The following is a 46,171-nucleotide window of genomic DNA, read 5'->3' as shown; positions in this document are numbered from 1 at the left end:
GTTGCTTACAACGATACTTCAAGGAGATTGTTTAGAAATCTGTTTCAACTTCCTAGCAAATAACTGTTGCTTACAACCTATTTTCTCTATATCCAATACAGTCTGGAAGTTCCACACGTTTTCATCAAGAAAAATGCTCACAAAATGTTATTTGTTTGGAATTGATGAGTAGAATTTCTTCTCTCACACTTCGGATGACACAACTGTTTACAAACGCTTGTGTGAATGTCATATCGGCGACAATCTGAAACCACCCGTGCCGCTATCCTGATTTTTAAGGATAGAAAATTTATTATTTAAAAAATTTTGCGCGGTTAATATAGCAAATCAAGAACGAGTTTCTTTATGAAGTTTGAAATATTCACATTCTTCTTTTTTTGCTACAAATTTTTTGCTCCGTGCTATGTTCAGCGCAGCATTGTAATCTGCGTTTACTTTTTCGTCAAAGTTTTTGCATACGGGATTTTTACAAATAAAATTTGCTTGTGTTTCGCGTTGTCCGATTTCGTAATGTCCGCACAGAGCGCACGTTTGGCTTGTATGGTACGGGTCAATAAATACAACGTCCATTCCTTTTCTTCCCGCTTTGTCTTTGAGTAATGTTTGCAATTCAAAATACGACCAGTTGCGCAACACAAAATCTCCTTTACGCGATTTTCCGTTTTCGTCTTTGCCATATCCTTCGAGAAGTTCCATTGTAATTACTCCGGCATTATACTTTTCTGCAAACTCGACAATGCGTTTTGCTACGGTGTGATTATACGTTCGCACAAAATGCCGTTCTTTTTCTCCCAAAGCATCAAGTGCTTTCAACTTCCTTGTTCTTCCTTTTCCTCCCGAAGTAAGCACGAGCGATTTTTGTAACGCTTTTCTTCGTCGTTGCATTTGTTGCCGCACACGCACAAAATCATCTTTGTGTCCAATGGCGAGCCGCGCAAATCCTTCGGACAATGCGCAATACGCAGGAACGTTCAATCCTAAATCCACGCCGACGGAAAGTTCTTTGTTCAGGTTGTGTTCGCTTTTCGGAATATCAACAACGAGTAGCAAAAAAATTTTTCTGTCGTCAATCTGTATCGAAGAATCGCACAGTTTGTATTCTTTGGAAAAAATTTTTTCGAGAATTGCTCTATTGTTGCTTTTGTCGCGTCCAAAGCGAAGAACGAACGAAATGTTATTCAGCCAACGTAAGTAATATTCGTTTTCAAAAAATTCTAATCGTGGATGTTGTGCAAAACGAAACGGAATCGGCATTCCTTTTCTGTACGAACGAATAGAACGTTTCCCTTGCAAAACTTCTTTCTTCTCTTTTCCAATGACACTATAAATTTGATTGTTAAGACACGTTAAAATATCAGAGGGAATTTCAGGAAATTGTTTTGTAAGAATCTGGTATGTTGTGTTTTGTTTGCTTGTTTTGTAAAACTCGGAACGAACACGCGTTTGTGATTCTTTCTTTTGTTCTTTCAATATCTCAATTTCGTTTTGGAGAGATTGCTGTTCTTCATCGTTAGCTTTGCGAAGTTTAGAATATAGCAAGCGTATTTTTTTACTTACATCACCGATTTTTTCATCTTGCTGGATTATTCGCTCTTCATAAAAATCATTGAAGTATTGATTGTTCACAACAACGTTTGCCGCACGGAAGATTTCTTTATCAAGCATGCGAAGAAAATCCCAGGTTTCATTTCTCTTGGTTTTATCTTCTTCTGCAATCCACAATTCTATTTTTCGAGTAATTACCATATCACCTCACTACATTCCTCGAATCTCATATCTCGCATCGCAAATCCCAAATCTATTTTTTCGCAACCATCGCATTATACAACACCATCAATGCCGTTGAGCCAAAACCAATTCCCGATAAAATATACCACGCCATTGCAGGGTTGTGTGAACCTTGAATGTAATTTGCAACAAGCCAACCGGCAAGCGGTCCCGCAACAAACGAACCAATCGCAACAGGAAGAAATGCAAATCCCATATACGTTCCTACTTGTTCTTTCGGGGCGAGGTCGGCAACGTATTCGTAAAAGCGCGGCGCTTGTGTTGCTTCGCCGATTGCAAATAAAACCATCGCAGCAATTGCAAACGGAATAGTGGGCGCAAAGGCAAGCAGCAGCCACGAAAAACTTGCAATTGCAAAACCGAGCGTCATTCCGACAATCGGAGAAAGTCGTTTCGCAAATGCTGTAAGCGGAACGCTGAGCAAAATAATTGTCCATGCATCAACGGTTTCGAGAATTTCAAACTGCGGAAACTTTAAAATTTCCGTTACAAAAAACGGGAAGGAATAAAATATTTGCCAGAACATTATCCAGAAACCGGAAAAGATAACGAGGAACAAAATAAATTTTCCGTTCGTAAAAACCATTAACATATTTTTGAAAACTTCTCCGAGAGATGTTGTCGGTTTTTCATCAGTTGCTTTTGGCGGTTCTTTGAAAAACAAATACGTGCCGAGTAAATTAAGCGCAGAAACGAACGACGACATTACAAGAACAAATTCAATTCCTAAACTTTCCCGCACTTGAAGCGCAATAATTGGTCCTATTGCGCCGCCAATGTTCACAAGCATATAATAAATCGAATAACCGAGCGATTTGGAATCCGGCGTTGTAGTTTTCGCAACTGTACCGACAATACACGGTTTAATAAGCGAACCGCCAATCGCAGTGAGCAGTAAAACGAAAATAACGTATGGTGTTTTTCCCACCGCGTTTACAATACTTTGCCCATATTCCATTCCTGCTAACCCTATTGCAAAATATCCGACGCAAAATATTGCAAAACATGCCATTAAACTTTTGCGAAATCCATAGCGGTCAACAAACGTTCCTGCAACAATAGGAAGCGAATAAAGCACGCCGGAAAAAATTCCTGCAAGTGAAGCGGCAACTTGCGGACCTAAGCCGACTTTGTTAGCAAGATAAACGGTTAGAACAGCTTTCGAGCCGTAAAAAGCAAGACGTTCAAAAAGTTCCATTCCGTTGGCGACCCAAAACGTTGAATGAAATCCGTTGCGAAGTTGTTGTAAGTTCATATTGCTGTATATATTTTTTTGAAAAAAAGCGATGTGAAAATACAGAAAGGAATGTGAAGGAACAAGAGAAAATTCTTGTAGAACTTGAAATTTTTTTAAACTAAACGTTGTTATAGCATGAAAAAATAATATTTTTTCATTCCTTTCTGAAACTCCTATCATTCTTTATATTTAACGCACTTTTTCAAAATTTTATATCAGCAATCAGAAGTTTATCGTGCATCAATATCTCAATCGTAGTATCGCATTTTTCGTTTTTCTCATTTCCTTAGCGATGTATTCCATTACGCTTTCTCCCACCGTTATGTTTTGGGATGTCGGAGAATTTTGCGCCGCAGGATATTTGTTACAAGTTCCTCATCCTCCCGGCTCTCCGTTGTTTCTTCTTATATTACGCATTGCTTCAATGATTCCAACATCAGCAGACCTTGCTGTTCGTATGCACGCGGTTTCTGCATTTGCGAGCGCGATTTCGGTAATGCTTACGTATCTCTGTGCAGTAAAAATAATTTCGTTCTTTCGTGGAAAACCGGAAACGTGGCTCGATAAAGTTGTGGTATATTCTTCTTCCGCAATAGGGGCATTGGCGCTTGCGTTTTCGTTTTCATTCTGGTTTAATGCCGTAGAAGCGGAAGTGTACGGAACGGGAATGTTATTTGTTTCCGTAGTTTTCTGGTTAATGCTGCGTTGGTACGAACGAGCAGACGAGCCCCGCAACGAAAAATATTTGTTTCTCATCGCGTATGTTATCGGTTTATCCATCGGCGTTCATTTAGGCGCGTTGCTGATGTTATTTGGAGTAATTTTTATATACTTCTTTAGGAAAACCACCATTCCCGGAGATGATGAACGTGTCGGAAAAATTGCCGGATTTTTTGCTCTCGCAAGTCAAGGAGTAATGATTTTCCTTGGTGCAACGGAAGCCGCAGGATGGTTCTCGGTTGCACTTATGGTGTTGATGTTGTTTTTCCTTGCCTATCATATCACGCACACGAAATTGCTCCTTTTGCTTGGTTTTTCACTTGGAATTTTTATCGTCGTCTATTCAGTTATCATTCAGGGATTTCCAAAAATGTTGGGCGGCGATACTGCTGGCGCATTTGGAAAAGCGCTTCCGTTTCTCTTCATCATTCTTGCGATTTTCGGCGTTCTCTCTTCGCAGAAATCAAAAAATAAAATTCTCCATATTGCTTCCGTTTCCTTCTTACTCATCGTTATTGGATATTCCACGTATTCACTTGTCATCATTCGTGCTAATGTTCCCAATATGCCGATGAATGAAAATGACCCCAGCGATTTTTCTGGACTTGTTCGGTATATCAGCCGCGAACAATACGGCGACCAACCGAAACTTTCACCTCGCCGTTGGAGTCCCGAACCGCAGCATCAAGGAATTTACACAAACTATGAATCGGATAGAGATTTTATGTGGCGATATCAGATTGACCACATGTATAATCGTTATTTGCAATGGAATTTTATCGGGCGCGCGAATGATGTTCAAGATTCCGGCATTCGATGGGATATGACATTTGGCATTCCTATCTTTCTCGGTTTGTTCGGAATGTACTTTCATTTCCGAAAAGAGTGGAAAATGGCAACAACGTTATTTGCGCTGTTTTTAATAACAGGTGTTATTCTTGCTTTGTATCAAAACCAACAACAACCGCAACCGCGCGAACGTGATTATTTTTATACCAGCGCATTTATGGTGTTTGCATTATGGATTTCTGTTGCTCTTGTCGGAATTATTGATACGCTAACGACTATGCTGAAACGGGAATCGCTGAATCCATCAATCGCTATCGCCGCTATTGTTTTAGGATTTGTTACTGTTCCTGTCAATTTAGCGCGGATGAATTACCAGCAAAATAATCGTTCGGGAAATTTTGTGGCGTGGGACCATTCGTACAATATGTTGCAATCGTGCAAACCAAACGCAATCCTTTTCACCAACGGTGACAATGATACATTTCCGTTATGGTATTTGCAGGATGTCGAAGGCGTGCGAAGAGATGTGCGTATCGTCAATCTCAGTTTAGTCAATACCGATTGGTACATCAAACAATTGAAACATAACACTCCGCATGGCGCGCAAACCGTTCCGATTTCTTTCACCGACGAAGAAATAACGCAACTTCAGCCGATTCGTTGGGAAACGCGTGAAATGAGTATTCCGATTACAAAACAGGTGTTCGACAAATATCAAGAACTCGAAGGATTTCAATTACGTACAGAAGATTTAGCCCTTATCAATAGAGGAAAATTGACGTTCACGATGGAACCAACAATGGATGCGGGAGAAATAAAAGCCATTCGCATTCAAGATATTATGATTTACGAAATCATTCGCTCGAACAACTGGCAACGTCCTGTTCATTTTGCCGTTACCTGTTCTCCCGATAGCAAAATCGGACTTGATAATTATTTATGGTATCAAGGGTTAGGATGGGAATTGAAACCAATGAAAATTCCCAACGAAGACGAAGGAATAGATACGGAAATTTTATCAAAACAAATTATGAACGATATCCCAATGTCCAAGACACAACAATTCGGATATCTTTTCAGAAACTTAGATAATCCGAAAGTTATCTTCGACGAAAATGCGCGGAGAATGTTACAAAATTACCGCACAGCATTTCTTCGGCTTGCCATCGAATATTCGCAAACAAAAAACGATAACGTAAAAGCAAACGAAGTATTGGAACGAATGGAAAAAGTCATACCGCGCGCTGTTATACCGATGGATTGGCGAATTATGGGAGACGTGCGTTTATTCTTCCAACGCGTAGGAAATGCAAAACGCGCAGAAGAATACGCCAACGCGCTCGAGACCGAATGTCTTCGCTTGATTGACAACAACGAAGGCGAACTTACCGGATACTACAGTCCCTATAGATTTCTCCTCGATATTTACATCGAAAAAAGCGAATGGAAAAAAGCGCTCAACGTACTCAACGATTTGAAAACGAAACGACCAAACGACAAAGGAATAGATGCACAAATCCAATCTCTCGAAAAGCGTATCGCATCCGGCAATCAAAACGATTCGCTAAAATAATTCTCGCTTCTTCGTTGTTTGAACATTCTTATTTTAAACTGGCAAGATATCCGCAATCCGCTCGGCGGAGGAGCAGAAGTACATCTTCACGAAATATTTTCCCGTGTTGCAAAACGAAACCATCGCGTTACGCTATTTTGTTCTTCGTTTGAAAATGCGCCGCGCGAAGAAGTTATTGACGACATAACAATCATCCGACGCGGGAACAGAAATCTTTTCAACTTTGCTGTTCCCGTTTTTTACAAAAAAATATTCCAAAAAAAATTTGATGTTGTCGTTGACGACATTAACAAAATTCCGTTCTACACTCCACTCTTCGTGAAAGAACCGATTGTCGGAATCGTTCACCATCTTTTCGGGAACAGCATTTTTCTTGAAACTCATTTCCTCGCCGCATCCTACGTTTCCTTATCCGAAAAACTTCTTCTTCCAGTATATAACAATACTCCGATGATGGTTGTCTCTGAAAGCACGGCAAAGGAAATGGAACATCTCGGGTTTTCCCGCAGAAATTTTTCGTTTGCCTATAATTGCGTTGACCATTCAAAATTCAAACAAACCGGAATTGCAAAATTAAAAACCCCACGCATTGGATTCCTCGGACGATTAAAAAAATATAAAAGCATTGAACACGCCATTCGCGCATTTGCCATAGTAAAAAAAGAAATCCACGAAGCAGAATTTCTCATTGTCGGCGACGGCGATTACAAACCAGAACTGGAAAAAATTGTTCACGAACTGCAACTCGAAAACTCCGTGCATTTCAGTGGATTTGTTTCCGAAGAAAAAAAAGTAGAACTCCTGCAAACGATGCACCTCGTCGTTCAGCCATCGGCGAAAGAGGGATGGGGACTTACGGTTATCGAAGCGAATGCGTGCGGAACAGTATGCGTTGCAAGCAATGTGCAGGGACTTCGCGAATCCGTAATGGATAACGAAACAGGATTCCTATTCGATTATGGAAACATTAGGCAACTTGCTGAAAAAATTTTTCTCGTGTTAAAAAACGAGACCCTACGCTTGCGATTTGAAATGAACGCGCTTCAATGGGCAAAGAAATTTAACTGGGAACATTCCGCCGATGCCGTAATCGAAACGCTCGAATCTGCGATGAGTAGGAAAACATAAACCTTCAATGTTTTGAAAACCTTGAAGGTTTTTTTGTTTACTTTAGAATTGAAGCGAAAACTTCCTACTTTTTTTCCCTAAGATTTTTTTACAGAGGCAAAAAAATTATTCGTAAGCGGGGATTCCACAGAATTTTTTGGAAAAGGCGGCGGAACTGTAATGACAACAATTTCAGAAGAGGAACGATTGCGGGCATGGATTCGACATTTGAGAAATGTTATTGCAAACAATCCTGAAAAGGCTCTTGATGCATTTCGCGCATTGGAAGAACTTGTCGGAGTAGGAGGAGCGTATCAATAATATTTGGAAATTCCGTGGAAATTATTCAGTGAAATGGTGGACAAAACGGAATTTTGTCTTACGGTGAAACGAAGAAACTTTTGCTGATAAAGTAGGCGAAAGAGAAAAACCTACTTTACTAACAACAGGCAGGTTTCTTACAAAAAGCAAAAGAGTCAATCTAACGACTGACTCTATTGGTACAGAGGGAATTAAAATGTTATACTAATCCGCGTTTGGCGCAGATATTTCTTTTTTCTTTGCCGCTTTTTTAGGTGCAGCAAACTTTTGCTCTGTGCTGAAATCAACTAATTCAAGAATTGCAACTTCGGCAGCATCACCGTACCGCTGTCCAAGTTTGACGACACGTGTATATCCTCCCGCGCGATTGGCAACTTTCGGAGCAATGACATTAAACAGTTCGAGAACAACATCTCGATCTTTAATGAAACGGAAAACCTCGCGACGAGCGTGAACGTTTTTTGATTCTGCAGTTTCGGTTGCAACAGCATTTTTCGCGCGAGTAATCATCGGTTCAACAAACATTCGCGCTTCTTTCGCTTTTGCAACGGTTGTCCGAATACGTTTACTCCGGAATAATGCGGTTGCGAGCGCGCATAATAACGCTTTGCGATGGCTCGAGGTTCGTTTTAGTTTCCTTCCGGATTTTCTATGACGCATACAATTCTTCGATAGGTATAAAAAAGAGTTCTACAATTATTCTTTTGTTTCGTGAAGATATTTTTCCACATCCATTCCAAAACTCAGTCCAAACCCAGTAACAATATCGGAAAGTTCGCTTAACGATTTTCTTCCGAAATTTCGGACGTTGAGCAATTCTCCTTCATCGCGCGAAACCAACTCGCCAATGGTTCTGATATTTGCCGCTTGCAAACAATTGCGCGACCGTACGGAGAGTAGTATTTCGTCAATAGGAGTCATGAGTATTTTTTTGACGCGAGTATGCTCGGAAAGTTCTTCGACAGTAACGGTCTCAGGTTCTTTTTCGCCGCTGAGAGCAATAAACAACTGAATATGGTCACGTAAAATTTTCCCTGCGGTTATTACTGATTCTTCCGGTGTAATAGAACCATCCGTTTCAATTTTGAGCAATAATTTTTCAAAGTCGGTTTGTTGTCCTACGCGTGTGGCTTCTATTGTATAATGCACATTTTTTATCGGTGTATAGATGGAATCCATCGTAATAGTGCCAACCGGAGCGTCGGGAATTTTTTGTTCATCTGACGAAACGTAACCTCGCCCGCGACCAATCGTAAGTTCTGCGAACAAATGCGCAGCGTTTGTTGTCAACGAAGCAATATGCAGTTCTGGATTGAGTATTTCTAAATCGGGATATAATTCTGCAATGTCGGCGGCTTTTACTTCGCGTTTGCCTTTGAAATTGAGTTCGATGCGGCTGAGTTTTTTGTCATTCAGTTTCATCCGCACTTGTTTGAAATTCAGGATCAATTCACTGATATCTTCAGCAACTCCGGGAAGAGTAGAAAATTCGTGTTGTATGCCTTCAATGCGAATGGATGTGAACGCTTGCCCGGGAAGCGATGAAAGGATGACTCGGCGAAATGCATTTCCTACCGTTACGCCAAAACCTTTTTCTAACGGTTGAAGGATAAATCTGCCAAACGTCGGAGACTTGACGCTTTCGTCTTCTTCGATTTTTGTTGGCATTTGAACTGAAATTGTTGCCATAAGAAAATGTTAGTTGTAAAAGAAAAACCCTATGTAATATTTCTACTTCGAATACAATTCAACGACAAGTTGTTCGTTTGCATTCAAAGGAACGTCTGCGCGTTGAGGATGATTGAGAAATGTTCCCCGCATCGCGCCTTTATCCAAATTGAGCCACGGCATCAATATATTTTCTTTCATCCGTTTCATTGATTCGTGGATAAATTCCATTTTTTTACTTTTATCCCGAACTTGAACTTCATCTCCCGGACGCAAGAGAATAGAGGGAATATCGGCTTTTTTGTTATTCAATAAAAAATGTCCGTGAACTATTAATTGTCGAGCCGCTTTCCGTGATGGAGCAAAACCTAAACGATAGACAACGTTATCAAATCGGCTTTCAAGAAGTTGAATAAGAGTTTCTCCTGTGCGTCCAGTTTTACGTTGGGCTTTGTCAAAATAGTTTTGAAACTGTCGTTCCAATATACCATAGAACGTACGAATCTTCTGTTTCTCTCGAAGTTGAACTCCATATTCAGAAACTTTTGCCCGCTTTCGTTCCAATGCATGTTGTCCCGGAGGAACTCCTCGACGGTCAACGGGACATTTTTCTGTAAAGCATCGTGTACCTTTTAAGAATAACTTTTGGTTCTCTCTGCGGCACAATCTGCAACAAGGGTCAGTATATCTTGCCATAAATGAATGTTGTCAAAAAAAAACTTATTTCAAATCGTTAGAAAAAAATTATACTCGTCTCTTTTTCGGCGGACGACAACCGTTGTGAGGCATTGGCGTAATATCCCGAATTTGCGTTATCTCCAAACCCGCAGTGAACATAGAACGAATCGCCGCTTCCCTTCCAGAACCTGGTCCTTTAACATACACTTCTACTTTCCGAAGCCCTGCATCGAATGCTTCTTTTGCGGCGGCTTCTGCAGAAACTTGCGCTGCATACGGTGTATTTTTCCGTGAACCTTTAAAGCCGTTTCTTCCCGCAGTGGACCAACTTACAACATTACCGTAAATATCCGTAATGGTTACGTGAACATTATTGAATGTGGCTTTAACAAAAACTTTGCCATTCACATCCGCAAGAGTTTTCTTTTTCTTTTTTGTTACCGTGGACATGTGTAGATACTATAAAACTTCAGATTAAAAATTATTTCTTCGCTAATGCTTTCTTTTTGCCAGCAACTGTTTTTCGCTTTCCTTTGCGTGTGCGGGAGTTCGTGCGTGTTCGTTGTCCGCGCACGGGTAATCCTTTGCGATGTCGTAATCCGCGATAGGTATTAATATCCATCAAACGCTTGATGCGCATCTGCGCTTCGCTGCGTAATGCTCCTTCAACCTTGTATTCACCGGTGATGATTTGACGAATTTTGGTTATCTGTTTATCATCCAGTTCGCCGATTTTTGTTGATTCCGGAACACCGGCGGCGGCAAGAATTTTCTTTGCGCTTGATGTGCTTATTCCATAGATATAGGTTAAACCGACTATCGAACGTTTATTTTTAGGTAAATCTACTCCTGCAATACGAGCCATTGTTTACTGTTGCTTATTAAAATGAAAAAATTATCCTTGACGTTGTTTGTGTTTGGGATTTTTACAAATGACACGCACAACTCCATTACGTCGAATGATTTTGCAATTTTCGCAAATTTTTTTTACAGATGAACGAACTTTCATAACGTTTATGTTTATTTATATCGGTAGATAATTCTTCCGCGTGTTAAATCGTACGGCGATAATTCTACTGTTACTTTATCGCCGACAAGGATTTTAATGTAATTCATTCGCATTTTTCCGGAAATATGTACGTGTACGATATGTCCATTTTCCAGTTCAACGTTGAATGAAGCATTGGGTAGTGTGTCTTTGATAACTCCATCCATTCGGATAGGACCTTGCTTTCCCATAACGCAATATTTTTTATAAAGTTAAAATATCTGGTTGCCCGTTTGTTATTGCAACCGTATGTTCAAAGTGCGCTGATGGCAATCCGTCTTCCGTCCGAACCGACCAACCATCGCCGTCAGTATAAACTTTAGGACTTCCACTGTTGACCATAGGTTCAATTGCTATCGTCATCCCTACATGCATTTTCGGACCTTCACCTTGTTTTCCAAAATTAGGAACCGGCGGGTCTTCGTGGAGCGTGCGACCGACTCCGTGTCCAACTAAATCCCGAACGACTGAATAACCATTGTTTTCTACATACTGTTGCACAGCAGAAGATATATCGTGAAGTTGTTTATACGCAATTGCTTTTTCTATTCCAACAAAGAGCGCTTCTTGCGTAATACGCATCAAACGTTCTTTCTCCGGAGAAATTGAACCTACTGCAAAAGTCCACGCACCATCAGCAACATATCCGTTTTTTATTACTCCGACATCAAGCGATACAATTTCTCCTTCCTGAAGTCTGCGATGCGAAGAAGGGATTCCGTGAACTACGACATCATCAACCGATGTGCAAATGCTTGCCGGGAATCTTCCTTTTCCACCCTTTGTATATCCTTTGAAAATCGGAATTCCACCTTCGGAAGAAATAAAATCGTCAGCAATGACATCCAATTCTTTTGTTGTAACTCCCGGTTTAATAAATCCTTCTAACAATCGCAACGCCGCAGAAACAATCCTTCCGCTTTCGCGCATTAATTCAATTTCGCGCTGTGTCTTGAGGATGATTTTCCCCATACACCCTCCTCATTATCCACGTCTTCCGCGAATCTTTCCGCCTTTCATAAAACCATCATAATGACGCATCAATAAGTGCGACTCTATTTGCTGCAGCGTATCTAATGCAACGCCAACAATAATAAGCAAACTTGTTCCGCCGAAGAAACTTGCAAAATTGCTACTTACTCCAAAGCGTACCATAAATGCTGGAAGAATGGCGATGATGGCAAGAAAAATTGAACCGGGAAGTGTAATTTTGGTCAGTACGCCGTCAATAAAATCCGATGTATGTTTGCCCGGACGAATCCCAGGAATAAATCCGCCTTGTTTTTGCATATTATCTGCAACATCTTTCGGGTTGAAAATTACCGCCGTATAAAAATACGTAAAGAAGACAATCAATACTGCATAAATAAACGAATACGTAAATGATGTATAGGAAAAATGCGACTGCAGTGTTTGCATAAATGCACTATCGGAATCGGGGAAAAATGTGAACACCGTTGATGGGATAAACATAATCGCTTGTGCAAAAATAATCGGCATTACTCCTGCGGCTATTACTTTCATCGGAATATACTGTGTTACGCCTCCGTACATTCTTTTCCCAACAACACGTTTTGCATATTGCACGGGAATTCTTCGTGTTCCTTGCGTAACCATTACGACACCGGCAATAATAAAAAACATCAACACAAGAATTATCATTTCGACAATAAGTCCTCGATTTCCAGTGGCAACAAGTTGAAATTCTTCCCATAATGAAATCGGAAACTGCGCTATTATTCCGACAAAAATTATCAATGATATACCGTTACCAATACCCCGTTCCGTTACGCGTTCTCCTAACCACATAATAAAAATTGTTGAAGCAGTAAGCACGATAACCGTACTGACTACGAACACGAATTCACTTGTTCCGTCGGCAATGATCGTTTGCCCATCTGAGTGCAAACTTAACAAATATTGACTTACACCCCATCCCTGCATCAGAGAAATGAGCACCGTTCCATAGCGCGTATACTGATTGAGTTTATTTCTTCCTTCTTCTCCACCTTCTTTCGATAGTTTTTGGAAGTACGGAAACACTGCGCCAAGTAACTGAATAACAATGGAAGAACTGATATACGGCATTATTCCCAACGCAAAAATTGCGGCGTTGGAAAATGCGCCTCCGACAAATAAATCATATAAACCAAAAAGCGTATTTGAACTACGGCTTTGGGCAACCGCTTTTTCAAGTATTGTTGTATCAATTCCCGGAAGTGTTATATGCGCACCAACTCGAACGATAAATAGAATAAAAAGCGTATAAAGAATTCGAATCCGTAATTCTTCAATCTTAAAAATATTCCGAAAACTTTCTCGTAATTGCGTTGCCATTGGAAATTATATCTCTGTTATCGTTCCGCCTGCTGCGATAATTTTTTCTTTTGCTGACTTACTGAATGCGTTGGCAGAAACAGTAAGTTTTGTTTTCAAATCGCCATCGCCAAGAATTTTTATCGGCGTCGTTCTTTTCGCAACCGCACCTGTTGCAAAAAGAATTTCCGGCGTTACGTTTCCATCCGAAAATTTTCCAGCATCCGATAATTCTTCTAACCGCGAAACATTGACGATTTGGTATTCGACTCGAAACGGATTATTGAAACCAAACTTCGGAATACGACGTACCAACGGCATCTGACCGCCTTCAAACCACGCTTTCAGTTTTTTCCCGCCAGTTGTTGAATGCTGTCCTTTATGCCCGCGTGTTGATGTTCCACCGTGACCGCTTCCTTGTCCTCGCCCAATTCGCTTACGTTTTTTTATCGCACCTTTAGCCGGGCGTAGATTGCTTAAAATATTTGACATATAAAAATCTTTTAGAAATATTACCTATGCTACTTCTTCAACTCTCACTAAGTAACTTACTCTCTTTACCATTCCACGTATTTGGGGAGTATCGTTTTTAATCACTGAGTAGTTTGGGCGACCTAAACCAAGTGCAATAATAGTGCGTTTGTGGTTATCCAACGTATCTGCAATACTTTTAGTTTGTGTAATTTTAATTTTCTTTTCCGACATAATTGTACACTTAATTTACCGTTGTTTCTTCCGCTTCAAGCGCAGTTTCAATATTTGGTTTTCGTATTGTTCCAAACAATTCTTTCAACGAAATCCCACGGCGCTGAGAAACAGTCAACGGGTCAACACACGTCATTAATGCATTTAAAGTTGCTTTTACAATATTGTGAGGATTTTGAGAAACGCCTACGGATTTCGTAAGTATATCTTTAATGCCGGCAGATTCAACAACTGCGCGAACTCCGCCCCCTGCAATAATTCCCGTTCCCGGTGATGCCGGCTTCAACATCACTCGCGCCGCACCATATTTCCCAATGACTGTATGAGGAACAGTGCCTTTGAGAATATGTACTTTTACAATATTTTTTCTCGCATCTTCATTTCCTTTTGCGATTGCATTACTTACTTCGCGCGCCTTCCCAAGACCAACGCCAATGTGCCCATTGCCGTCGCCAACAACTACAATAGCACTAAATCCCATACGTTTGCCACCTTTGACTACTTTCGTCGTTCGTCCAACGTGAACTAAACGGTCTCTCAAATTCAGTTCATTTGCTTTTATTCGTAACAATGTTGTTTTTCTTTTTAAAGAGTTATTTGAAAATAATATTCTTATGCTGCCGAGGGAGGATTCGAACCTCCACAAACGGCTCCAAAGGCCGGTGTCCTGCCATTAGACGACTCGGCAACGACAACATACTTTCGCGGAGATTGTATTCTCAACTTGTTATGCGTATTTTAAAACTTCAATCCACCTTCGCGCGCGCCATCAGCAAGCGATTTTATATTCCCGTGGAATAAATATCCACTTCGGTCAAACACAACGCGTGTGATGTTTTTTTCCAATGCAACTCGTGCAATTTCTTTTCCAACTATCTTGGATATGTTCATCTTTCCTTTGACTTCTTTCAATTGTTCCGAAAGCGATGGAGAAAGAGTTGACGTTGAGCAAAGCGTATTTCCCATAGTATCATCTATTATTTGCGCATAGATATGTAGCAAACTTCGATAGACACATAATCTTGGTCGCTCTGACGTTCCGGAAATTTTCTTTCGAACACGCACTTGAATTTTTCGTCTCGCAATACTGCGGCTTTTGATAATCATACTACTAAAAAAATATTCTTCAAAAATTACTTTCCTGCGGTTGCCGCTGCTTTTCCTGCTTTCTTACGAACGTATTCACCCGCATAACGAACGCCTTTTCCTTTATATGGTTCTGGCGGACGAAACGAACGTATTTTTGCCGCTACTTGACCAACCAATGTTTTATCTGCACCATTGATAACGATAGAAGTTGGTGTCGGTGTTTTAATAGTAATTCCATCCGGTACCGAAAGTAATATCGGGTGCGAAAAACCTAACAAAAGTCGTATGCGTTTTCCTAGGATTTCCGCTTTATATCCAACGCCAATGATTTCCAATTTTTTTTCATGCCCATTGGTTACACCAAGTATCATATTATTGAGATTGGCTCGCCATAATCCATGCAACGCTTTAACAAATTTTGTCGTTTCCGAAACCGTACAAAATAACTCATTCTTGTTTTGTTCTACATTGACCGACATGTGTACATTCGCAGAAAGCGTTCCTTTTGGACCTTTGACGGAAAGCAAGGTTCCTGTTTTTTTTATCTCAACACCCGATGGAATTGCTATCGGTTTTCGACCTATACGAGACATATTCTTTTACTGATTCAATTTAGTTACCAAATGTAGCACAACACTTCGCCGCCGACTCCAATTGCTCGCGCATCTTTATCGGACAGCACGCCTTTTGAAGTGGAAACAATAGAAATGCCTAAGCCATTCATTACGCGGGGCAATTCGTCTGATGAACTGTAAATTCGAAGTCCGGGTTTGCTGATTCTGCGCAATCCAGAAATAACCGATTGTCCTTCAAAATACTTTAACTTAATTCGAATAGTTTTTTTTGAAGTATCGTTGATAACTTCGTAACTATCAATAAATTTTTGCTTCATGAGCACGTCGGATATAGAACGCTTTACATTTGAAGATGGAATATCAACAACTTTTCGTCCTGCGCGTAACGCATTTCGTACTCTCGTTAAATAATCTGCTATTGGGTCAGAATGCATACTTAATCTTAAAAATCAAAACTTCTCCGTGGTTATGAAAAAATTACCAACTGGCTTTTTGAATGCCTGGAATTTTTCCCTCTAATGCAAGATGGCGAAAACATAAGCGACAAATACCAAATCTTCTTATATACGAACGCGGTCTTCCGCACATACTGCATCTGTTGTGTTTGCGAACTTGGAATCGTGGTGTTTTTTTTGCTTTTTCCCGCATTGCTAATCGCGCCATAAATATACGTTTCCTTTCTCGTGTTATGCTGTCTTTGCTTCAATGATTTGTTGACGCTTTACAAACGGCATTCCAAACGCTTTTAACAATTCATACGATTCTTCATCTGTGCGTGCCGTTGTTACTATTGTGATATCCATTCCAAATAATTTCGTTACTTTATCAACATCTATTTCCGGAAATACTACTTGTTCTTTCACTGCTGTTGTATAGTTTCCTCGTCCATCAAACGATTTATCAGATAATCCGCGAAAATCTCTGATTCGTGGTATTGCAATATTAATAAACCTGTCAAGAAATTCATACATTCGCGCTCCACGCAAGGTTACGCGCACTCCAACGGGCATGCCTTCTCTAAGTTTGAAGTTAGAAATAGATTTTTTGGCTTTCGTTACGACCGGTTTTTGCCCGACAATTTGTTCTAATTCTTTGGTAACAACTTCGAGAATTTTGGCGTCTTGCTGCATCGCTTTACCAATGCCAACATTCAACGCAATCCGTTCTAACTTCGGAACCTGCATAATATTATGAAATTCAAATCTCTTCATCAAAGCAGAAACGATAGTATCTTTCCATAATAGTTTCAAGCGCGGCGGAATTGTTTCTTCCGGCGCATCCTTCGTTGCTACTTTTGATTTTTCTTTCGGTTGTGTTTTTTCTTTCGCCATTGTTTTCTTGTCTCTGTTTAAAACATTTCTTCACAACTTTTGCAAACACGCATCATTGTTTTGCGTCCTGTTGTAACATCCGAAACTTGCTTTCTTCCAAGTCTCGATGGTTGGTTACATTTTGGACAAACAACCATCACATTGGAAACATGTATAGGACCTTCACGTTGCGTTCTTCCACCTTGAGGATTTTTCTGAGTTTTTCGCGAATGGCGCGTTATAACTTTCACTCCTTCAACAATGACACGTGAATCATCTCGGAACACCTTGAGAATGCGCCCGGTTTTCCCTCGGTCATTTCCCGCAACAATAACTACTGTATCGTTTTTATGAACTTTCATCGGTCTTTAATTACAAAACTTCTGGTGCTAAAGAAATAATTTTCATATACTGTCTATCACGCAACTCACGTGCAACCGGCCCGAATATTCTCGTTCCTCGAGGTTCTCCTTGCGCGTTCAGAATCACCGCCGCGTTGTCATCGAATCGTATAAATGAACCGTCTTTTCGTTTCGTTTCTTTTGTCGTTCGCACAACAACCGCTTTATGCACTTCTCCTTTTTTAACTTCTGCTCCGGGAATCGCACTTTTTACAGAAACAACGATAACATCACCAACTCCTGCATATCGTCTTTCATGACCACCAAGAATACGAATACACCGTACTTTTTTGGCCCCAGAATTATCTGCGACTACTAAATTTGTTTCTTCTTGAATCATCGTACACTTTCTTGATTATTTTGCACGTTTAACAATTTCTACCAATCGCCATCGTTTCCGCGCGCTGAGGGGACGAGTTTCCATAATTGTTACCGTATCTCCTATATGAGCATCGTTCTTTTCGTCGTGCGCCATAAATTTGGTAGTCTTTTTCTGATACTTTCGGTAAATCGGATGTGGCACTTGACGTTCTATTTTTACAACAATAGTTTTTTCGTTGACGTCGCTTACAACAACGCCCGTTCTTAATTTACGTAATTTTCGTTTTGGTTGAACTTCTTGCATCGTATATGCTTATTTCTTATTCTGTTGTGCACGTTGGCGTTCGCGAAGAATGGTTTTCATACGCGCAATATCGCGACGCACTACGCGGACTTTTATCGGACTCTCTAATTGGTGTGTAGCAAGTCGAAATTTTAACTGTGCAAGCATTTCTTCTTCGCTACGAATTCGCTCCGTTAATTCTTTTTCCGACATTTGTCGAATTTCCAATGGCTTCATTTTTTTATTATTTTACAAACCGATTCGAGATACAACTTTTGTTCTTATTGGAAGTTTATGCGATGCATTCTTAAACGCTTCTTCTGCTATTTCGCGCGTTACTCCGCCGAGTTCAAATAAAATTCTTCCCGGCTCAACAGAGGCAACCCAAAATTCTACGATTCCCTTTCCGCTTCCCATACGCGTTTCCGCAGGTTTTTTGGAAACAGGTTTTGATGGAAAAATACGAATCCAGAGTTTTCCCTCACGCTTCATCATTCTACTGAGAGTAACACGACACGCTTCTATTTGCCGCTGCGTTATCCATCCTGGTTGCATTGCCTTTAAACCATAATCACCAAAGGAAAGGTACGCTCCTCGCGTAGCAATTCCCTTCATTCTTCCCCGTTGTTCTTTTCGGTATTTAACTCTTTTCGGTGCTAACATTGTTGCTAAAAATCAATTGGTATCTCGTTTTACTTCCAAAATATCTCCGCGACAAATCCACACTTTCACGCCGATTGCTCCATAAACCGTATTTGCGGTTGCGCGATAAAAATCTATATCGGAACGCAACGTCCCCAACGGAATTCGTCCCTCCTTGTATTGTTCAGCGCGCGCAATTTCTGCTCCCCCCAAACGACCGGAACACATCACGCGTATTCCCATCGCCCCCATTCGCATTGCCGCCATCATTGCGCCTTTCATCGCGCGACGAACCGTTACACGACCTTCAATTTGTTGTGCAATTTGTTCTCCCACTAATGTCGCATCCAACTCTGGACGTTTAATTTCTTGGATTAAAACTTTTATTTCTTTGTTTGAAATTTTGCATAGTTCCCCTTCTAACAACTGGATGTCTTTTCCACTTCTTCCGATAACTATTCCTGGTCGCGAAGTAAAAATTGTAACCTCAAGGCGTTTCGCTTTCCGTTCGATAAGTACTCGCCCAACACCCGCTTTCTTCAAACGGTTAAAAACATATTTTCGAAGATTCAAATCTTCCTGTAATTGATGAGAAAATTCTTTCTTACTCGAATACCAATTCGAATCCCATGAACGAATTCCTCCAAGGCGAAAACCAATCGGATGTGTTTTTTGACCCAATGTTACTCCTCGGTAGAAAAAGTATAATGTAACATATTTATTTTTTACCTTTCTTTGACTGAATATCGGCAACAACCAATGTTAAGTGATGCGAACGTTTGCGGATGCGAAACGCTCTTCCCATCGGCGCGGGAAGAATACGCCTCAGCGTTGGCGCCTGATTCACATATGCTTCTTTTACATATAATTGTTCTGAAGAAATACGTGTTTTTTCTTCTTTCTGTTGTAAATTTGACACCGCAGAACGAAGTGTTTTTTCGCATACTTTTGAAGCATGCTTTGTTGAAAAATGGAGCATTGTTAATGCTTCTTCAACATTTTTTCCTCGAATCATATCTACAATCAGCATCATTTTTCGAGGCGAAGAATTTGTATATCGTTTAATTGCGCGTGCTTCCATTGAATTTCTCTTATGCTTTCGTTGTCGCTTCACTTTTCATTCCCGGATGCCCGCGAAAGATACGAGTTGGTGCAAATTCACCAAGTTTATGACCTACCATTCCTTCGTGAATATACACGGGGATAAATTTATTGCCATTGTGAATTGCAAACGTATGCCCAATAAAATCCGGCGTAATCGTTGATGCGCGAGACCACGTTTTGATAACTTTTTTTTGCCCGCCGGAAATCGCTTTAACTTTTTTTTCTAACTTTGGGTCTACAAACGGACCTTTTTTAATTGAACGAGACATTTTTTTCTACAAACTATTTGTTTCTTCTCAAAAAACTAAACAACGAATTATTATTTATTTTTCTTTCGTACAGTTTTATAACCTTTGGTTTTCCAGCCCCAAGGCGAAACCGGGTGAGGATTGCCTTGCGGTGATTTTCCTTCACCTCCACCGTGTGGATGGTCAACGGGATTCTGCACTACTCCTCGCGATTGCGGGCGAATTCCCAACCATCGTATTCTTCCAGCTTTTCCATAACTGATATTGAAGTGGTCAAGATTTCCTACAATTCCAACCGTTGCATAACAATTTTCCGAAACTGTTACAACTCGTCCGGAAGGAAGTTTAATCTGAATTTTTTCATTCTCTTTTGCAATCAATTGCGCTGATGTTCCCGCGCTTCGTGCGAGTTGTCCGCCTTTTCCCGGCTTTAGTTCAATGTTATGAACAAATGTTCCAACCGGAATTTTTGAAAGTGGAAGAGCGTTGCCAACTTTTATGTCTGCATCCGGACCAGCAAAAACTTCCGCATCTGTTTTTAATCCATCTGGGGCAAGTATATATGCTCGCGCGCCATCAGCATAAAGAAGTAAAGCAATACGTGCATTACGATTTGGGTCATATTCAATAGCAGTAACCTTTGCCGCAACGCCACGCTTTTCTCTTTTAAAATCTATAATACGATAAAACCGTTTATGACGTCCGCCACGATGTCGTGAGGTAATATGTCCATTATTGTTTCGCCCCCCAGTGCTGGGAAGAATTTTGATGAGAGATTTTTCGGGATACGATTTTGTTATCTCATCAAATGTAGGCAATATTGCATGCCGCGTTCCGGGTGTATTTGGCTTTAACTGTCGAATTCCCATCGGATATAGTTCCTTAGATATTTTCGAAGAATTCTATTTTGTCACCTTTTTTCAAGGTGATATTTGCTTTTTTCCAATGTCGTGTTTTACCAACAAAACGACCACGCTTGGTCATCTGTGATTTCGTTTTTCCTTTTACTGACATTGTGCGAACACTTTCTACGTTCACGTTAAATTTTTTTTCTATAGCACGCTTTATTTCTATTTTATTTGCGTGGAGATCCACTTCAAATGCGTACTGTCCCTTTTCTCCCATACGCGTCATTTTTTCTGTAACAATGGGACGATGCAAAATTCCAATCATTGTTCACTCCCTCCGAATGATTGCTCAATTGCAGCAATAGCGCTTTGTTGAAACAAAACTATTTCACATTTCAATATTTCGTACGTTGATGCTTTTCGGGCTTCAAGAATTTGCAACGACGGGATATTCCTTCCTGCGCGAAGAATATTATTATCAGCGGATTGTGTTAGCAAGAGCGTTTTCTTTCCGTCAATGTTCAACGCTTTAAGCACATCCGCCATTTGCCTGGTTTTCGGTTCTTCAAACGTAAAATCTTCAATGATTTTTATGCTGGAATTTTTTGCCATATAACTGAGCGCAGATTTTCTTGCAAGTCGCTTGATTTTTTTCGGGAGGTCGAACCGATAATCTCTTGGCTGCGGTCCAAAAATTGTTCCGCCACCTTTCCAAAGCGGAGAACGTGCCGAGCCCATTCGCGCGCGACCAGTATGTTTTTGTTTCCACAATTTCTTTCCAGAGCCGGCAACCTCACCGCGAGTTTTTGTTTTATTCGTTCCTTGTCGTTGATTTGCAAGAAATGATTTTACCGCTTCATACATTGCGTGCTGATGCGGCTCAATTTCAAATACTTCCGGCGAAAGCGATATTTTTTCTCCGCTCGGCGAACCGTTTTTTTTATACACTTCAAGTTCCATTTTACTTCGCTTTATAAATTTCTACGTAACTATTGATGTGCCCGGGAACTGAACCATGCACAAATAATATATTCGATTCAGGTATAACCTTAATGACTTTTAAGTTCTTTACTGAAACGCGTTCGCTACCCATTCTTCCTGCCATTCTCATTCCTTTAAATACTCGAGAAGGATACGATGACGAACCTATTGAACCTGGAGCGCGCACGCGGTCGCTCTGACCGTGTGTTTTTTTTCCTCCGCCAAAATGATGACGTTTTACAACCCCTTGAAATCCACGCCCTTTTGATGTTCCAACTATTTTTACATAGTCGCCGACAGATACGATTTCACTAACGTTGACTTCCATTCCCGCTTTTACTTCAGATACATTTTCTTCTCGAAATTCTTTTAATTTTCTCGCGGGCATTATTCCTGCTTTTCGAAAATGACCAGCCATTGGTTTGTTCACCAAGCGTTCAAGTTTGTCAATGAAACCAAGCTGTACGGCATTGTATCCATCGGTATCAATTGTCTTTACCTGAACAACACGACAAGGGCCTGCTTCAATTACAGTACAGGGAAACGCTTCTCCGTTTTCTGTGAAGAAACGCATCATACCTAATTTTTTTCCTAATATTCCATTCATTGGTTGAATATGAGCATAACTATTTAATTTCTACTTCGACACCAGCGGGCAAATCAAGTTTGGTAAGCGCATCAACCGTTTTGTTTGAAGAACCGAGAATGTCAATAACTCTTTTATGAATTCTCGTTTCAAACTGTTCGCGCGATTTCTTATCAACATGCGGTGAACGTAATACTGTGTAAACCGTTCGTTTCGTTGGAAGCGGGATTGGTCCCGCAACAACCGCTCCCGTCGACTTCACTGTTTTGATAATCTTTTCTGCAGATTTATCAATTAAATGATGGTCGAACGATTTTAACTTGATTCGAATTTTTTGACCGCTCATGAAACGTGCTTCGTTTGTTATTCAATAATCTTTGATACAACACCTGCGCCAATAGTGCGTCCTCCTTCACGAACCGCAAATCGCAATCCTTCTTCCATTGCAATCGTTGTTATCAGTTCGCAAGTAAGATTATCAACATTGTCACCGGGCATAATCATTTCCACGCCTGCAGGCATCTGAATCACACCCGTAACATCAGTTGTTCTGAAATAAAACTGAGGACGGTACCCGTTGAAAAACGGCGTATGTCGTCCACCTTCTTCTTTTTTCAAAACGTACACCTGAGCATTAAATTTTTTATGTGGTGTAATCGAGCCGGGTTTCGCAACGACCATTCCTCGTTCCAAGTCCGTTTTTTCAACACCGCGTAACAACAATCCTGCATTGTCGCCAGCGCGTACCTCGTCTAATTCTTTACGAAACATTTCTGCGCCAGTTACAACTGTTTTTTTATGGGCTCCAAGACCAATAACTTCGACTTCGTCTCCAACTTTTGCGTGTCCACGCTCTACACGTCCCGTCCCAACGGTTCCGCGTCCTGTAATAGAAAACACATCTTCAATAGGCATCAAAAACGGCTTGTCCACGTCTCGTTTTGGGATCGGAACGTATGAATCTACTGCATTCATTAGTTCTTCAATACATTTAAAAGCGGGATCATCCATTTTTGCATCAGGTTTTAATGCACCTTCCATCGCTTTCAACGCCGAACCTCGAATAATAGGAATTTCATCTCCAGGAAATTCATATTTCTTTAACAAGTCGCGAAGTTCAAGTTCTACCAAGTCTAACAACTCAGAGTCGTCGACAGCGTCACATTTATTCATAAATACAACAACTCTTGGTACACCAACTTGACGTGCGAGAAGAATATGTTCGCGCGTTTGAGGCATTGGACCATCTGTCGCAGCAACAACAAGCACTGCACCATCCATTTGTGCTGCGCCGGTAATCATATTCTTAATATAATCTGCGTGCCCAGGACAATCAACGTGTGCGTAATGACGGTTTGCAGTCGAATATTCAACGTGAGCGGTTGCAATGGTAATGCCGCGCTCTCGTTCTTCCGGTGCATTGTCAATACTATCAAACGTACGAACCTGCGAAAGTCCTTTTTTTGCCAGTACCATTGTGATAGCGGCTGTTAATGTTGTTTTTCCATGGTCAACGTGACCAATGGTTCCTATATTAACGTGTGGTTTACTACGGTCAAATTTCTCTTTTGCCATAATGATTACTCCTTAATTTGGAAAAAATAGTGAATAAAATCAATAAGAAAACTTGTTATGCGGCTTGTGCTTTTCCGCCGGTTATTTTTTCAATAATTTCATCCGAAACACTTTTAGGTGTTTCTGCATAATGCGAGAGTTGCATTGTAAATATTGCGCGCCCTTGCGACATTGAACGAAGTCGAGTTGCGTATCCAAACATTTCGGCAAGCGGAACAAGTGCTTTTACCACCTGCGCATCTTTTCGCAATGTCATTCCCTCAATTAAACCTCTTCGTGAATTGAGGTCGCCAAGCACATCGCCAAGATATTCTTCAGGCGTTACCACTTCAACGGACATATACGGCTCAAGAATAACAGGATTGGCTTTTCTACCCGCCTCTCTTGCACACATTGAACCTGCAATCTTAAATGACATTTCGTCGGAATCAACTTCGTGATAGGAGCCGTAATATAAACGTGCTTTTATATCTACTACGGGATAACCAGCAAGAATTCCATTTCGAAGTTGTTCTTCAATTCCTTCTTCTACAGCAGGAATATATTCTCTTGGAATAACTCCACCTTTTATGTCGTCTATAAATTCAAATCCTTTCCCTTTTTCGTTCGGCTCAACTTCGATTTCTACATGCGCAAATTGTCCACGTCCACCTGATTGTTTAACGTGTTTATAGACGTGTGTAATTTTTTTCTTGATTGTTTCCCGATATGCAACTTGTGGTCTTCCAACGTTCGCTTGAACGTTGAATTCTCGTTTCATTCTATCTACAAGTATTTCCAAATGCAACTCACCCATTCCACTGATAATAGTTTGTCGCGTTTCCTGGTCAGAAGAAACACGAAACGTTGGGTCTTCATCAGATAGTTTTGAAAGCGCTTCAGATAACTTTTCTTGGTCTGCTTTTGTTTTTGGCTCAATAGCAACAGAAATAACCGGTTCGGGAAATTCCATTCGCTCAAGTATTATGGGGTCGCTTTCATACGTTAACGTATCTCCTGTTCGCGTGGATTTTAACCCAATTACCGCTGCAATTTCTCCGGCATAAATTTCTTCAACATCTTCTCTATGATTTGCATGCATTCGCAATATTCGCCCAATTCTCTCTTTTCGTTCACTGACGGAATTGTAAATATACGACCCTGCTTTTAATACTCCCGAGTACACTCTAATGAATGTTAATTTGCCCACATATTGGTCGGTCATAATCTTAAATGCAAGCGCAGCAAATTTTTCGCTGTCGGAAATTTTTCGAATTACATGGTCGTGACGATGAGGATGATGACCTTTTACTTCGCCGATATCTAAAGGACAAGGAAGAAAATCTATAATCCCATCAAGAAGATTTTGCACGCCTTTGTTTTTAAACGACGAACCACAAAAAACAGGAATAATACTTACTTTTAAGCACGCTCGTCTTAACACATCTCGAATTTCTCTTGGAGTAATTTCTTTTCCATCCAAATATTTTTCAAGCAATGTATCATCTTCGCTTGAAACAGATTCAAGAAGTTGGATTCGATATTTTCTTGCCGCTTCTTCCATATCTCGAGGAATATCAATATCCTCAAATGTTGTTCCAAGAGATGTTTCGTTGAATATTCTTGCTTTCATTGTGATGAGGTCAACAATTCCAGAAAAAATATCGCCCTCGCCTACCGGAATATTTACCGGCACAGCATTTGCCCCCAAACGTTCTTTCATCATTTCTACCACATGAAAGAAATCCGCCCCAACACGATCCATTTTATTGACAAATGCTACTCGCGGAACTCCATATTTATCTGCTTGCCGCCAAACTGTTTCTGATTGTGGTTCTACTCCTCCAACCGAACAAAACAACGCAACCGCACCATCTAACACTCTCAACGAACGCTCTACTTCCGCAGTGAAATCCACATGTCCAGGCGTGTCAATAATATTTATCCTGTGATTACTCCAGAAACAAGTTGTCGCAGCACTTGTTATTGTAATACCACGTTCCTTTTCCTGCTCCATCCAATCCATTGTAGCCGTACCGTCATGGACTTCTCCTAAACGATGTAATACGCCGGTATAAAATAATATTCGCTCGGTGGTAGTGGTTTTTCCCGCATCAATATGCGCCATTATACCAATATTTCGAACGCGTTCTAACGGATGACTTCGAGCCACAAAAAATTTCCTGTTTCTATATTCTATTAAGAATGAATTACTATTATTACCACCGGAAATGAGCAAATGCTTTGTTTGCTTCCGCCATTTTATGAACGTCTTCTCGTTTTTTTACGGATGCCCCTTCTTTATTCGAAGCGGCAATTAATTCTGAGGCAAGTCGTAGAGCCATTGATTTGTCCTTTCTTTCCTTAGCATAACCAATTAACCAACGCATTGCAAGAGCTTCGGAACGATCCGGCCGAACTTCTGTAGGAACTTGATACGTTGCGCCGCCAACTCTTCTAGCTCGCACTTCTAACAATGGACGTGAATTTTCAATTGCTTTCCTAAAAATATCTAACGCACTCTGAGAAGTCTGTTTTTCGATTCTTTCCATCGCTCCATAGACTATTCCTTGTGCAATATGCTTTTTCCCTTGTCGCAAAACATTGTTGATAAATCTTGCAACTTGGACGTCATTAAATTTTGGATCTGGAAGAATTGGTCGTTTTTGCGCTCTTTTTTTTCTCATTACTATCCTTGTTTTTTAGGTTTTTTTGCACCATACAATGAACGCGATTGCTTTCGGTCTTGAACTCCTTGAGTATCAAGCGTTCCGCGAATAATATGGTATCGAATGCCAGCCAAATCTTTGACACGTCCTCCTCGAATCATCACAATGGAATGTTCCTGTAAGTTATGTCCTTCACCTGGAATATATGCTGTTACCTCTCGTCCGTTTGAAATTCGAACACGCGCAACTTTGCGAAGAGCAGAATTTGGTTTTTTGGGAGTTGTGGTATAAACACGCGTACATACGCCTCGTTTTTGAGGAGAATTTTCTAGAGCCGGCGCTTTACTCTTATATTTTTGTTTAGTGCGCCCTAAGCGTACTAATTGATTGATCGTAGGCACTCTTTATCTCCGAGTATGGATTAACTTTATGTAATAGTTTGAAAATTTAGGGCGCAAATATACAAATTAATAGTTTACTACCAAACTTTATTTCAAAAATGGTTCTCGTGTTTCTACGATTATTTTTTCTTCTTTCAATCGCATTGACTCTTCATAGAAATCCGGTCGTGAATCTACTGGAACAACAATGATATCTTTGAACGATCTTAACCCGGTACCGGCAGGTATTAAACGCCCAACAACAACATTCTCCTTCAATCCGCGCAAATAATCTACTTTTGCCTCAATAGAAGCTTCAGCAAGTACTTTTGTGGTTTCCTGAAAACTTGCGGCGGATATAAAACTATCTGTTGTTAATGCTGCTTGAGTTATACCTAACAACACAGGCTCCGATGAAGCGGGGCGCGTTTCACTGTACTCGATTATTTTTTTCTCTTTCTTTTTCAAATCAGTATTGTGTTCACGAATTTTCTTCCTCAAAACAAGTTGACCTTCTTTAAGTTTAGAATCACCTTTATGCTTAACGATTACCATCCGAGAAACTTGTTCGTTCTCTTCGTTAAAATCCGATTTGTTAACATAATCTCCCTCAAGAAATTTTGTATCTCCGGGGTCGGTTATTTTTACGCGCTGCATCATTTGACGAACAATTACTTCTATGTGTTTATCATTTATCTTCACACCTTGCATTCTATATACTTCCTGAATCTCATTCACCAAATATTCTTGAACTGCATTTACTCCTTTAATGCGAAGTATATCATGAGGATTTACCGAACCGTCAGTAAGTCGCTCGCCTGCGCGTACGACATCTCCGTCCTGAACAAGTATATGTTCGCGCAACGGAACTGTGTAATGTCTTTCGTCTTTTTTGTCAAGACTCACAATAGTTACTTCTCGCGAACCACGAATTTGTTTTCCAAATTTTACAATACCACTTATTTCCGCCACCACTGCTGCATCCGCTCTGCTGCGAGCTTCGAATAATTCTGTAACTCGTGGAAGACCTCCTGTAATATCGCGTGTCTTTCCAATATTTCTCGGTATTTTTGCTAATATTTGACCAGCGTGCACCGTGCTTTTTGTGTCAACTATTATATGCGCGCGTACAGGAAGAATATAATTACCTAATTTTTCGCCCTTCTTATCCGTTACTATAAGAGTTGGCGTAATTGTATAATCGCGAGATTCGATTACTACTTTTTGAATATGCCCGGTTTGCTCATCAGGTTCTTCCCGGTACGTTACTCCATCTATAAGTCCTTCGTATTGCACAATTCCAGAATGGTCGCTGATGATTACTGCATTGTACGGATCCCATTCATATAATAATGCGCTTTTCTTTATCTCTTGTCCATCTTTGATAACCAATAATGCGCCATACGGAACATCATATTTTGCAAGAACTTTATGGTCGGAATCCAATACTTGTATAATTCCGCCTCTTCCTGAAACAATTTGCTTCTTTGCTCCATCGTCTTCAAGTTGAATTACTTTAACTCCATCAAATTTAATTTTCCCATCAAACTTTGAAACAATATTCGATTGTTCCGCAATTAAACTTGCCGTCCCTCCTGTGTGAAATGTCCGGAGCGTTAATTGCGTTCCGGGTTCACCTATTGACTGTGCCGCAATAATTCCTACTGCTTCTCCCGGTTCAACTAACTTCAATGTTGCAAGACTTCTTCCATAACATTTTGCACAAATGCCTCGTCGTAGTTGACACGTAAGCACTGTTCGTATCTCTACAGACTCTATTGCCGTTTCGCTTACCTGTGCGGCTTCCTCTTCAGTTATCAATTCGCCCGCTTTGACAATCAATTTTCCTGTGATGGGATCCTTCACATCGTGTACGGCTACACGACCAAGAATTCGTTCGGAAAGCGGTTCCTTAATATCTTCTCCTTCTTTCAATGCGCTGATAACAATCCCAAAAATTGAGCCGCAATCTTCTTCACCAACAACAGCATCTTGCGCAACATCCACAAGTCGTCGCGTCAAATATCCTGCATCTGCTGTTTTCAATGCGGTATCAGCAAGCCCTTTTCGCGCTCCGTGCGTTGATATAAAGTATTCCAACACTGTTAATCCTTCGCGAAAACTTGCAATGATAGGATTCTCAATCAATTCTCCGGCAGAACCAGACATACTTTTCTGTGGTTTATGCATCAATCCTCGCATTCCCGCAAGTTGTCGAACTTGTTCTTTTGAACCACGAGCGCCGGAATCTACCATCATATAAAGCGAATTGAACCCATCTTTCGAATGTTGCAATGTTTCAAACAATCGCTCTGCAATTTTTGCAGTAGTTCTACTCCATACATCAATTACTTTATTATATCGCTCTCCGTCAGTAATAAATCCGTTCAAATACTGGTCTTCGATTTTATATATATCTTTTTCCGCTTTCGAAATAATGTCTTCTTTTTCTTTCGGAACAACAACATCACCAATACTTACCGATAAACCTCCTTGCGTCGCAAATGAAAATCCAGTTGCTTTCAATTGGTCAAGAAATTCAGCAGTACGAACATTTCCACAGCGACGATACACCGTCGAAACGATCTGTATAAGTCTGCTTTTGTTAAGCAATTCGTTGATAAATCCAAGTTCTTTCGGAACAATTTGATTAAAAATTACGCGCCCAGTCGTTGTTTCAATTAACTCATTTCGGAACCGTACTTTTATCCGCGCATGCAATCCGATTTCTTTGTAACTATACGCAATAATTACTTCATAGGGAGAAGAGAAAATTTTTCCTTCGCCTTTATCCCCTTTCTTCGATTTTGTTAAATAATACAAACCAAGTACTTGGTCTTGCGTCGGATAAACTATCGGTTGCCCATTTTGCGGGTTTAAAATATTATGACTAGAAAGCATCAACACACGCGCCTCCAACTGCGCATCAAACGACAACGGAACATGCACAGCCATCTGGTCGCCATCAAAATCTGCATTGAATGCAGTGCAAACCATCGGATGTATCTTAATTGCTTTTCCTTCTACAAGCACCGGCTGAAATGCTTGTATTCCTAATCGGTGCAACGTTGGCGCTCTGTTCAATAATACTGGATGTCCGTCAATGACATTTTCTAAAATTTCCCATACTTCCGAACCTTTGCGTATCAATATTTTTTTTGCACCTTTCACTGTTTTGGTAATTCCGCGTTCAATGAGTCTTCGAATAACCAACGGCTGAAACAATTCCAGCGCCATTTCTTTCGGCAATCCACATTCGTGCAATTTCATTTCGGGACCAACAACAATAACCGAACGACCAGAATAATCAACACGCTTCCCAAGTAAGTTTTGTCGAAATCGTCCTTGCTTTCCTTTTAATATATCAGAAAGCGATTTGAGCGCGCGATTATTTTCTGTCTTTACCGCCGTTGCTTTTCTCGAATTATCGAACAAAGAATCAACAGACTCCTGCAACATTCTTTTTTCGTTACGAAGTATAACTTCCGGCGCTTTTATTTCTACCAAACGATGAAGCCGATTATTCCGAATAATAACTCGGCGATACAAATCATTCAAATCCGAGGTTGCAAAACGACCACCTTCAAGAGGCACCAACGGTCGTAGTTCGGGAGGAATAACAGGAATTGCATCCATAACCATCCATTCAGGTTTGTTCGGGCGTCCATCTTCACGCATGCGAAATGCTCCAAGCACGCGTAATCGTTTCAATGCTTCTAATTTTTTCTGTTGCGAAGTTTCCACTTTTACCTGTTCACGAAGTCTATGATAGGTTTCTTCGACATCAATGCGTTTCAATAATTCACGTACAGATGGACCTCCCATCAACGCAATAAATTTTCTAGAGTCTTCGTCGTCCAATTCTTGATTTCCTGCAGGAAGCGATTCCAGAACTTCGAGATATTGTTCTTCAGAAAGTAAATCCAATTGACGTAATCCCGATAATCCCGGTTGCACAACAACGAAACTTTCGTAGTAGACAATTTTTTCCAAATCCTTTGTGCTAATGCCAAGCAGTTGACCAATCTTGCACGAAAGAGATTTGAAAAACCAAATATGAACAACAGGAACTGCAAGAGAAATATGTCCCATACGCTCGCGTCGAACTTGTTTTTGCGTTACTTCTACTCCGCAACGGTCGCAAACGATGCCTTTGTAACGGATACGTTTATATTTTCCGCAATGACATTCCCAATCGCGCGTAGGACCGAATATTTTTTCACAAAATAATCCGTCTTTTTCCGGACGAAACGTGCGATAGTTCACCGTTTCGGGTTTTGTAACTTCTCCGCGCGACCAATCCAGAATCGTATCAGGAGATGCCATAACGATGGAAATACACGAAAAAGATTTCTTGAGTTGCTTTGGTTTTATATCTGCTAATCCGTAAACCATTCTTTAACCTTTGTTACTTGTTCGATGAAAAAAATACAAGGGATAATTATTCGACTTTAATATCTAATCCGAGTCCTTGTAACTCTTTTACTAATACGTTAAACGATTCGGGAACATTCGAATCGAGGAAATTTTCTCCTTTCACAAGCGACTCATAAATTTTCGCGCGTCCAGAAACGTCATCGGATTTCACCGTGAGCATTTCTTGCAACACATGCGTCGCTCCATACGCTTCGAGTGCCCACACTTCCATTTCTCCAAATCGTTGACCGCCAAATTGCGCTTTCCCGCCAAGCGGTTGTTGAGTAATCAATGAATATGGTCCAATCGAACGTGCGTGAATTTTATCATCAACCAAATGCGAAAGTTTCAACATATAAATTTCTCCAACGGTAACCTCTTGATCAAACGGCTCTCCCGTTCTTCCGTCATAAAGTACTGCTTTAGAATTTTCGTTGAGTCCCGCTTTTTTTAATTCATTTTTAACGTCTTCCCATGTTGCTCCGTCAAAAATTGGCGTTGCGTATTGTACTCCAAGTTTCTTGCCCGCCCATCCAAGCGCGGTTTCAAATAATTGTCCAAGATTCATACGAGATGGAACACCAAGCGGGTTCAATACCATATCTACGGGAGTTCCGTCTGCAAGAAACGGCATATCTTCTTGCGGAACTACTTTTGCAACTACTCCTTTATTACCGTGACGACCAGCCATTTTATCACCAACAGATAATTTACGTTTTTTTGCAACGTTCACTTTTGCAAGTTGAACAATTCCCGGCGGCAAATCATCTCCAAGAATTATTTGCGTTCGGTCGTGTTTGTGCTGCGATTTTAAGTCGTTGATTTTCTTAAAATAATTCTCATACAATCTTGTTAACAGTTGATTTTTCTTTTTATCTTCAACCCATTCCAGATTGTAATCCATTGATTCGAGATTATCCATTCCGATAAATGAATCTTCGGCAAATTGCTTTCCGCTTCTGAAAACAATATCGCCTTCAAGCGTACGAACTCCGATGGATTTTTCTCCATCGAGAAGCGCTCCAAGTTTACTTTGTAACTTTTCGTACGTTTTTCGCAATTTGTCATCTAACGTTCTATCTAACCCGTCGAGTCTCTTTTTATCTTCTTGTTTGGTATCGGGGTCTCTCTTTTTTCTGCCGAATAATTTTGAACCGATAACAACGCCTTTCATTCCCGGCGGCGCTTTATACGATGCGTCTTTGACATCCCCGGCTTTTTCTCCGAATATTGCTCGCAACAATTTTTCTTCGGGCGAAGATTCTGTTTCTGCTTTGGGTGTTATTTTTCCAATGAGAATATCTCCTTCGCGCACTTCCGCACCAACACGAATCAATCCGTTTTCATCAAGGTCTTTTGTTGCTTCTTCGCTGACGTTCGGTATTTCACGGGTAAACTCTTCTTCGCCGCGTTTTGTGTCGCGCACCTGTAATTCAAACTCCTCAATATGAATCGAGGTGAATACGTCTTCCGATACAAGACGTTCGCTTACAACAATTGCATCTTCAAAGTTGTAACCGTTCCACGGCATAAACGCAACAAGGATATTGCGTCCCAACGCAAGTTCGCCACTATCTGTTGCACAACCGTCAGCAAGCACATCTCCTTTTTTAATCCGTTGTCCAACGGAAACCAAAGGAAGTTGATTGATGCATGTGTCTTGATTTGTTCGGAAAAATTTCATCAACGCGTATTCCTTGAGCTTTAAATCTTCAAAACTCAACAATGACTCTTGCGTGCGTTCATCTATATCGTATTCGACAACAATTTTTTCCGAATCAACTTCGACAACTGCTCCATTCCGTTCCGCAACAATCATTGTTCGTGCATCACGCGCAAGTTTCTGTTCGAATCCTGTTCCAACAATCGGCGATTCTGTTCGCAACAGAGGAACCGCTTGACGTTGCATATTGGAACCCATTAATGCGCGGTTAGCGTCATCGTGTTCCAGAAATGGGATAAGTGCTGCTGCGCCGGAAACAATTTGACTTGGAGCAACGTCCATATATTGAACCTCATCAGGTACTGCTGACGGGAAATCTCCACGTAATCTCGCACGTACACGTTCATTCACAAACTTTCCTCGGTTATCAAGTTCTTCGTTCGCTTGCGCTATCGTGAATGTATCTTCTTTATCTGCGGACAAATATTCGATTTCTTCCGATACTTTTGCGGCGGAAACTTTTCGATACGGCGTTTCTATAAATCCCATATCATTCACTTTTGCATAAACGCATAAGGAAGATATCAATCCGATGTTAGGACCTTCGGGAGTTTCTATCGGACAAAGGCGACCGTAGTGAGTATAGTGAACATCGCGAACTTCAAATCCGGCACGCTCTCTTGTTAATCCTCCGGGACCTAATGCAGACATACGACGTTTGTGGGTAATTTCCGCGAGCGGATTTGTTTGGTCCATAAATTGCGACATCTGATTAGTGCCAAAGAATGAATTGACAACACTGGTAATTGCTCGCGCATTGACTAACGCTTGCGGTGTTAATGTTTCTTTTTCCCGCAGATTCATTTTCTCACGAATCGTACGCGCCATTCTCGCAATGCCAATGTTGATTTGTTGCGCAACTTGTTCGCCCACTGTTCTTACGCGACGGTTTCCAAGATGGTCAATATCGTCAATAGGTTTTTTGCCTTCTTGCAACTCAATTAAGTATTTGATAATGGCAATAATATCTTCTTTCGTAAGCGTTGTTGTGTCGGCATGAGTTTTCTTTCCCAAACGTTGGTTTAATCGGAATCGTCCAACTTCTCCAAGGTCGTATCGCTTGGGGTTAAAAAATAATTTTTCGACTAAATTGCGCGCTGTTGCCGAATCTGGCGCTTCTATCGAACGCAATTGTTGATACATCGCCGCCAATGCATCTTCTTCTGAACGCACAGGGTCTTTCAAAATGGTATTTGCTATCAATGACATTTGTCCGGAATCGCTTTTGAAAAATGCAATGTTTTTCAACGACGATTTTGAAATGCCTTCCAGCAAATCTTCCGTTAGTTGCGTATCTTTTGTCATCAGGATTTCTCCCGTTTTTCTATCAATGACATCGCTGCAAACCGTTCGACCGATGTATTGCTTCAAATCAACCTTGCGAACGTCAACTTCTTCAACAAGGTCAAAGAGTTGCAAAATTTCGTCGTCGGATGAATATCCTAATGCGCGAAGAAGCGTTGTTACAAGAAATTTTTTCTTTTTATCAATGTACACAAACATCATATTATTGATGTCTGTAGTAAATTCTACCCATGCGCCGCGGAAAGGAATGATGCGCGCTGAAAAAATTGGTACGCCATTGGGATGAATTGTTTCGCTGTAGAAAACTCCGGGAGAACGATGCAATTGCGAAACAATAACGCGTTCAGTTCCGTTGATAATAAATGTTCCGCGAAACGTCATTGCAGGAATATTTCCGAGATAGACTTCTTGCTCGACCGTATCAAGCACTTCGCGCGCTTCGTCGGTCAATGGAACAAGTCGCAATTTTGCTTTCAACTGAAACGTATGACTCAGTCCGCGTTCCTGACATTCTTGAATTGTTGCGCGCGGACGGTCTATGTAATATTCGATAAACTCCAGCGCAATACTTTCACGAACATCCACGATAGGAAAGTTTGCAAGAAATACTTCCTGCAATCCAACTTTCTTACGTCTCGAGGGAGAAACATTATCTTGTAAAAATGTTTCCCACGATTCAACTTGCACATTGAGCAAATCGGGACTTTGGATGATATCGGGAATCCGTGAAAAAGTAATTCTGTTGCTTGTGTTGATATTGGGGGTTTTCAACTTCACAATTCCTTAATGTGATTGAATGAATTTGTTTTTAAAAAGATATCCGATTCAATATAAATGAATCAGGATGCAATGAAGATGTTTTCAAAATATTGTAAAACAAAAAGATGGCCGCCGCTGTTGCAGCAGCCACCAAACATACGAAATCGAGAAATAATTACTTGACTTCTACTTGAGCGCCGGCTTCTTCCAGTTGCTTCTTCAGTTTTTCCGCTTCATCTTTGCTGGCTCCTTCTTTCACATTTTTCGGTGCGCCATCTACCAAATCTTTTGCTTCTTTTAAGCCAAGACCAGTAATTTCTCGAACGACTTTGATTACGCCGATTTTATTGGCTCCTGCCGCTTTTAAGATAACGGTAAATTCCGTTTGCTCTTCTACCGCGGGAGCGGCTCCTGCTGCTGCGCCTCCGGCAACCATAACGGGTGCTGCCGCGCTCACACCAAATTTTTCTTCGAGTGCTTTTTTTAATTCTACAATCTCGAGTAATGAAAGCTTCTCAATTTTTTCAACTATTTCGACTACGACTGACATAAAAATAATTTTCCTTAAAAAATAATATTGTTAAATGAAATGAAATTACGATGCAGGTTGAAGTTTTTTTTCCAACGCATCTAGTACATACACGATATTTGCAATCGGACTGTTGAGACTTCCCAAGATAGATGCTATTAACTCGGGACGTGATGGCAATGCGGCAATTTTTTCAAATTGTTTTCCATCAAATACCTGGTTCTCAAAGATGCATGCTTTTACTGAAAGTTTATTGGTTTTCTCAATAAATTTTTTGAGAATTCGTGCCGGCGCGATTGGGTCTTTTATTCCCAACGCAAGCGCCGTCGGTCCAACAAGTTTCGGTTTCAGTGCATCAGAATAGGAAGTCGTCTCCAGCGCTCTTGCGACAAGAGTGTTTTTTACGACAACGTACGAAACGCCTTCTCTAAAGAAATCGCGACGAAGAGTGTTGATTTCTTCTACCGTGATTCTGCTAAAGTCCGTAAAAAATACGCTTTGGGCTTGCTGCAAATGTTCAGTAAGACTTGATACGATTTGTGCTTTTTCTGAACGATTCATTCTTGTTTTGTTTGTAATTTCGTCTAATGAGAAGCATCACTCGAAAGTGAACATTAAACGGTGATTGATTAATTGTTGAGAGTGCGTAAAACTTTTGTATTCTCTTTCGTGAGTATTAAACGTTCATTCCAACTTGTTAATGCAATGCCTCTACAGAGTTTCGGTCTATTTGCACGCTTGGTCCCATTGTGCTCGAAAGAAAAATGCTTTTGACGTATTGTCCTTTTACCGTAGATGGCTTCAATCGAATAATTGTTGAAAGAAATGCAGAAATATTTTCTTCTAATTTCAACGCGTCGAAGTTTGCTTTTCCAATCATTGCGTGAACAACCCCTGCTTTATCAACGCGAAATTCGATTTTCCCTGCTTTTACTTCTTTAACTGCTTTTGCAACCTGCGGTGTAACGGTTCCGCTTTTCGGATTCGGCATTAAACCACGAGGTCCTAATATTTTTCCCAACTTTCCTAATTCGCCCATAACATCCGGAGACGCAATAATGACATCAATATCACTCCATCCCGATTGCAGTTTTTCCAGATATTCCTGATAGCCCGCGTAGTCTGCTCCCGCTTCCTTCGCTTCTTGGTCAAGCGGGGATTTTGCTACGACGAGAACACGAACAGTTTTTCCAATCCCGTGGGGTAAAGAAACCGTGCTTCGTATCGCTTGGTCTGCTTTTTTCGGGTCAACGCCGAGACGAATTGCTACATCTACCGATTCAGTAAACTTTGCAGTTGCCGTTTCTTTTACTTTATTCACTGCTTCGGATAGCGTGAGTAATTTTTTTGCATCCACTTTTTTTGCAATTGTATTGTATCGTTTTGAGTGTTTCATTGCGATAATTGTAAAGAGTAAAATTTGAAATTATTATTCAACAGTTACGCCCATACTTCGAGCGGTACCTTTTATCATTTGCATTGCTGATTCAATTTCGAGTGCATTTAAATCAGGCAATTTCAGTTCTGCAATTTCGCGTACTTGTTTCTGCGTCAGCATCCCTACTTTCGTTCTGTTTGGTTCGCCGGAGCCCTTAGGTATTCCGAGCGATTTGATTATTAGCACTGCCGCCGGTGGTGTCTTCGTAATAAATGTGAACGATTTATCGGAGTACACTGTAATAACAACGGGAATTGTGAGTCCCTGTTGAGATTGAGTTTTTGCATTAAATTGTTTGCAAAACTCCATAATATTGACCCCCTTTTGTCCCAACGCAGGACCAACCGGTGGTGCAGGGGTAGCACCGCCTGCGGGAATTTGTAACTTTATATAACCAGTAATTTTCTTCATCGGTAAAAAATATTTTTAACTGTTATTTAATTTCTTCGACTTGTGCAAAATCTAACTCGACCGGAGTTTTTCTTCCGAAAATACTCACGATAACTTTGAGTCGCATCTTTTCTGTGTTTGTCTCTTGTACGGTTCCCATAAAATTGCTGAATGGACCATCTATAACTTTTACTGCTAATCCTACGTGGTATTGTGTAGAAGATGATTCTTGGTCTCCATCCGTTTCCAATTTGCCGAGAAAACGTTTTACTTCGTCGTTACGGAGAGGAATCGGTTTATTTTTATCGCCAACAAAATTTAATACGCCAGGAGTTTGCATAATAAACTCTCGCACTTTTTGGTCCATCCGAAGTTGAACGAGGATATATCCCGGAAGATACGTTTTCTCTTTACTGCGTTTTTTTCCTTCAAAAATTTCAAAAACTTTTTCCTTTGGAACTTCAACACTAAGCACGCGTTCTTCAAATCCTTCTGATTCCCTGCGTTTTTCAATTTGTTGTTTCACTTTCCCTTCGGTTCCGGTTACGCAATGAAGAACAAACCACCGCGCAGGTGTATCCGTTGAAACTATTTTTAGCGCTTCACTCATTTCTAATAGAGATATTTAACAATAAGGCTCAACAAATTGTCCACTAAAAATATAAACAACGCAAGAACACTGCATACAGATGCAACAATCATTGTCGAATCTTTTAATTCGTCTTTTGTCGGCCACGTTACTTTACCAAGTTCTTTTACAATCTCGGCGGTAAATGCTTGAATTTTGTCTTTCATCTTTGTAAAAATCAAATTAATGGCACGTCAGGAGGGACTCGAACCCCCAACCTGCGGTTTTGGAGACCGCTGCTCTACCAATTGAGCCACTGACGTATCCAAACTTTTATATTATTTTGTTTCTTTATGCAAAACGCGTTTATCACACCATTGACAATACTTCTTGTATTCAACTCTTCCCGATTGTTTTCGCTTATTTTTGGTGTTTGTATAATTGCGACGCTTGCATTGCGTACATTCTAATGTTATTATTTCGCGCATATCATTTTGAAAAAAAATTCAGTTATTTTTTTGAATGAATTTTTTTGTGTAAAAAAATAATTTGTATGAGCTTGCGACCGGGATTGAACCGGTGACCTCTTCCTTACCAAGGAAGTGCTCTACCAACTGAGCTACGCAAGCAAAGTTGTTGCTCATTTTATTATGAGCGGGAGACGGGACTCGGACCCGCGACCAACAGCTTGGAAGGCTGTGACTCTACCAACTGAGTTACTCCCGCATTCTTTCCTTTTCAAAATTCACTTCTCATTTTTATGAAAAATAATTCTTTTTTTTAACGTGGGCAGGGAAGGAATCGAACCTTCGAAGACGCATGGTCGACAGATTTACAGTCTGTTGCATTTGACCGCTTTGCTACCTACCCAAAACTTAGAGCTGGCGACCAGACTTGAACTGGTGACCTGCTGATTACAAGTCAGCTGCTCTACCAACTGAGCTACGCCAGCAAAAAAATGCTGTGCTAATGTTATTTTATTAAATAAAAACAAGTACTATCCTATTTTTTTTTGGTTCGATATTCGATGGGATAAATAATAAAAGGGCGTGAATATACGAATTTATTTCTTTTTGCAAACTCAAAATGAAAAAACTTTATTCAAATTTTTCACCACATCGTATTGGCATTCCACGTAAAAAATCTGATGCATTTAGTTTCTTTTTCCCTTCTCTTTGTAATGTCATCAATTCCAACACACCGTCGTTAGCAGCAACCGCTAATCTGTTTTGTATATCAATTATCGTCCCATTGTTTGCGGACGGCATTCTTTCGTTGGAAATTATTTTACTTTCATATATTTTAATTGTGGTTCCTTCGAATGTTGTGAATGCACATGGTGTCGGAGATAATCCTCGAATAAAATTGTGAATTTCTTTTACACTTTTTTCCCAATTTATTTTACAATCACTTCTGAATATTTTCGGCGCATATGAGATAACGCTATTTTCTTGTTGCTGTATACGAACTTTGTTACCTTCGATTAATTGGACAGAATGTAAAACAAGTTCTGCTCCCGTATCTGCAAGTACATCGTGTAATTCGCCTGCCGTTTGATTTTCCGAAATTGCTACTCGTGCGCGCAAAATGATGTTTCCCGTATCAACTTTTTCTTGAAGAAAAAATGTTGATACACCTGTTTCTGTTTCGCCATTGATGATTGCCCAATTGATCGGCGCTGCTCCTCGGTATTGGGGTAATAGTGAAGCATGCAGGTTTATCGAACCAAATCGGGGAATTGTAAAAACTTCTTTCGGCAATATGCGAAATGCAACGACAACAATTAGATCCGGCGCCAATTCTCGGATATGTGAACAAAGTCTCTCATCTTTTAATTGCATTGGTTGCAACAACGGAAGTTGATGTTTCACTGCAAATTCTTTTATCGGTGAACTCTGCATCATCAACCCTCTTCCCTGGGGTTTATCAGGAACTGTAACAACAGCGCATATTTCGTGGTGATGTTCATACAATATTGAAAGCGACGGAACAGCAAATTCCGCAGTTCCCATAAATATAATACGCATTGCTATACTGCTACTTTTTTCTGTTTCAATACTCGCGCTGTTACTATAGGATACTCGGTTTCCATTTCTCCGCGCTCGATATTTTTTAAAGTAGAAAACAATTTTTGAAAGTGTTCTCTTTCCAATAAATCTATAAAAAGTACTCCGTTGAGATGGTCAATTTCGTGAAGAACAACACGAGCAATCATTCCGTCGGTTTTCAATATTTTTTCTTTTCCGTTTAAGTCCAAATACGTTACGGTAATTGTTTCCGACCGAGTAATGTTTCCTCGAATTCCGGGAATGCTTAAACATCCTTCTTCAATTGCGCAGTTTCCTTCACGGAACATAATTTCCGGATTTATCATTACAAGCGGTTGTTCGTTTTCATATCCCTCCATTTCAGAAATATCAACAACTAACACACGTTGTAAAACTCCTACTTGATTTGCGGCAAGACCAACTCCAGAAGCGTTATGCATCGTTTCAAACATATTGCGTACAAGCGTAATTACTTCATCCGTAATTTCATCTATCGGCTTTGCTTTCTTTCGCAGAATGTTTGTGCCGTATGTATAAATAGGTAGTAATGCCATATAAAAAAACTTTGTTATTGAAAAATTCTCCTCGCTCCCACATAACGGGATTTATAATACGAACTTTGCAACGACGAGATAGTAACGCCAAACGACTCGCTCGCATGCGCAAACAAATCATCTTCGAGAAAGATACCAACGTGCGAGGGAACTGTTCCGTTGGTATTAAAAAAAACAAGATCGCCAAACTGCAGATTCATCTGATGTATTGTTTTTCCTTCACGCATTTGCTCATCGGAAGTGCGCGGCAACGTCATCAACAATGCATTCTGGTATATTCTTCGAGTGAATGCAGAACAATCTATTCCGCCTTCATCGTCGCCGCCAAACTCATACGGTACTCCAATCATCAAGAGAATCTCTTCCATTACTTGTTCTCGTTTACTCTGCAAGTATTCCCTGCTGTTCGTATGTTCTCTTGCTTTCGAAGTATTGTCGTTTGCAACTCGAGTGTTTTCTGTTATTGTTTCCCGTTGACGTGCATTCTCATTTTTTCTACTTGAAGAAAAACGTGTTTTGACATTCTCAACATCTATTTTTTTATCATCCTTCTCAACTTCTTCGCGAATCGGCGAAGCAAATCGTCGTTTGCGTTCATCCTTTTTTTCCGTTGGTTTCTTTGAAGAAGTAAAACGTTGCAATGAACTGCTGCATCCACATAAAAGCGCAACAATAATGCACACAGCAAATCCCTTCCAGAGATTCGGAAAATATTGTTTCAAAAAAAAAGCGGCTTAATTACAAAAACAGAAAAGCCCCAATCCCGCAAATCATCGGAAAGAGGCTTTTTATATAAAATTACATCGAAGCGAGAATTCGCATTTGCAACAATTTAGCCAAGATATGTCCGCAATGTTTTACTGCGATTAGTATGACGTAAACGACGAATTGCTTTCTCTTTAATCTGACGAACACGTTCACGCGTCAATTTAAATTTATCGCCGATTTCTTCCAACGTGAGTGGATGTTCGCGTCCCAAACCGAAATATAAACGCAACACTTCCGCCTCTCTATCAGTCAGTGAAAGCAACGATTGTTCGATTTCTTTGCTCAACGATTCTTTGATCAAAATATGGTCGGGGCGTGGGGCGCGGTCATCTTGAATAACGTCCAGTAAACGATTATCATCTCCTTGAGAAAAAGGAGCATCCATTGATAAGTGGCGCCCGGAAATTTTCAGAGTATCTGCAACTTCATATAACGACATTTCGAGTTCGTTTGCAATTTCACTCGCGCTCGGCTCGCGTTCATATTCTTGCTCCAATGCGCTGAATGCTTTCCCGATTTTATTCAATGCGCCTACACGATTTAAGGGCAAACGAACAATGCGTGATTGTTCTGCAAGCGCCTGCAATATGGATTGACGTATCCACCAAACAGCGTATGAAATGAACTTAAAACCGCGCGTTTCGTCAAAACGTTTTGCGGCTTTGATTAATCCCAGATTTCCTTCGTTGATTAAATCTCCAAGTGCAAGCCCCTGGTTTTGATATTGTTTCGCAACACTTACAACAAATCGTAAGTTTGCTTTGCATAGTTTTTCAAGTGCATTTTGACCATCGGAGCCACCTTTTTTAATTCGTTTCGCGAGTTCAATTTCATCTTCTGCCCCGATTAATTCGACTTTCCCTATTTCTTGTAAATATCTATCGAGGGATTGAAGTTCGCCGTTAGAATATAATTTTGATCCGGTCATATTTTTTTGAGAAATGAATGAGTAGTACGTTGTTCTTCTGTGTTTCGCCGCTTCTAAACAAAGAATCCTCGTGAATTGTTTCACGAGGGAACGGAAAATTTTTTCGTATGTTGATAAAAAAGCGGGTAAATATATATATGCGCCTTGTTATGACAAAATTTTTTTTAGGATTTATTTCGCCTCTTCCATTTTGTGTGCTTTACAGTTTTTTTTCTGCTTCACCATTTTCAAAACTCTTATATTTGCTTCGTTTTTTTGAAAATCTATGAACAACTTCACCAATAAAAAACCTTTTCTTGTGAAAAAAGAAAACTTTTTCGCTTTTGCAATTTCTTTTTTTTCATTCATTATCTATGTTTTCACTGCTTCGCGAACCGTTTCCTTCATTGACGCTGGCGAACTTGCAACCGTGGCATCAACGCTCGGAATTGCTCACCCAACGGGATACCCGCTTTTCACATTGTTGGGCTACTTTGTTTCAAAAATTCCTTTCGGCATTTCGACTATTTTCAAACTCAATCTTTTCTCAGCGTTACTCTGTTCATCAAGTCTATTTTTCTTTTTTAAGTTTTTAGTTTTTTTCACATCTCATGTTGCAGACAAGAAACCGCAATTCGCTCATTATATTTCTGCCATTTGCGGAACGCTCCTTCTCGCTTTTTCTGAAACATTTTGGTCGCAAGCGGTTGCTATCGAAGTGTATTCGCTCCATTGTTTGTTTCTTTCTCTTCTGCTGTTATTGTTCTCGAAAGCAATAAGCGTTCGGCAATCATTTCCGAATCACGAATCACGATTTACGATTCACTTCTCCATTTTCGCTTTCATTCTCGGATTAAGTTTTACGAATCATCTCACTACGATATTGCTTGCTCCCGCGTTTCTGTATCTTTTTTTTGCAACATTTGGAGCGGGAAAACAAAGTTGGAAAATAATTGTACAACTCGCTCTTCCATTTCTTATCGGACTTTCCGTGTATGCCTATTTGCTCATCCGTTCGCTCCAGCAACCGTTATTCGATTGGGGAAATCCGGAAACACTCGAACGATTTTTCTGGCACGTGCGCGGGAAACAATTCAGCGTGTGGTTTTTTTCTTCCGCAGAAGTTGCAAAACAACAATTCAATTATTTTCTCTCGCGTGCGCCAAAGGAATTTGCATACGTTGCCGTTGTGTTTGCATTGCTGGGAATTCTGTCCTTGCGAAAAAACAAACGCGCGCTGTTGTTCACTTCATTACTATTTGTCTTTTGTATCCTATACTCTATCAACTACGATATACACGATATAGATTCATATTTCTTGCTTGCATATTTCACCGTTGCAATTTGGAGCGCATTTGGGGTGCAGTTTCTGCTCGAACGTTTTTCTTCAAGAAGAAAACAGGAAAAAGAAAACCGAAAACTTTCTCTTGCGTTCATCTTGATATGTTTGCTTCCGCTTCCGTTTCATTACTCTCAAACGAACAAAAGCGAAAATTTTCTTGTCGAAGATTACACGAAAAATATGTTTGCGTCGCTCGATTCCAACGCAATCATTATTTCGTATCAATGGGATTATTTTGTTTCCGCTTCGTATTATTTTCAAACCATTGAACATTGGAGAACGGATGTTGTTGTCATAGATAAAGAATTGCTTCGCCGCTCGTGGTATTTTCTTCAATTGAAGCGCCATTATCCTTGGCTCGTTGAACGTTCACAAAAAGAAATTGATGCGTTTCTTGTTGAATTGGATAAGTTCGAACACAATCTTCCGTACCATTATCAAACGATTGAAGGAGCATTTCGTGCATTGATTTCCAGTTTCATTTCTAAAAATCGTAATGAACGTCCCGTGTATGTAACTCCCGAAATTGAGGCGGAGTACACGCAGGGATTTCAGCGTATTCCTTCGGGATTAGCATTTCGGTTATTGCGCGAAGATGAACCGCATCCGAAAATTTTACCAATAAAATTTACTGTTCGGAAAGCGGCTACAAGCGGGAAAATGGAAGAACTGATTTGGGATTTATATGCGCGAAGTTACTTCAATCAGGCAATGTATTGTTACCGAAAACAGGATTTCGAAAACGCAATACCAATGGTGAACGAAGCGTTGCAATTTCAACCGGGGAAGCGGGAACTGCTTGCTCTGAAAGAACGATTGAAAGCAGTAATGAAGTAGGTAATTGATTGTTATCCCACAATTTCTTTCGCTCTTTGCAACGCTTCATCAATCGAACCAAGAATATTTTCCTCGCCGATTTCATCGAACAATCACGATTGTGTATATGCGTTAACGGGTTGTGCGGGAATTTCTGCAATCAACAACGCGCATTGTTTTTTCTTCGATGAATGAAGCACGTCGCAAATCGTGTGCATTCTATCTTCATCAAAGTCATCAAGATGTTTTCATTGAGCAAATGAAATTGCTTCCTTCGCCGCATCAAGCATATACCGAAAGCGGATGAAATCACTCTTTCGCATACATTACTAACGATGAAGATATAACGTCGTCTCGAAAATCTTTTTGAAGGACTGAACCGAACAATGCAAGTTTACGAATGTGAAATTACTGACAAAGTTGGTAAAGTTTCTCGTTTGAAAATGTGAGTGGAATATTTGTTTTCATATTTCGGGAGTAAATATAATTTTTTCTTACGAAGTAATTTCCCTACACAATAAACAACAACCACACTAATGCAAAAATTGGAATCAAAATTGGAAGCGAATATTTATAAACGTATTCAAGAAAATGCGGCGTATGAACTCCCGATTGGTCAGCGATGGATTTTACCATAAAGTTTGGTCCGTTACCGATATAAGTACACGCTCCGAAAAATACAGCACCGAGCGAAATTGCTTTGATATAGATATTGTAATTTCCGATAAGGTAAGCGGTTTGTATATCGGCAAGCGGTACATTTCCCGTTGCAACAAGGTCACCGTGATATTTCATTAACGTATAAAACGTGTTGCGAATTTCTTCCGAATGTTCTCCCGAAAGCGTCATTATCCCCGCTCCATGAGTTGTAATCAGTTGCTGAACGCTCAGAACAATATCTTGACTTACGAATAATCCAATGGCTGCTGAAAGAAAGTTTAGGTATGTCGGCGCATTATCAAGAAACGATGATAAAATTCCTGTACCCCAATAAAACTGTCCAGCGGTTTGTATGCCGATTTGCGGCGCATTTACTTCCAACCATTGCAATGCGGGAATCATCGTTGCAAAAATTCCAATGAATAATAATGCTACTTCTTTTATCGGGAGAAAATTAAAATCATTCTTTTCGTGAATCTCTTTTCTCGTTGTGAAATAAGAACCTACAGCCGCCGCAACCATCAGCAACTCACGAACAAACATTGGTTTTTGAATAAAGACCGAACCAAGAATGACAACAAGAAAAAGTATGTTATGCATTCCCGTTATTTCCGCTTCTTCTTCTATTGCCTCTATTTCATGTTCCATTCTGTCAGGTAATTTTTTGAATGATATATAATCAAAAACAAAAAAAACAGAAAGCACCAATCCGATTGTAAGAAGCCATTCGAGGTACACATTTTCCAACACCCAGAAAAATGGAATGCCTTTCAAATAACCGAGAAACAACGGCGGGTCACCAATCGGAGTTAATGCGCCGCCAATATTGCTGACGATAAAAATAAAAAAGACAATGTGAAATCCGCTGATGCGATATTTGTTCGAGCGAATGTACGGACGAATGAGGAGCATTGATGCGCCGGTTGTTCCGATGAGATTGGAAACGACTGCGCCAATTCCGAGCAACACAACATTACGCATCGGAGTCGAACGTCCTTTGATGCGAA

53 protein-coding genes and 6 tRNA genes are annotated in these 46,171 nt (G+C 40.4%); 3 read left to right on the top strand and 56 right to left on the bottom strand.

Going from position 1 to position 46,171, the window contains the following annotated elements; translation table 11 throughout:
* Positions 1-327: 327 nt before the first annotated feature.
* Together FJ218_03340 and FJ218_03335 are read right to left on the bottom strand one after the other, a co-directional pair.
* Positions 328-1,746, bottom strand: a complete 1,419-nt coding sequence (locus FJ218_03340) for an IS200/IS605 family element transposase accessory protein TnpB (protein ID MBM4165940.1) — start codon at positions 1,744-1,746, stop codon at positions 328-330.
* 52 nt (positions 1,747-1,798) lie between these two features.
* Positions 1,799-3,205: an MFS transporter gene (locus FJ218_03335; protein ID MBM4165939.1), complete on the bottom strand. Its 1,407-nt coding sequence runs from the start codon at positions 3,203-3,205 to the stop codon at positions 1,799-1,801.
* Between the two features lie 55 nt (positions 3,206-3,260).
* On the opposite strand from FJ218_03335, the gene FJ218_03330 reads away from it, so the two are divergent.
* Both FJ218_03330 and FJ218_03325 read left to right on the top strand, forming a co-directional pair.
* Positions 3,261-6,107 carry a DUF2723 domain-containing protein gene (locus FJ218_03330; protein ID MBM4165938.1) on the top strand — a complete coding sequence of 949 codons (2,847 nt, stop codon included), beginning with the start codon at positions 3,261-3,263 and terminating at the stop codon, positions 6,105-6,107.
* A gap of 18 nt (positions 6,108-6,125) precedes the next feature.
* Positions 6,126-7,235, top strand: a complete 1,110-nt coding sequence (locus FJ218_03325; GenBank protein ID MBM4165937.1) for a glycosyltransferase family 4 protein — start codon at positions 6,126-6,128, stop codon at positions 7,233-7,235.
* 504 nt (positions 7,236-7,739) lie between these two features.
* Here the strand turns inward: FJ218_03325 and FJ218_03320 are convergent.
* The 53 genes from FJ218_03320 to FJ218_03060 all read right to left on the bottom strand — a co-directional run bounded on the left by FJ218_03320 (position 7,740) and on the right by FJ218_03060 (position 42,367).
* Positions 7,740-8,195 (bottom strand): 50S ribosomal protein L17, encoded by a 456-nt coding sequence (locus FJ218_03320; protein MBM4165936.1) that lies wholly within the window; start codon positions 8,193-8,195, stop codon positions 7,740-7,742.
* A gap of 36 nt (positions 8,196-8,231) precedes the next feature.
* Positions 8,232-9,224 (bottom strand): DNA-directed RNA polymerase subunit alpha, encoded by a 993-nt coding sequence (locus FJ218_03315; protein MBM4165935.1) that lies wholly within the window; start codon positions 9,222-9,224, stop codon positions 8,232-8,234.
* Between the two features lie 42 nt (positions 9,225-9,266).
* Entirely contained in the window at positions 9,267-9,899 is a 633-nt protein-coding gene (rpsD, locus tag FJ218_03310; GenBank protein MBM4165934.1) for a 30S ribosomal protein S4, read from the bottom strand.
* A 48-nt stretch (positions 9,900-9,947) separates the two neighbouring features.
* Positions 9,948-10,331, bottom strand: a complete 384-nt coding sequence (gene rpsK / locus FJ218_03305; GenBank protein MBM4165933.1) for a 30S ribosomal protein S11 — start codon at positions 10,329-10,331, stop codon at positions 9,948-9,950.
* Between the two features lie 31 nt (positions 10,332-10,362).
* A complete protein-coding gene (gene rpsM, locus FJ218_03300; GenBank protein MBM4165932.1) occupies positions 10,363-10,746 on the bottom strand; it encodes a 30S ribosomal protein S13 in 384 nt (127 codons plus the stop codon).
* Positions 10,747-10,776: 30 nt separating this feature from the next.
* On the bottom strand, positions 10,777-10,890 hold the full coding sequence (rpmJ, locus tag FJ218_03295; GenBank protein MBM4165931.1) for a 50S ribosomal protein L36: 114 nt from the start codon (positions 10,888-10,890) through the stop codon (positions 10,777-10,779).
* Between the two features lie 11 nt (positions 10,891-10,901).
* The gene (gene infA / locus FJ218_03290) at positions 10,902-11,120 is read right to left on the bottom strand and encodes a translation initiation factor IF-1 (GenBank protein ID MBM4165930.1); all 219 of its coding nucleotides are present in this window, start codon (positions 11,118-11,120) and stop codon (positions 10,902-10,904) included.
* A 13-nt stretch (positions 11,121-11,133) separates the two neighbouring features.
* Positions 11,134-11,901 carry a type I methionyl aminopeptidase gene (gene map / locus FJ218_03285; protein MBM4165929.1) on the bottom strand — a complete coding sequence of 256 codons (768 nt, stop codon included), beginning with the start codon at positions 11,899-11,901 and terminating at the stop codon, positions 11,134-11,136.
* A 12-nt stretch (positions 11,902-11,913) separates the two neighbouring features.
* Positions 11,914-13,266 carry a preprotein translocase subunit SecY gene (gene secY, locus FJ218_03280; protein ID MBM4165928.1) on the bottom strand — a complete coding sequence of 451 codons (1,353 nt, stop codon included), beginning with the start codon at positions 13,264-13,266 and terminating at the stop codon, positions 11,914-11,916.
* A gap of 6 nt (positions 13,267-13,272) precedes the next feature.
* Positions 13,273-13,737, bottom strand: coding sequence for a 50S ribosomal protein L15 (locus FJ218_03275; GenBank protein MBM4165927.1), 465 nt, complete (start codon positions 13,735-13,737; stop codon positions 13,273-13,275).
* A gap of 24 nt (positions 13,738-13,761) precedes the next feature.
* The gene (rpmD, locus tag FJ218_03270) at positions 13,762-13,950 is read right to left on the bottom strand and encodes a 50S ribosomal protein L30 (protein MBM4165926.1); all 189 of its coding nucleotides are present in this window, start codon (positions 13,948-13,950) and stop codon (positions 13,762-13,764) included.
* Positions 13,951-13,960: 10 nt separating this feature from the next.
* Complete coding sequence (locus tag FJ218_03265; GenBank protein MBM4165925.1) at positions 13,961-14,521, bottom strand: 30S ribosomal protein S5; 561 nt, start codon at positions 14,519-14,521, stop codon at positions 13,961-13,963.
* A gap of 46 nt (positions 14,522-14,567) precedes the next feature.
* Positions 14,568-14,638, bottom strand: a tRNA-Gln gene (locus tag FJ218_03260).
* Positions 14,639-14,688: 50 nt separating this feature from the next.
* The gene (locus tag FJ218_03255) at positions 14,689-15,057 is read right to left on the bottom strand and encodes a 50S ribosomal protein L18 (GenBank protein MBM4165924.1); all 369 of its coding nucleotides are present in this window, start codon (positions 15,055-15,057) and stop codon (positions 14,689-14,691) included.
* Between the two features lie 26 nt (positions 15,058-15,083).
* A complete protein-coding gene (locus tag FJ218_03250; GenBank protein ID MBM4165923.1) occupies positions 15,084-15,632 on the bottom strand; it encodes a 50S ribosomal protein L6 in 549 nt (182 codons plus the stop codon).
* Between the two features lie 23 nt (positions 15,633-15,655).
* Entirely contained in the window at positions 15,656-16,048 is a 393-nt protein-coding gene (rpsH, locus tag FJ218_03245) for a 30S ribosomal protein S8 (GenBank protein MBM4165922.1), read from the bottom strand.
* Positions 16,049-16,091: 43 nt separating this feature from the next.
* Complete coding sequence (locus FJ218_03240) at positions 16,092-16,277, bottom strand: type Z 30S ribosomal protein S14 (GenBank protein MBM4165921.1); 186 nt, start codon at positions 16,275-16,277, stop codon at positions 16,092-16,094.
* A 23-nt stretch (positions 16,278-16,300) separates the two neighbouring features.
* Positions 16,301-16,945, bottom strand: a complete 645-nt coding sequence (gene rplE / locus FJ218_03235; protein ID MBM4165920.1) for a 50S ribosomal protein L5 — start codon at positions 16,943-16,945, stop codon at positions 16,301-16,303.
* A gap of 17 nt (positions 16,946-16,962) precedes the next feature.
* Positions 16,963-17,286: a 50S ribosomal protein L24 gene (locus tag FJ218_03230; GenBank protein ID MBM4165919.1), complete on the bottom strand. Its 324-nt coding sequence runs from the start codon at positions 17,284-17,286 to the stop codon at positions 16,963-16,965.
* 10 nt (positions 17,287-17,296) lie between these two features.
* Positions 17,297-17,665 (bottom strand): 50S ribosomal protein L14, encoded by a 369-nt coding sequence (gene rplN / locus FJ218_03225; protein MBM4165918.1) that lies wholly within the window; start codon positions 17,663-17,665, stop codon positions 17,297-17,299.
* Between the two features lie 15 nt (positions 17,666-17,680).
* On the bottom strand, positions 17,681-17,950 hold the full coding sequence (gene rpsQ / locus FJ218_03220) for a 30S ribosomal protein S17 (GenBank protein MBM4165917.1): 270 nt from the start codon (positions 17,948-17,950) through the stop codon (positions 17,681-17,683).
* A 9-nt stretch (positions 17,951-17,959) separates the two neighbouring features.
* Positions 17,960-18,166 carry a 50S ribosomal protein L29 gene (locus FJ218_03215; GenBank protein ID MBM4165916.1) on the bottom strand — a complete coding sequence of 69 codons (207 nt, stop codon included), beginning with the start codon at positions 18,164-18,166 and terminating at the stop codon, positions 17,960-17,962.
* 12 nt (positions 18,167-18,178) lie between these two features.
* Complete coding sequence (rplP, locus tag FJ218_03210) at positions 18,179-18,592, bottom strand: 50S ribosomal protein L16 (protein ID MBM4165915.1); 414 nt, start codon at positions 18,590-18,592, stop codon at positions 18,179-18,181.
* Positions 18,593-18,604: 12 nt separating this feature from the next.
* Positions 18,605-19,252, bottom strand: a complete 648-nt coding sequence (gene rpsC, locus FJ218_03205; protein MBM4165914.1) for a 30S ribosomal protein S3 — start codon at positions 19,250-19,252, stop codon at positions 18,605-18,607.
* Between the two features lie 37 nt (positions 19,253-19,289).
* Positions 19,290-19,652: a 50S ribosomal protein L22 gene (locus FJ218_03200; GenBank protein MBM4165913.1), complete on the bottom strand. Its 363-nt coding sequence runs from the start codon at positions 19,650-19,652 to the stop codon at positions 19,290-19,292.
* 10 nt (positions 19,653-19,662) lie between these two features.
* Entirely contained in the window at positions 19,663-19,944 is a 282-nt protein-coding gene (gene rpsS, locus FJ218_03195; GenBank protein ID MBM4165912.1) for a 30S ribosomal protein S19, read from the bottom strand.
* Positions 19,945-19,994: 50 nt separating this feature from the next.
* Positions 19,995-20,792, bottom strand: coding sequence for a 50S ribosomal protein L2 (rplB, locus tag FJ218_03190; GenBank protein MBM4165911.1), 798 nt, complete (start codon positions 20,790-20,792; stop codon positions 19,995-19,997).
* Between the two features lie 13 nt (positions 20,793-20,805).
* Positions 20,806-21,093, bottom strand: coding sequence for a 50S ribosomal protein L23 (locus FJ218_03185; GenBank protein MBM4165910.1), 288 nt, complete (start codon positions 21,091-21,093; stop codon positions 20,806-20,808).
* A complete protein-coding gene (gene rplD / locus FJ218_03180) occupies positions 21,093-21,731 on the bottom strand; it encodes a 50S ribosomal protein L4 (GenBank protein MBM4165909.1) in 639 nt (212 codons plus the stop codon). The genes FJ218_03185 and rplD overlap by 1 nt, the downstream gene beginning before the upstream one ends.
* A 1-nt stretch (position 21,732) precedes the next feature.
* The gene (locus FJ218_03175; protein MBM4165908.1) at positions 21,733-22,359 is read right to left on the bottom strand and encodes a 50S ribosomal protein L3; all 627 of its coding nucleotides are present in this window, start codon (positions 22,357-22,359) and stop codon (positions 21,733-21,735) included.
* A 19-nt stretch (positions 22,360-22,378) separates the two neighbouring features.
* Positions 22,379-22,684 carry a 30S ribosomal protein S10 gene (gene rpsJ, locus FJ218_03170; GenBank protein ID MBM4165907.1) on the bottom strand — a complete coding sequence of 102 codons (306 nt, stop codon included), beginning with the start codon at positions 22,682-22,684 and terminating at the stop codon, positions 22,379-22,381.
* Positions 22,685-22,701: 17 nt separating this feature from the next.
* Positions 22,702-23,913 (bottom strand): elongation factor Tu, encoded by a 1,212-nt coding sequence (tuf, locus tag FJ218_03165; GenBank protein ID MBM4165906.1) that lies wholly within the window; start codon positions 23,911-23,913, stop codon positions 22,702-22,704.
* 55 nt (positions 23,914-23,968) lie between these two features.
* A complete protein-coding gene (gene fusA / locus FJ218_03160; GenBank protein ID MBM4165905.1) occupies positions 23,969-26,065 on the bottom strand; it encodes an elongation factor G in 2,097 nt (698 codons plus the stop codon).
* Positions 26,066-26,111: 46 nt separating this feature from the next.
* Positions 26,112-26,579, bottom strand: a complete 468-nt coding sequence (gene rpsG, locus FJ218_03155; GenBank protein MBM4165904.1) for a 30S ribosomal protein S7 — start codon at positions 26,577-26,579, stop codon at positions 26,112-26,114.
* 2 nt (positions 26,580-26,581) lie between these two features.
* Positions 26,582-26,962, bottom strand: coding sequence for a 30S ribosomal protein S12 (locus FJ218_03150; protein MBM4165903.1), 381 nt, complete (start codon positions 26,960-26,962; stop codon positions 26,582-26,584).
* 87 nt (positions 26,963-27,049) lie between these two features.
* On the bottom strand, positions 27,050-31,336 hold the full coding sequence (gene rpoC, locus FJ218_03145; GenBank protein ID MBM4165902.1) for a DNA-directed RNA polymerase subunit beta': 4,287 nt from the start codon (positions 31,334-31,336) through the stop codon (positions 27,050-27,052).
* Between the two features lie 46 nt (positions 31,337-31,382).
* Positions 31,383-35,156: a DNA-directed RNA polymerase subunit beta gene (gene rpoB / locus FJ218_03140; GenBank protein MBM4165901.1), complete on the bottom strand. Its 3,774-nt coding sequence runs from the start codon at positions 35,154-35,156 to the stop codon at positions 31,383-31,385.
* Between the two features lie 163 nt (positions 35,157-35,319).
* On the bottom strand, positions 35,320-35,694 hold the full coding sequence (locus FJ218_03135; protein MBM4165900.1) for a 50S ribosomal protein L7/L12: 375 nt from the start codon (positions 35,692-35,694) through the stop codon (positions 35,320-35,322).
* A 45-nt stretch (positions 35,695-35,739) separates the two neighbouring features.
* Positions 35,740-36,234 carry a 50S ribosomal protein L10 gene (locus tag FJ218_03130; GenBank protein ID MBM4165899.1) on the bottom strand — a complete coding sequence of 165 codons (495 nt, stop codon included), beginning with the start codon at positions 36,232-36,234 and terminating at the stop codon, positions 35,740-35,742.
* 136 nt (positions 36,235-36,370) lie between these two features.
* The gene (locus tag FJ218_03125; GenBank protein ID MBM4165898.1) at positions 36,371-37,069 is read right to left on the bottom strand and encodes a 50S ribosomal protein L1; all 699 of its coding nucleotides are present in this window, start codon (positions 37,067-37,069) and stop codon (positions 36,371-36,373) included.
* Positions 37,070-37,102: 33 nt separating this feature from the next.
* Positions 37,103-37,522, bottom strand: a complete 420-nt coding sequence (rplK, locus tag FJ218_03120) for a 50S ribosomal protein L11 (GenBank protein MBM4165897.1) — start codon at positions 37,520-37,522, stop codon at positions 37,103-37,105.
* Between the two features lie 22 nt (positions 37,523-37,544).
* Complete coding sequence (gene nusG, locus FJ218_03115) at positions 37,545-38,111, bottom strand: transcription termination/antitermination factor NusG (GenBank protein ID MBM4165896.1); 567 nt, start codon at positions 38,109-38,111, stop codon at positions 37,545-37,547.
* A gap of 2 nt (positions 38,112-38,113) precedes the next feature.
* Complete coding sequence (gene secE / locus FJ218_03110) at positions 38,114-38,296, bottom strand: preprotein translocase subunit SecE (protein ID MBM4165895.1); 183 nt, start codon at positions 38,294-38,296, stop codon at positions 38,114-38,116.
* 20 nt (positions 38,297-38,316) lie between these two features.
* A tRNA-Trp gene (locus FJ218_03105) sits at positions 38,317-38,392 on the bottom strand.
* A gap of 15 nt (positions 38,393-38,407) precedes the next feature.
* Positions 38,408-38,557 carry a 50S ribosomal protein L33 gene (gene rpmG / locus FJ218_03100; GenBank protein MBM4165894.1) on the bottom strand — a complete coding sequence of 50 codons (150 nt, stop codon included), beginning with the start codon at positions 38,555-38,557 and terminating at the stop codon, positions 38,408-38,410.
* A gap of 68 nt (positions 38,558-38,625) precedes the next feature.
* A tRNA-Thr gene (locus tag FJ218_03095) sits at positions 38,626-38,698 on the bottom strand.
* Positions 38,699-38,722: 24 nt separating this feature from the next.
* Positions 38,723-38,795, bottom strand: a tRNA-Gly gene (locus FJ218_03090).
* A 60-nt stretch (positions 38,796-38,855) separates the two neighbouring features.
* Positions 38,856-38,939 (bottom strand) — tRNA-Tyr (locus FJ218_03085).
* Between the two features lie 6 nt (positions 38,940-38,945).
* Positions 38,946-39,021 (bottom strand) — tRNA-Thr (locus FJ218_03080).
* A 145-nt stretch (positions 39,022-39,166) separates the two neighbouring features.
* Positions 39,167-40,096 carry a methionyl-tRNA formyltransferase gene (locus FJ218_03075; GenBank protein ID MBM4165893.1) on the bottom strand — a complete coding sequence of 310 codons (930 nt, stop codon included), beginning with the start codon at positions 40,094-40,096 and terminating at the stop codon, positions 39,167-39,169.
* 2 nt (positions 40,097-40,098) lie between these two features.
* Positions 40,099-40,671: a peptide deformylase gene (gene def, locus FJ218_03070; protein MBM4165892.1), complete on the bottom strand. Its 573-nt coding sequence runs from the start codon at positions 40,669-40,671 to the stop codon at positions 40,099-40,101.
* Positions 40,672-40,685: 14 nt separating this feature from the next.
* Entirely contained in the window at positions 40,686-41,393 is a 708-nt protein-coding gene (locus FJ218_03065; protein MBM4165891.1) for an NlpC/P60 family protein, read from the bottom strand.
* 110 nt (positions 41,394-41,503) lie between these two features.
* Positions 41,504-42,367, bottom strand: a complete 864-nt coding sequence (locus FJ218_03060; protein ID MBM4165890.1) for an RNA polymerase sigma factor RpoD/SigA — start codon at positions 42,365-42,367, stop codon at positions 41,504-41,506.
* Between the two features lie 265 nt (positions 42,368-42,632).
* Between FJ218_03060 and FJ218_03055 the strand changes: the two genes are divergently transcribed.
* Positions 42,633-44,525 (top strand): DUF2723 domain-containing protein, encoded by a 1,893-nt coding sequence (locus FJ218_03055; GenBank protein MBM4165889.1) that lies wholly within the window; start codon positions 42,633-42,635, stop codon positions 44,523-44,525.
* 489 nt (positions 44,526-45,014) lie between these two features.
* On the opposite strand, the gene FJ218_03050 is transcribed toward FJ218_03055, so the two are convergent.
* Positions 45,015-46,171: sodium:proton antiporter (locus tag FJ218_03050; protein MBM4165888.1), on the bottom strand; the 1,157-nt coding region annotated here is incomplete at its 5' end.

Source organism: Ignavibacteria bacterium, assembly GCA_016873775.1.
GTDB lineage: Bacteria > Bacteroidota > Ignavibacteria > UBA10030 > F1-140-MAGs086 > JAGXRH01.
Note: the sequence above shows the minus strand (reverse complement) of the source record. Positions and strands in the feature narration are given on the sequence as shown.

Bases quoted from the DNA above. Each gene is read 5' to 3' on its own strand.
- rplE (MBM4165920.1), bottom strand. From the start codon at position 16,945: ATGGCGAAAGAAAAAACACAACCGAAAGAAAAATCAAAAGTAGCAACG.
- FJ218_03130 (MBM4165899.1), bottom strand. From the start codon at position 36,234: ATGAATCGTTCAGAAAAAGCACAAATCGTATCAAGTCTTACTGAACAT.
- map (MBM4165929.1), bottom strand. From the start codon at position 11,901: ATGGGGAAAATCATCCTCAAGACACAGCGCGAAATTGAATTAATGCGC.
- FJ218_03250 (MBM4165923.1), bottom strand. From the start codon at position 15,632: ATGTCTCGTATAGGTCGAAAACCGATAGCAATTCCATCGGGTGTTGAG.
- secE (MBM4165895.1), bottom strand. From the start codon at position 38,296: ATGAAAGACAAAATTCAAGCATTTACCGCCGAGATTGTAAAAGAACTT.
- rpsM (MBM4165932.1), bottom strand. From the start codon at position 10,746: ATGGCTCGTATTGCAGGAGTAGATTTACCTAAAAATAAACGTTCGATA.
- FJ218_03060 (MBM4165890.1), bottom strand. From the start codon at position 42,367: ATGACCGGATCAAAATTATATTCTAACGGCGAACTTCAATCCCTCGAT.
- infA (MBM4165930.1), bottom strand. From the start codon at position 11,120: ATGGGAAAGCAAGGTCCTATCCGAATGGATGGAGTTATCAAAGACACA.
- rpsS (MBM4165912.1), bottom strand. From the start codon at position 19,944: ATGTCTCGTTCAATTAAAAAAGGTCCGTTTGTAGACCCAAAGTTAGAA.
- FJ218_03275 (MBM4165927.1), bottom strand. From the start codon at position 13,737: ATGTCAAATATTTTAAGCAATCTACGCCCGGCTAAAGGTGCGATAAAA.
- def (MBM4165892.1), bottom strand. From the start codon at position 40,671: ATGGCATTACTACCTATTTATACATACGGCACAAACATTCTGCGAAAG.
- rplP (MBM4165915.1), bottom strand. From the start codon at position 18,592: ATGTTAGCACCGAAAAGAGTTAAATACCGAAAAGAACAACGGGGAAGA.
- rpmD (MBM4165926.1), bottom strand. From the start codon at position 13,950: ATGTCGGAAAAGAAAATTAAAATTACACAAACTAAAAGTATTGCAGAT.
- FJ218_03075 (MBM4165893.1), bottom strand. From the start codon at position 40,096: ATGCGTATTATATTTATGGGAACTGCGGAATTTGCTGTTCCGTCGCTT.
- FJ218_03255 (MBM4165924.1), bottom strand. From the start codon at position 15,057: ATGATTATCAAAAGCCGCAGTATTGCGAGACGAAAAATTCAAGTGCGT.
- FJ218_03135 (MBM4165900.1), bottom strand. From the start codon at position 35,694: ATGTCAGTCGTAGTCGAAATAGTTGAAAAAATTGAGAAGCTTTCATTA.
- FJ218_03125 (MBM4165898.1), bottom strand. From the start codon at position 37,069: ATGAAACACTCAAAACGATACAATACAATTGCAAAAAAAGTGGATGCA.
- FJ218_03215 (MBM4165916.1), bottom strand. From the start codon at position 18,166: ATGAAGCCATTGGAAATTCGACAAATGTCGGAAAAAGAATTAACGGAG.
- rpmG (MBM4165894.1), bottom strand. From the start codon at position 38,557: ATGCGCGAAATAATAACATTAGAATGTACGCAATGCAAGCGTCGCAAT.
- FJ218_03200 (MBM4165913.1), bottom strand. From the start codon at position 19,652: ATGGAAGCACGCGCAATTAAACGATATACAAATTCTTCGCCTCGAAAA.
- rpsJ (MBM4165907.1), bottom strand. From the start codon at position 22,684: ATGAGCGGTCAAAAAATTCGAATCAAGTTAAAATCGTTCGACCATCAT.
- nusG (MBM4165896.1), bottom strand. From the start codon at position 38,111: ATGAGTGAAGCGCTAAAAATAGTTTCAACGGATACACCTGCGCGGTGG.
- FJ218_03340 (MBM4165940.1), bottom strand. From the start codon at position 1,746: ATGGTAATTACTCGAAAAATAGAATTGTGGATTGCAGAAGAAGATAAA.
- rplD (MBM4165909.1), bottom strand. From the start codon at position 21,731: ATGGAACTTGAAGTGTATAAAAAAAACGGTTCGCCGAGCGGAGAAAAA.
- FJ218_03175 (MBM4165908.1), bottom strand. From the start codon at position 22,359: ATGAATGGAATATTAGGAAAAAAATTAGGTATGATGCGTTTCTTCACA.
- FJ218_03230 (MBM4165919.1), bottom strand. From the start codon at position 17,286: ATGAAAGTTCATAAAAACGATACAGTAGTTATTGTTGCGGGAAATGAC.
- FJ218_03315 (MBM4165935.1), bottom strand. From the start codon at position 9,224: ATGGCAACAATTTCAGTTCAAATGCCAACAAAAATCGAAGAAGACGAA.
- rpsH (MBM4165922.1), bottom strand. From the start codon at position 16,048: ATGCATTCTGACCCAATAGCAGATTATTTAACGAGAGTACGAAATGCG.
- FJ218_03240 (MBM4165921.1), bottom strand. From the start codon at position 16,277: ATGGCGCGATTAGCAATGCGGGAAAAAGCAAAAAAAACACCACGATTC.
- rplK (MBM4165897.1), bottom strand. From the start codon at position 37,522: ATGAAGAAAATTACTGGTTATATAAAGTTACAAATTCCCGCAGGCGGT.
- tuf (MBM4165906.1), bottom strand. From the start codon at position 23,913: ATGGCAAAAGAGAAATTTGACCGTAGTAAACCACACGTTAATATAGGA.
- FJ218_03335 (MBM4165939.1), bottom strand. From the start codon at position 3,205: ATGATAGGAGTTTCAGAAAGGAATGAAAAAATATTATTTTTTCATGCT.
- rpsG (MBM4165904.1), bottom strand. From the start codon at position 26,579: ATGAGAAAAAAAAGAGCGCAAAAACGACCAATTCTTCCAGATCCAAAA.
- rplB (MBM4165911.1), bottom strand. From the start codon at position 20,792: ATGGGAATTCGACAGTTAAAGCCAAATACACCCGGAACGCGGCATGCA.
- rplN (MBM4165918.1), bottom strand. From the start codon at position 17,665: ATGATTCAAGAAGAAACAAATTTAGTAGTCGCAGATAATTCTGGGGCC.
- secY (MBM4165928.1), bottom strand. From the start codon at position 13,266: ATGGCAACGCAATTACGAGAAAGTTTTCGGAATATTTTTAAGATTGAA.
- FJ218_03320 (MBM4165936.1), bottom strand. From the start codon at position 8,195: ATGCGTCATAGAAAATCCGGAAGGAAACTAAAACGAACCTCGAGCCAT.
- rpoC (MBM4165902.1), bottom strand. From the start codon at position 31,336: ATGGTTTACGGATTAGCAGATATAAAACCAAAGCAACTCAAGAAATCT.
- rpsK (MBM4165933.1), bottom strand. From the start codon at position 10,331: ATGTCCACGGTAACAAAAAAGAAAAAGAAAACTCTTGCGGATGTGAAT.
- rpsQ (MBM4165917.1), bottom strand. From the start codon at position 17,950: ATGCAAGAAGTTCAACCAAAACGAAAATTACGTAAATTAAGAACGGGC.
- rpsD (MBM4165934.1), bottom strand. From the start codon at position 9,899: ATGGCAAGATATACTGACCCTTGTTGCAGATTGTGCCGCAGAGAGAAC.
- rpmJ (MBM4165931.1), bottom strand. From the start codon at position 10,890: ATGAAAGTTCGTTCATCTGTAAAAAAAATTTGCGAAAATTGCAAAATC.
- FJ218_03055 (MBM4165889.1), top strand. From the start codon at position 42,633: ATGAACAACTTCACCAATAAAAAACCTTTTCTTGTGAAAAAAGAAAAC.